Annotated in this window: 49 protein-coding genes and 1 pseudogene (2 of these 50 cut by a window edge); 18 read left to right on the top strand and 32 right to left on the bottom strand. The window is 68.5% G+C overall.

What is annotated here, in order from left to right:
• On the bottom strand, positions 1–1,236 hold the 5' portion of the coding sequence (gene bcsB, locus BFF94_RS20995) for a cellulose biosynthesis cyclic di-GMP-binding regulatory protein BcsB (RefSeq protein WP_219139771.1). Its footprint begins 1,077 nt before the window's first position; only the first 1,236 of its 2,313 coding nucleotides appear in the window; the start codon lies at positions 1,234–1,236; the stop codon falls past the left edge of the window.
• 464 nt (positions 1,237–1,700) lie between these two features.
• Here bcsB and BFF94_RS20990 point away from each other — a divergent pair, with 464 nt between their 5' ends.
• On the top strand, positions 1,701–2,723 hold the full coding sequence (locus BFF94_RS20990) for a sensor domain-containing diguanylate cyclase (RefSeq protein ID WP_128849142.1): 1,023 nt from the start codon (positions 1,701–1,703) through the stop codon (positions 2,721–2,723).
• A 16-nt stretch (positions 2,724–2,739) separates the two neighbouring features.
• Here BFF94_RS20990 and BFF94_RS20985 read toward each other — a convergent pair whose 3' ends face one another.
• The 4 genes from BFF94_RS20985 to BFF94_RS20970 form a co-directional block, all read right to left on the bottom strand.
• A complete protein-coding gene (locus BFF94_RS20985; protein WP_219139770.1) occupies positions 2,740–3,192 on the bottom strand; it encodes a hypothetical protein in 453 nt (150 codons plus the stop codon).
• Complete coding sequence (locus tag BFF94_RS20980; RefSeq protein ID WP_219139769.1) at positions 3,192–4,592, bottom strand: phosphatase PAP2/dual specificity phosphatase family protein; 1,401 nt, start codon at positions 4,590–4,592, stop codon at positions 3,192–3,194. The genes BFF94_RS20985 and BFF94_RS20980 overlap by 1 nt, the downstream gene beginning before the upstream one ends.
• Positions 4,589–6,358, bottom strand: coding sequence for a bifunctional alpha/beta hydrolase/class I SAM-dependent methyltransferase (locus BFF94_RS20975; protein ID WP_128845141.1), 1,770 nt, complete (start codon positions 6,356–6,358; stop codon positions 4,589–4,591). Before BFF94_RS20975 ends, BFF94_RS20980 begins: the two co-directional genes overlap by 4 nt.
• 93 nt (positions 6,359–6,451) lie before the next feature.
• Positions 6,452–7,057, bottom strand: a complete 606-nt coding sequence (locus BFF94_RS20970; RefSeq protein WP_128845139.1) for a CDP-alcohol phosphatidyltransferase family protein — start codon at positions 7,055–7,057, stop codon at positions 6,452–6,454.
• A 456-nt stretch (positions 7,058–7,513) separates the two neighbouring features.
• Here BFF94_RS20970 and BFF94_RS20965 point away from each other — a divergent pair, with 456 nt between their 5' ends.
• Complete coding sequence (locus BFF94_RS20965; protein WP_128845137.1) at positions 7,514–8,146, top strand: lysophospholipid acyltransferase family protein; 633 nt, start codon at positions 7,514–7,516, stop codon at positions 8,144–8,146.
• 37 nt (positions 8,147–8,183) lie between these two features.
• Positions 8,184–9,113, top strand: coding sequence for a phosphatidate cytidylyltransferase (locus tag BFF94_RS20960; RefSeq protein ID WP_128845135.1), 930 nt, complete (start codon positions 8,184–8,186; stop codon positions 9,111–9,113).
• Positions 9,114–9,155: 42 nt separating this feature from the next.
• On the opposite strand, the gene BFF94_RS20955 is transcribed toward BFF94_RS20960, so the two are convergent.
• The gene (locus tag BFF94_RS20955; protein ID WP_128845133.1) at positions 9,156–9,971 is read right to left on the bottom strand and encodes a topoisomerase IV; all 816 of its coding nucleotides are present in this window, start codon (positions 9,969–9,971) and stop codon (positions 9,156–9,158) included.
• Between the two features lie 94 nt (positions 9,972–10,065).
• A complete protein-coding gene (locus BFF94_RS20950) occupies positions 10,066–10,215 on the bottom strand; it encodes a hypothetical protein (protein WP_219139768.1) in 150 nt (49 codons plus the stop codon).
• 120 nt (positions 10,216–10,335) lie between these two features.
• Between BFF94_RS20950 and BFF94_RS20945 the strand changes: the two genes are divergently transcribed.
• Positions 10,336–11,127 (top strand): response regulator transcription factor, encoded by a 792-nt coding sequence (locus BFF94_RS20945; RefSeq protein WP_219139767.1) that lies wholly within the window; start codon positions 10,336–10,338, stop codon positions 11,125–11,127.
• Between the two features lie 57 nt (positions 11,128–11,184).
• Here the strand turns inward: BFF94_RS20945 and BFF94_RS20940 are convergent, their stop codons facing one another.
• On the bottom strand, positions 11,185–13,014 hold the full coding sequence (locus BFF94_RS20940) for a methyl-accepting chemotaxis protein (RefSeq protein ID WP_219139766.1): 1,830 nt from the start codon (positions 13,012–13,014) through the stop codon (positions 11,185–11,187).
• 269 nt (positions 13,015–13,283) lie between these two features.
• Here BFF94_RS20940 and BFF94_RS20935 point away from each other — a divergent pair, with 269 nt between their 5' ends.
• Positions 13,284–14,105: a nitrilase-related carbon-nitrogen hydrolase gene (locus tag BFF94_RS20935; RefSeq protein ID WP_128847785.1), complete on the top strand. Its 822-nt coding sequence runs from the start codon at positions 13,284–13,286 to the stop codon at positions 14,103–14,105.
• A 34-nt stretch (positions 14,106–14,139) separates the two neighbouring features.
• Here the strand turns inward: BFF94_RS20935 and BFF94_RS20930 are convergent, their stop codons facing one another.
• From BFF94_RS20930 to BFF94_RS20920, 3 genes are read right to left on the bottom strand one after another with little or no spacing between them, the layout of a single operon-like run.
• Entirely contained in the window at positions 14,140–14,451 is a 312-nt protein-coding gene (locus BFF94_RS20930; RefSeq protein WP_219139765.1) for an AtuA-related protein, read from the bottom strand.
• On the bottom strand, positions 14,451–15,809 hold the full coding sequence (locus BFF94_RS20925) for an acyclic terpene utilization AtuA family protein (protein ID WP_219139764.1): 1,359 nt from the start codon (positions 15,807–15,809) through the stop codon (positions 14,451–14,453). Before BFF94_RS20925 ends, BFF94_RS20930 begins: the two co-directional genes overlap by 1 nt.
• A gap of 38 nt (positions 15,810–15,847) precedes the next feature.
• On the bottom strand, positions 15,848–17,146 hold the full coding sequence (locus BFF94_RS20920) for a CitMHS family transporter (RefSeq protein WP_128843933.1): 1,299 nt from the start codon (positions 17,144–17,146) through the stop codon (positions 15,848–15,850).
• A 97-nt stretch (positions 17,147–17,243) separates the two neighbouring features.
• Between BFF94_RS20920 and BFF94_RS20915 the strand changes: the two genes are divergently transcribed.
• The gene (locus tag BFF94_RS20915) at positions 17,244–18,140 is read left to right on the top strand and encodes a LysR family transcriptional regulator (RefSeq protein WP_128843932.1); all 897 of its coding nucleotides are present in this window, start codon (positions 17,244–17,246) and stop codon (positions 18,138–18,140) included.
• Positions 18,141–18,179: 39 nt separating this feature from the next.
• On the opposite strand, the gene BFF94_RS20910 is transcribed toward BFF94_RS20915, so the two are convergent.
• Both BFF94_RS20910 and BFF94_RS20905 read right to left on the bottom strand, forming a co-directional pair.
• Positions 18,180–18,764 carry a flavin reductase family protein gene (locus tag BFF94_RS20910; protein WP_128843931.1) on the bottom strand — a complete coding sequence of 195 codons (585 nt, stop codon included), beginning with the start codon at positions 18,762–18,764 and terminating at the stop codon, positions 18,180–18,182.
• A 142-nt stretch (positions 18,765–18,906) separates the two neighbouring features.
• Entirely contained in the window at positions 18,907–19,332 is a 426-nt protein-coding gene (locus BFF94_RS20905; RefSeq protein WP_128843930.1) for a VOC family protein, read from the bottom strand.
• 112 nt (positions 19,333–19,444) lie between these two features.
• Here BFF94_RS20905 and BFF94_RS20900 point away from each other — a divergent pair, with 112 nt between their 5' ends.
• Positions 19,445–20,335, top strand: coding sequence for a LysR family transcriptional regulator (locus tag BFF94_RS20900; RefSeq protein ID WP_128843929.1), 891 nt, complete (start codon positions 19,445–19,447; stop codon positions 20,333–20,335).
• A gap of 15 nt (positions 20,336–20,350) precedes the next feature.
• Here BFF94_RS20900 and BFF94_RS20895 read toward each other — a convergent pair whose 3' ends face one another.
• From BFF94_RS20895 to BFF94_RS20880, 4 genes are read right to left on the bottom strand one after another with little or no spacing between them, the layout of a single operon-like run.
• Positions 20,351–21,124, bottom strand: a complete 774-nt coding sequence (locus BFF94_RS20895) for a hypothetical protein (RefSeq protein WP_219139763.1) — start codon at positions 21,122–21,124, stop codon at positions 20,351–20,353.
• Positions 21,125–21,179: 55 nt separating this feature from the next.
• Entirely contained in the window at positions 21,180–23,765 is a 2,586-nt protein-coding gene (locus BFF94_RS20890; protein ID WP_219139762.1) for a TonB-dependent siderophore receptor, read from the bottom strand.
• Between the two features lie 54 nt (positions 23,766–23,819).
• Entirely contained in the window at positions 23,820–24,806 is a 987-nt protein-coding gene (locus BFF94_RS20885; RefSeq protein WP_219139761.1) for a FecR domain-containing protein, read from the bottom strand.
• 3 nt (positions 24,807–24,809) lie between these two features.
• On the bottom strand, positions 24,810–25,319 hold the full coding sequence (locus BFF94_RS20880; protein WP_128850149.1) for a sigma-70 family RNA polymerase sigma factor: 510 nt from the start codon (positions 25,317–25,319) through the stop codon (positions 24,810–24,812).
• Between the two features lie 494 nt (positions 25,320–25,813).
• On the opposite strand from BFF94_RS20880, the gene BFF94_RS20875 reads away from it, so the two are divergent.
• Together BFF94_RS20875 and BFF94_RS20870 are read left to right on the top strand one after the other, a co-directional pair.
• On the top strand, positions 25,814–26,974 hold the full coding sequence (locus BFF94_RS20875) for a porin (RefSeq protein ID WP_128850147.1): 1,161 nt from the start codon (positions 25,814–25,816) through the stop codon (positions 26,972–26,974).
• A gap of 398 nt (positions 26,975–27,372) precedes the next feature.
• Positions 27,373–28,572, top strand: a complete 1,200-nt coding sequence (locus BFF94_RS20870) for a lytic transglycosylase domain-containing protein (RefSeq protein WP_128850145.1) — start codon at positions 27,373–27,375, stop codon at positions 28,570–28,572.
• Between the two features lie 30 nt (positions 28,573–28,602).
• Here BFF94_RS20870 and BFF94_RS20865 read toward each other — a convergent pair whose 3' ends face one another.
• Positions 28,603–28,938 carry a hypothetical protein gene (locus BFF94_RS20865; RefSeq protein WP_219139760.1) on the bottom strand — a complete coding sequence of 112 codons (336 nt, stop codon included), beginning with the start codon at positions 28,936–28,938 and terminating at the stop codon, positions 28,603–28,605.
• A 278-nt stretch (positions 28,939–29,216) separates the two neighbouring features.
• Positions 29,217–29,963, bottom strand: a complete 747-nt coding sequence (locus BFF94_RS20860; RefSeq protein ID WP_128850143.1) for a MipA/OmpV family protein — start codon at positions 29,961–29,963, stop codon at positions 29,217–29,219.
• A gap of 248 nt (positions 29,964–30,211) precedes the next feature.
• On the opposite strand from BFF94_RS20860, the gene BFF94_RS20855 reads away from it, so the two are divergent.
• On the top strand, positions 30,212–30,937 hold the full coding sequence (locus BFF94_RS20855; RefSeq protein WP_128850141.1) for a response regulator: 726 nt from the start codon (positions 30,212–30,214) through the stop codon (positions 30,935–30,937).
• Entirely contained in the window at positions 30,938–32,320 is a 1,383-nt protein-coding gene (locus tag BFF94_RS20850; RefSeq protein WP_128850139.1) for an ATP-binding protein, read from the top strand.
• A gap of 47 nt (positions 32,321–32,367) precedes the next feature.
• Here BFF94_RS20850 and BFF94_RS20845 read toward each other — a convergent pair whose 3' ends face one another.
• The 5 genes and pseudogenes from BFF94_RS20845 to BFF94_RS20825 form a co-directional block, all read right to left on the bottom strand.
• Positions 32,368–33,411, bottom strand: a complete 1,044-nt coding sequence (locus tag BFF94_RS20845; RefSeq protein WP_219139759.1) for a FecCD family ABC transporter permease — start codon at positions 33,409–33,411, stop codon at positions 32,368–32,370.
• Positions 33,408–34,424, bottom strand: a complete 1,017-nt coding sequence (locus tag BFF94_RS20840) for an ABC transporter substrate-binding protein (protein ID WP_128850136.1) — start codon at positions 34,422–34,424, stop codon at positions 33,408–33,410. Before BFF94_RS20840 ends, BFF94_RS20845 begins: the two co-directional genes overlap by 4 nt.
• Complete coding sequence (locus BFF94_RS20835) at positions 34,421–35,188, bottom strand: ABC transporter ATP-binding protein (protein WP_246637380.1); 768 nt, start codon at positions 35,186–35,188, stop codon at positions 34,421–34,423. Before BFF94_RS20835 ends, BFF94_RS20840 begins: the two co-directional genes overlap by 4 nt.
• A gap of 29 nt (positions 35,189–35,217) precedes the next feature.
• Entirely contained in the window at positions 35,218–37,314 is a 2,097-nt protein-coding gene (locus tag BFF94_RS20830; RefSeq protein ID WP_219139787.1) for a TonB-dependent receptor, read from the bottom strand.
• A 452-nt stretch (positions 37,315–37,766) separates the two neighbouring features.
• Positions 37,767–38,690 (bottom strand): annotated as a pseudogene (locus BFF94_RS20825) (LysR family transcriptional regulator).
• 118 nt (positions 38,691–38,808) lie between these two features.
• Here BFF94_RS20825 and BFF94_RS20820 point away from each other — a divergent pair.
• Genes BFF94_RS20820 through BFF94_RS20810 form a run of 3 tightly spaced genes read left to right on the top strand, consistent with a single transcriptional unit; the run spans position 38,809 to position 41,064 of the window.
• Complete coding sequence (locus BFF94_RS20820) at positions 38,809–39,690, top strand: intradiol ring-cleavage dioxygenase (RefSeq protein ID WP_128850134.1); 882 nt, start codon at positions 38,809–38,811, stop codon at positions 39,688–39,690.
• Positions 39,687–39,989: a Dabb family protein gene (locus BFF94_RS20815; RefSeq protein WP_128850132.1), complete on the top strand. Its 303-nt coding sequence runs from the start codon at positions 39,687–39,689 to the stop codon at positions 39,987–39,989. The genes BFF94_RS20820 and BFF94_RS20815 overlap by 4 nt, the downstream gene beginning before the upstream one ends.
• 7 nt (positions 39,990–39,996) lie before the next feature.
• Positions 39,997–41,064 carry a maleylacetate reductase gene (locus tag BFF94_RS20810; protein ID WP_128850130.1) on the top strand — a complete coding sequence of 356 codons (1,068 nt, stop codon included), beginning with the start codon at positions 39,997–39,999 and terminating at the stop codon, positions 41,062–41,064.
• Between the two features lie 60 nt (positions 41,065–41,124).
• Here BFF94_RS20810 and BFF94_RS20805 read toward each other — a convergent pair whose 3' ends face one another.
• Both BFF94_RS20805 and BFF94_RS20800 read right to left on the bottom strand, forming a co-directional pair.
• Positions 41,125–41,565 carry a nuclear transport factor 2 family protein gene (locus BFF94_RS20805; RefSeq protein WP_128850128.1) on the bottom strand — a complete coding sequence of 147 codons (441 nt, stop codon included), beginning with the start codon at positions 41,563–41,565 and terminating at the stop codon, positions 41,125–41,127.
• Between the two features lie 43 nt (positions 41,566–41,608).
• On the bottom strand, positions 41,609–43,630 hold the full coding sequence (locus BFF94_RS20800) for an oxidoreductase (protein ID WP_128850126.1): 2,022 nt from the start codon (positions 43,628–43,630) through the stop codon (positions 41,609–41,611).
• 150 nt (positions 43,631–43,780) lie between these two features.
• Between BFF94_RS20800 and BFF94_RS20795 the strand changes: the two genes are divergently transcribed.
• Together BFF94_RS20795 and BFF94_RS20790 are read left to right on the top strand one after the other, a co-directional pair.
• Positions 43,781–44,317 carry a PadR family transcriptional regulator gene (locus BFF94_RS20795; protein WP_201260473.1) on the top strand — a complete coding sequence of 179 codons (537 nt, stop codon included), beginning with the start codon at positions 43,781–43,783 and terminating at the stop codon, positions 44,315–44,317.
• Complete coding sequence (locus BFF94_RS20790) at positions 44,283–44,447, top strand: hypothetical protein (RefSeq protein WP_246637379.1); 165 nt, start codon at positions 44,283–44,285, stop codon at positions 44,445–44,447. The genes BFF94_RS20795 and BFF94_RS20790 overlap by 35 nt, the downstream gene beginning before the upstream one ends.
• A 63-nt stretch (positions 44,448–44,510) precedes the next feature.
• Here BFF94_RS20790 and BFF94_RS20785 read toward each other — a convergent pair whose 3' ends face one another.
• From BFF94_RS20785 to wecB, 6 genes are all read right to left on the bottom strand, one after another.
• A complete protein-coding gene (locus BFF94_RS20785) occupies positions 44,511–45,491 on the bottom strand; it encodes an NADPH:quinone oxidoreductase family protein (protein ID WP_128850122.1) in 981 nt (326 codons plus the stop codon).
• A 148-nt stretch (positions 45,492–45,639) separates the two neighbouring features.
• A complete protein-coding gene (locus BFF94_RS20780) occupies positions 45,640–47,469 on the bottom strand; it encodes an acyl-CoA dehydrogenase (protein ID WP_219139758.1) in 1,830 nt (609 codons plus the stop codon).
• Between the two features lie 109 nt (positions 47,470–47,578).
• The gene (locus tag BFF94_RS20775; RefSeq protein WP_128850120.1) at positions 47,579–48,346 is read right to left on the bottom strand and encodes a class II aldolase/adducin family protein; all 768 of its coding nucleotides are present in this window, start codon (positions 48,344–48,346) and stop codon (positions 47,579–47,581) included.
• 71 nt (positions 48,347–48,417) lie between these two features.
• The gene (locus BFF94_RS20770) at positions 48,418–50,742 is read right to left on the bottom strand and encodes a xanthine dehydrogenase family protein molybdopterin-binding subunit (protein WP_219139757.1); all 2,325 of its coding nucleotides are present in this window, start codon (positions 50,740–50,742) and stop codon (positions 48,418–48,420) included.
• Positions 50,739–51,200 carry a (2Fe-2S)-binding protein gene (locus tag BFF94_RS20765; RefSeq protein WP_219139756.1) on the bottom strand — a complete coding sequence of 154 codons (462 nt, stop codon included), beginning with the start codon at positions 51,198–51,200 and terminating at the stop codon, positions 50,739–50,741. The genes BFF94_RS20770 and BFF94_RS20765 overlap by 4 nt, the downstream gene beginning before the upstream one ends.
• 1,079 nt (positions 51,201–52,279) lie before the next feature.
• Positions 52,280–53,497 (bottom strand): non-hydrolyzing UDP-N-acetylglucosamine 2-epimerase, encoded by a 1,218-nt coding sequence (wecB, locus tag BFF94_RS20760; RefSeq protein WP_128843361.1) that lies wholly within the window; start codon positions 53,495–53,497, stop codon positions 52,280–52,282.
• Between the two features lie 1,326 nt (positions 53,498–54,823).
• Here wecB and BFF94_RS20755 point away from each other — a divergent pair.
• Together BFF94_RS20755 and glmS are read left to right on the top strand one after the other, a co-directional pair.
• The gene (locus BFF94_RS20755; RefSeq protein WP_128843362.1) at positions 54,824–55,918 is read left to right on the top strand and encodes a hypothetical protein; all 1,095 of its coding nucleotides are present in this window, start codon (positions 54,824–54,826) and stop codon (positions 55,916–55,918) included.
• Positions 55,919–55,965: 47 nt separating this feature from the next.
• On the top strand, positions 55,966–57,186 hold the 5' portion of the coding sequence (glmS, locus tag BFF94_RS20750; protein ID WP_128843363.1) for a glutamine--fructose-6-phosphate transaminase (isomerizing). The gene runs 597 nt beyond the window's last position; only the first 1,221 of its 1,818 coding nucleotides appear in the window; its start codon is at positions 55,966–55,968; its stop codon lies beyond the right edge, outside the window.

Here is a 57,186-nt window from a genome sequence, read left to right as displayed (position 1 = left end):
CGGCGCCGTATAGCGGTAGCGCAGCGTGATCGGCACGCCCGCGCCGTTCCACGAATGGAGATCGGCCGGCACGCGCAGCCTCAGGCGGATCGCGTCGGGCGTCGTACCGCGCACTTCCAGCTCGCGCGGATCGGCCACGAGCTCGCGGAATGCGATCGGCCGGTTCACGGGCAGCCAGCGCGGCGCGTCGTACGGCTTGCGCGGCGCGCCGAGATCGACGTGCGCGACGGTCGCCGCCGGCCCCGACAGCGCCGCGCGGCCGAGCACGAGTGTCGCGACCGCATCGTCGACCTCGGCCGCCGTGCGGCCCGTGACGACGAGCAGCTTGCGCCCCGGCGCGGCCGGGTTGTCGGCGACCGCGAGCAGCGGGCCGTTGACCGACGGCAGCACGAGGCCGGCCGGCAGCGTCGCGGCCGTACCCACCACCACCGCCTGGTCGTCGGCCGGCAGCCCGGACGACACCGGGAAGCGCGCATGCCGGTAATCGGCGAGCGCGCCGAACCACGACGCGAGCACGCCCGCGCTGCGCAGCGTCGCCGAATCGGGCGACGCGGGCAGCACGAACGGCAGCCGCACGCGGCCGTTGTCGCGCCGGTCGAAGAACGGCGCGGGCAGCAGCGCGAGATCGTTCGGCAGGCGCACCGGCGATTCATCGAGGATCAGCTCGCTCGTCGGGCTCACGTCGGCCCACAGCGCCGAGTTCGACGGATCCTCGCAATGGTCGAGCGTGTAGTGCGCGATCAGGCGCAAGCCGATCTGGTTGAAATCGGAGAAGTAGCGCGGATCGATCGGGATGTCCTGCGTGACCGTGCTACCCGCGTGCGCGGCGTCAAACGGGACGGTCGCGATGACCTCGCCGTTCACCGACACCTTCAGGTGCGACATCGGGAACACGAGCGACGGCGAATACGCATAGGTCAGGCGCAGCCGCGCGCCCGTGACCACGCGGTCGAGCCGCACGCCCGCGTTGATCGTGCGCGCGTCGTCGGCGCCGCGCAGGCGCAGCGGATCGAACGCGCCGAGCGACGCGAACGGCAGGCGCACCGTCGCCGCCGGCAGGCCGCCGGACGGCGCGCTGGCCGCCGTCGGCGCGGCCGCGAGCACCGGCGCCGACCCAGCGGCGGACGACGCACCGGCTACCGGTACCGCCGGCACCGGAGCGGCCGACAGCGCGGCCACGTGGAAAGCGCCGACCATGGCAACCGACAGGACGAACAGCGACGCGGCCGGCTTCATGCGCGACTCCGCGTCGTCACGATCGCCCGGTCATCAAGCGCGTCGAACCCGACGCGCGCAAAGCAGCCATGCCCGTGAGTGAACATCCCCACAGCTTCCCCTCAATTAACTGACTTACCTGATTCATTTATCGAAACGATGTGGCACTTTCTTTAATCGTCCGACATCGTATGGCACGCGCGCGCCTGGCACAGGCACGCGCCCATTCGTCACACTATCTCAAAAACAGAACAAAACTCACCCCGATTCGCAACGGTGAAGCGAAAAAACCTCAATCCGGTCGGAAATGCTGCGCGAGATGAACGAGTGGCAAGAATTGCGCCGTTGTCGTCGAAAGGGCCGGACGGCATACTACCGGCGCTGCGGCTGGCCGGGGCGGTCCGTTGCAGACCGCCCGCGGAGCGGCGCCGTATGCTACCGCAAACCCGCGACACCGGACGCGCTTTCTTTCCTGGAAAACTGACTTGGATCAAATCGTCGACACCGCCACGCCTTCGCCCGCCACGCTGCTGCGCATCATCGCGGCGCAGACCGAAATCGCGAAACTCGGTCTCGACCTCGGCAGCGTGATGGCTTACGTGGCCGAGCAGGTGCCGCTGCTCACCGGCGCGAGCGCCGCCGCGGTCGAATTCGCCGAAGGTGACGACATGGTGTACCGCGCCGCATCGGGCACGGCCGCCGGGATGCTCGGGCTGCGGCTGCGCCGCTCGGGCAGCCTGTCGGGCCTGTGCGTGCAGCAACGCGAGTTGCTGCACTGCGTCGATTCGGAAACCGACCCGCGCGTCGATCGCGACGCATGCCGCCGGGTCGGCCTGCGCTCGATGCTCGTGATGCCGCTCACGCATGCCGACACGACGGTCGGCGTGCTGAAGGTGATGTCACCGGACGTCGACGGCTTCTCGCAGGCCGACGCCGGCACGCTGCGGCTGACGGCCGAACTGATCGCCGCCGCGATGTTCCACGCGGCGCGCAACGAGGCGAACGAGTTATACCTGCGCGCGACGCACGACGCGCTCACCGGCCTGCCCAACCGCGCGCTGTTCTACGACCGCCTGCGGCAGTCGATGCACACGGCGCTGCGCGCGAACGGCCGGCTCGGCATCCTCAACATCGACATGGACGGGCTGAAGCCGATCAACGACGGTTTCGGCCACCGCGCGGGCGACGCCGCGCTACGCGAGATCGCCACGCGGATGCAGGGTGCGGTGCGGCGCTCGGACACCGTCGCGCGCGTCGGCGGCGACGAATTCGCCGTGATCCTGCCGAATGTCGGCAGCCGCGACGACGTGGACGCGCAACGCGTGCGACTCGCGCGGCAGGTCAGCGAACCGTTCGAATTCGAGGGGCGCCCGCTGCAGCTCGGCGTCAGCGTCGGCGTCGCACTGCTGCCGGACGACGGCACCGACATGACCGCGCTGATCGAGCATGCGGATCAGGCGATGTATGAAGCGAAGCGGACGCGACCGCATCGTTCGATGCACGCGTAACGCCTGAAATGGGCCGCTAGCCGATCTGCGGCACCGCGATCGCGATCCCGACCACGACCCACTGCACGATCGCGACGAGCACGCCGGCCCGGCACAGCCCGACCGCGCCGCGCACGCGCGCGTCGAGCGCGCGTCCCGCCTTCCCCGCGTCGATCCAGCCGAGATCGGCGAGCGCACGATCGAGCGCCGCGAGCCCGTCGTCGATCGACGCATCGCCGGAGGCCGCTCGCGCCAGCGCGGCGAACAGCCGGCGGTCGATCTCGATACGCACCGCGTACCACAGCGCCGCGACCCCCGACCCCGTGCTGACGACGGCCAGCAGCACGCGGGCGAGCGTCGCCGGCGCCCAGCCCGACGCGATCCACCAGCCCGCGCCGGCCGCGGCCAGCGCGGCCGCGATCGCCCACGCCCCCGCATCGAGCGCGCCGCGCGCGGCGGCAATCCGGAATGGAGCGGACGGATCGCGCATCACCGGCCTCCCGCGCCGCGATGGCGATCGATCCAGTGCTGCAGCACGGCCACGCCGTCGTCCGACCACACCGCGTGCGGCCGCACCGCGCGCACCGCGGCCAGCGCGTCGCGCGCATCGCCGAACCCGCGCCGTGCCGCCAGCCACGCGGCCGCGCACAGTACGCTGCGCCCGTAGCCGAGCGCGCAGCAGACCAGCACGTCGCGCCCTTCGCCGTGCAGGCGTTCGAGCGCCGCGACAGCCTGCGCGAGCTGCGCGGCCGTCGGCGCGATCAGGTCGAGCTGCGGCACGGCCGCATACGCGAGCGACGCGTCGGCCGCGGTCCAGCGCGGCATTTCGGCCGTCAGGTCGACCAGCGCCGTGAAACCGTGACGCCGCACGTCGCGCGTCGTCGGCGTGCGGCCGATCGACACCCGTTCGTCGATCCGCACGGGCGCCGGCTGCCGGAACGTCCACAGCCGCGAATTGACGAACGCGCCGGCGATCGTCGGCGCGAGCAGCCAGCGGATGAAGACCGGGAAACGCCCGTGCGCGTCCTTCTGGAACGCACCGGGTGCGCCGCGCCGGTAGATCCACGCGACGCACGCGAGCGCCAGCGCGACCCACCCCGCCGCCAGCGCCCAGCCCGGCGCGCGCGGCACGCACCAGAGCGCCGCGAGTGCGACCAGCGCCGCGCCGAGCGCATAGCGGCGCGCGAGCGCGCGGCCGGCCGCGCCCGGCGACACGCCGGCCCCCGGCAGCCGGCCCGCGGCATCGCGCAGCGGAAACAGGAACAGCGCGAGACAGCCGACGGCCGCGCCGGTCGGCACGTCGATCACGTGATGCTGGTAGGTCGTCAGCACCGACACGCCGATCGCCGCGAACCACAGGTGCAGCACGACGCGCGCGAGCGTGCCGCGCAGGTGCTTCGCATAGACGGCCCACAGGACCACGAGCAATCCGATGTGCAGCGACGGCGCCTGGTTGAACGGCTTGTCGAACCCCATCAGCAGCGTGAACAGCGCGCCGGCCGCGCCGCCCGCGTCGGGCCGCTCGAAACCGAAGCGCAGCGGCCACGCGAGGAAGCACGCGACCGACACCAGTTGCACGGTCAACAGCCGCTTCACGTGATCGAGCAGATCCGCGCGGCGCGTCCAGAAGAAGAACGACAGCGCATACAGCAGGTCGATCGACCAGTACGGCACGATCGTCCACGGCACGAACGGGATCGCATGCTCCCAGCCGAACGCGAACGTCGGCACCGCCGCGCGGCGCGCGGCGAGCCAGTTCGCGAAGCCGTACGTCGAGAAGAACACGGCGCCCATCGCCGCGAGCCAGCCGAAGCGCAGCGCGAACGACGCGTCGCGCGCGCCGGCCGCCGGCTCGGCGAGGCCGCTCGCGCCGCCGCCGAGCGCGCTCATGACGCGTCGACCCGCTGCGCGAGACTGACCGTGAAGATGCCCATTTCGTCGATCCGCTGGTCGAGCTTGCGGAAGCCCGCGCGCGCGACGAGTTCGTCCATCTCGGCCTGCGAGCGGCGGCGCATCACCCAGGTCGCCTCGCCGCGGTGATTGTTCAGCGCGCGCGCGATGAATTCGAGCTGCGGGTGCCACGGCTGCCCCGTATAGACGAGATAGCCGCCCGGCGGCACGGCGTGCGCGAGCCCGCGCAGCGAACGTTCGATCAGCGCGTTCTCGCCGAACAGCTCGTAGAGGCCCGACACGATCGCAAGCGTCGGACGCGGCTCGAGTGTCGAGAGCGATGCCTCGTCGAACGCGTCGCCGCGCTCGAAGCGCGCGATCGGCTCGAGGCCGCGCTGCGCGATCAGCACGCGCCCGGCCTCGACGTTCGGCGGGCTGTAGTCGCGCAGCGTGATGTCGTCGGGTGCCGCGCCGTCGCGCTCGGCGGCCGTCGCGATCGCGTCGAGCACGTAGCGCCCGTGCCCGGCCGCGATGTCGACGATCCGCACCGGCGTGCCGTGGCCGCGCAGGCGGCCGATCGCCGTGCCGATCAGTTCCTGCAGGTGCACCTTGCGCTGGCGGATGCCGATCCAGCCCGGCGAATCGAGATAGGTGCGATCGATCAGCGCACCGACGCCGAGCCGCCCCTGCGCACGGTTGCGGTACACGTAGTCGAGCGTCGAGCCCGAATCGAAGCCGAGCCGCAGCCCGAGCGCGATGCCGTCCGACAGCGCGCCGCCGGCTTTCAGGCCGGCCCGCGTGAGCGCCCAGTACGCACGCGCGAACGCATTCGCGGGCGGACGGCCGAGCGCCGCGTATTCGTCGTGGAACGCACCGCGCCGGTCGGCATCGGCGAGCGACACGCGCGGGCTCGGCGCATCGAATTCGCGCAGCACGAACGTGCGCAGCGGCGCGAGCGCCTGCGCGCGGTCGCGTTCGCCGAGCGTGTCGTGATAGAAGCCCGGCAGCACGATGCGCTCCTTGCGCGCGGAGCCGAGCCGTTCGAAGAAGCGGTCCTGCGGGCCGCGATGCACGACCCAGTCGGCGCCCGAGATCAGCAGTTGGGTCGGCACGGTGATCGCGGCCGCGTCGGCGACGATCCGCTGCGCGGTGTCGTGCAGGTCGAGCAGCATGTTCACCGCGATCGGCCGCGTGATCAACGGATCGGACGCGTAGCTCGCGATCCGTTCGGGATCGTGCGTGAGGAATTTCGGCTTCACGTAGCTGTTCACGTAGAACAGCCCGCGCAGCTTGTGCATCAGCCGCAGCCCCGGCCGCGCGAACGGTACGTAGAGCTTGATGTGGAACGCCGGCGACGCGACGACGAGGCAGCGGATCGGCGGCGCGTAATCGTGCGCCCAGGTGGCCGCGAGCACCGCGCCGACGCTCTGGCCGACCACGGCCATGTCCTCGATCGCGACGCCGTGCGTGTCGCGGATATGTTCGACGAAGGTCTGCAGGTCGCGCACCGACGCGGCCGCGCTCGGGCTATAGCCGCGCGCGCCGGGCGAACGGCCGTGGCCGCGCGCGTCCCATGCGAAAAACGCGAAATCGGGCAGGTCGAGCTCGTCGACGAGGTGGGCGACGCGCGCCGAATGTTCGTGGCCGCGATGCAGCAGCACGATCGCGCCGCGGCAGCGTGGGCCCGTCGCGGGCCAGTGACGATAGAACAGCGTTTCGCCGTCGTGCGTGATGAAGTCAGCCTCGCGGGCCATGCGTGTGCTCATGTGATCTCTCTCGTTTCGTTATTCGAATCATTCGGCGCCGCCCTCCGGCGCCCGGTACTGCAACCTCCGGCAACCGCCCGCTTAACCGCCTACTTAACCGCCCTTTTCCGCGATGCCGGCCTGCACGCGCCGCACGACGGTCACGATCGACAGCACGATCAGCAGCCGCCACAGCCACGCGGCGACGCTGCCGACCGGCAGGCCGAAGCCGATCCACAGCGCGAACGCGCCGAGCGCCAGCGCGCGGTCGCTCTTGCCGAACGGGCCGTCGTAGCGGCGGCTCACGCCGACCAGCGGGCCGATCAGCCCCGCGCATTCGACGATCACCGCCGTCAGCGCGAACAGCCAGACGTCTGCCGGCGCGAACGCCGGAATCGCGAGAAACGGCAGCACCAGCGCGATGTCGGACACGACGTCGCCGAGTTCGTTCAGGTATGCGCCGAGCGTGCTCTTCTGGCCGTGCTCTCGCGCGAGCATCCCGTCGATCGCGTTGAGCGCCATCCGCGCGAACAGCCACAGCGGGATCAGCAGGAACAGCGCGCGGGCGAACACGCCGAGCCCGGCCAGCGCGCCGACGACGATCGAGCCGCCGGCCGCGAACAGCGTGACCTGGTTGGCGGTGACGCCGCGTGCGGCGAGCGAGTCCGCGAATGGCCGCAGACGGTTCTGGAATTTGGGTTTGAGTGCGTAGAGGCTCATCGTTTTATTTGCGCGGCACAATCGGACACGTTTCCTGCCGCCATGCCCCGGGCGGCGAAACGACCTTTGCAGGCTTTCAATGGACGGCCCTCATCGTCGCCGAGCGGCCCCGATGCGTCAAGCATGCGGCCCGGCCCGCCGCGCGGCGCCAATCTGGTGTTTTTGACGGAAACTCGCGATAATCCGCTGGCCCGATCGCAGCAAGATCTATTCGAACTGCAAACGGGCACTCGTGCAACAGCCGTTTATCACGCCGCCGACCGGCGCATTCGCCGCGACGCAACAGCGCGTGACGGCGAATCGTCCGATTCTCGCGGACCTGCGACAGGCAGCCACGAATTTGAAAAAATTTAAACAAGAGCCGTCCGGCGCGCGTCCTGTCGCGCCGGCATTCCGGGGTCCCGCCGGCCGCGCTTGCGCGGCCGGCCGGGCATGCAGGCAGGAGGCGCCGCACCGATGAACATCCTCAACGTCTGGCAGCGCGATTTCCTGCTGTCCATCGTGCGGCTCGTCGCCGGCGCGTATCCGGTCTGGCATCAGGCGCCGCCGTCCCCGACGCAGAAGATCTATTTCTCGAACCATACGAGCCACATCGACACGCTCGCGATCCTCGCCGCGCTGCCGCGCAACGTGCGCGCGGTCGTGCGGCCGGTCGCCGCGCGCGACTACTGGGACAGCAGCAACATGAAGCGCCACATCGCGCAGAAGCTGCTGAACGTCGTGCTGATCGACCGCCACCGCGAATCCGGTGGCGATCCTCTGGACCCCGTGCGCGACGCGCTGCGGCAAGGCCATTCGATCATCATCTTCCCGGAAGGCACGCGCGGCGCCGAGGTGCTGCCGCAACCGTTCAAGAGCGGGCTGTTCCATCTCGCGACCGAATTCCCGAACGTCGCGCTCGCGCCCGTCTACCTCGAGAACCTGCAGCGCATCATGCCGAAGGGCGCGATCTGGCCCGTGCCGCTGATCTGCAAGGTGCACTTCGGCTCGAACGACGCGCTCGGCGGCCAGGAAGAGAAGCCGACCTTCCTCGCCCGCATGCGCGACGCGGTCGTCGCGCTCGCGCCGCCACAGCGGCCGGCAGGCTGAACGCGGCGCCCTCTTCTCCCTTTTTCCGGATATCCCCATGCGAACTCTCTTCTGGGAACTGGTCGCGGGCGTCACGGGCGTGCTCGTCGTCGCCACCGTGATCGGCGCGATCCTCGGCGCACGCAGCGGCGGCCAGAGCTCGACCATCGTCAACCTGAACCAGCGCATCCGCGCGTGGTGGGCGATGATCGCGATCATGGCCATCGCGATCGGCCTCGGCAACAACGTCACGTACCTGGTGTTCGCGCTGCTGTCGTACCTGACGCTGCGCGAATTCATCACGCTCACGCCGACCACCGCGAGCGACCATACGACGCTGTTCATCGCGTTCTTCATCGCGATCCCCGTGCAGTACCTGCTGCTCGGGATCAACTGGTACGGGATGTATTCGATCTTCGTGCCGGTGCACCTGTTCTTCGCGATGTCGCTCGTGTCGGCGCTCACGCAGGACACGCGCGAATTCCTGAGCCGCAACGCGAAGATCAACTGGGCGCTGATGGTGTGCGTGTACGGGCTGAGCCATGCACCGGCCGTGCTGATCCTCGACATTCCGCGCTACGCGGGGCAAAACGCGCTGCTGCTGTTCTTCTTCCTGTTCGTCGTGCAGATCAGCGACGTGCTGCAGTACGTCGTCGGCAAGCTGTTCGGGCGCCGCAAGATCGCCCCGCAGCTGTCGCCGTCGAAGACGATCGAGGGCTTCATCGGCGGCGGCCTGCTCGCGACGCTGTGCGGCGCGTCGCTGTATCGCGTGACGCCGTTCAGCTTCGGCGCGGCGTTCGGGATCTCGCTCGCGATCGTGATCGCGGGCTTCGTCGGCGGCCTCGTGCTGTCGGCCGTCAAGCGCTCGCTCGGCACCAAGGACTGGGGCTCGATGATCGCGGGCCACGGCGGGATGCTCGATCGCGTCGACTCGATCTGCTTCGCCGCGCCGGTGTTCTTCCACCTCGTGCGCTACCTGTACGTGTGATGCGCGGGCGGCGCATCGCCGCCCGTTCCTGCGCGCGAAGGATCAGTACCCTTCGCGCAGCGCCTTCGGCACGATGTAGCGGCCGCGCGCCGCGTCGAATTTCACCGTATGGCGCACGTGAATGCGCTTGTCGCCGCGCGTGCCCGTTTCCGTGACAGTCAGCGGATAGACGTCGCCGGCGCCGGTCATGTCCGGCGCGATCTCGAAGCGACGTTCCTCGCAGCGTGCCTGCGCGTTCGCACATTCGGCCGACTCCGCATTGTCGAGCGCCTCGTCGATGCGCGCCGCCGCCAGCACCAGCGCATTGCCGTACGGCAGCCAGATCGAGCGGAGGCTTTGCGTATAGCCTTGCCGCGAATCGCGCTCGCCGATCACGAAACCGAACAGGTGCGGCCCGAGCCGCTGGATGCTCACCGTGCCCGGCTCGCCACGCTGGCCCGATGTAATACCCGTCTTCTTCAGCACCGGTTCGAGCGTCTTTCCGTCCGGCGCAGGCTGCAGCACGTACAAGTCGATCGTGCCCGGCGTCGCATCGGAATCCATGCCCGGCATCCCGTTCTGCACGGCCGCTTCGGTCTCGCCGCACATCGCGAGCAGCATGCGCGGGCCGTCCGCGGTCGCGACGCGCAGCGCGCTGCATGGCGCATAGATGACGTCGTCCCCGTCCGCCTGCCAGCCCTTGCGGTCCGCACGCCAATCGCCGTAACTGTCGTGGATGAACGTCTTCAGCTGACGGTCGGGTTGAACCGGATCGGCGGCGTGGACGGGCGACAACGCAGAGAGCGCCGTGAGCACCGCGAGCGAGGCGAGCGAAGCCGCGCACGGCTTGAGACGTTTTTTCCGGTGCGAGACAGTCATGACGAGGTTCGGTCGGAGTGAAAAAGCGTGTAACGGATGATTGCGAGCGCGCGCGATCACGGTTGCCGTGGCGCAATGCCGGTGCCGTCCGGCTTCAGCCGCGCGGTGGGCACCCACCCTTCGGCGCCACCGCGCCCGCGCAGCACAGCCCGGCCAGCGCGGCACGCACGGCGATCGCCGGGAGCCGCCGACGGCACCCGGCCTCGCCATGCGCGCCGCCCGGCGTTACGATCTCGTTCTTCATTCCAGAGTCCGGTCGATGCGCGCGACCCGTGCCGCACGCGCGAGCCCGTAGCGTACACACGCACGGCACGGCATCGCAAGCGCGCATCGCCCGGCCCGACACGGAGACACGGATACTCGCATGAACCTGACCTTGCAGGATGTCGCATGGCACCGGTCGGTCGGGCGGCTCATCGAGTCGCTCGACCAGCCGGGCTTCTGGCTGGCGCTGATCCGGCTGATCGAGGAATACGTCGCGGTCGACAGCTGGGTCGCGCTGACGTTCGGCGACGGCCGTCCGCAGGTGTTCGCCGAATGCCCGTACGAAGGCGACGGCCCCGATCCGCTGTTCCGCGACTACGTGCAGGGCCTGTACCAGCTCGACCCGTTCTACATCGCGAACCGCGACGCGCCGAGGAGCGGCCTGTTCCGGCTGTCCGACGTCGCACCGGAATGCTTTCGCGACACCGAGTACTACACGCTCTATTTCACGCACAACGTCGTCGAGGACGAGGTGCAATTCAACGTCGTGCTCGACGACGCGCGCACGCTGTGCCTGTCGCTCGGCAGCAAGCGGCGCTTCAGCCCCGAACAGGTCGCGCTGCTCGACCTGATCCGGCCGTGGGTGGCCGGGCTGATGCGCCAGCGGCTCGCGTTCGAGCCCACGCCGGCGGAGCATGCGCCGCCGCGCCGGTCCGGCGGCGCGGACGGCTTCGAGCAGGCGATGGAGCGGCTCGGCACGCCGCTGACCGCGCGCGAACTCGATGTGATCCGGCTGATCCTGAGCGGCCGCTCGAACAAGGAAGTCGCGAACAAGCTGGCGATTTCGGCCGAAACGGTCAAGGTGCACCGGCGCAACATCTACGCGAAGCTCGACATCAATTCGCAGTCGGAGCTGTTCTCGCTGTTCCTGAACGCACAGACCGGCCGATAACGCGCGGTCCGCGCCACCGCGCCGCTCCCGCGCCGTCGCGGCCCGGCGCGAGCCGCATCACGCCGGCATCGTATCGGCCGCGTGCGGACGCGCGAGCTTGAATTCGCCGACCGTTCGCGCGAGCCGCGCCGCCTGCTCGCGCAGCTGCGCCGCGGCCGCGGCGGACTCCTCGACGAGCGCCGCGTTCTGCTGCGTCGAGTGATCCAGCTGCGACACCGCCTGGTTCACCTGCGCCAGCCCGGTGCTCTGCTCGTTCGCCGCGACCGTCATTTCCGCGATCACGCTCGTGATGCCGCGCACGCCCTCGACGATCTCGTCCATCGTCGCGCCGGCCGTGTGCACGAGCCCCGAACCGCCCTCGATCTTGTCGACGGACGCCTGGATCAGCTGCTTGATTTCCTTGGCGGCCTGCGCGCTGCGTTGCGCGAGCGTGCGCACCTCGCCCGCGACGACCGCGAAGCCGCGCCCGTGCTCGTTCGCGCGCGCCGCCTCGACGGCCGCGTTCAACGCGAGGATGTTGGTCTGGAACGCAATGCCGTCGATCACGCCGATGATGTTCGAGATTTCGGTCGAGGCCGCCGTGATCTCGCCCATCGTCGCGACCACCTGGCTCACCACCTCGCCGCCGCGCATGGCGACGCCCGACGCCGATTCCGCGAGCCGGTTCACCTGCGTCGCCGCATCGGCCGAGTTGCGTGCCGTGCCGGCGATCTCCTCGAGCGCTGCCGCGGTCTCCTGCAGGCTCGATGCCGCATGCTCGGTGCGGCTCGACAGATCCTGGTTGCCCTGCGCGATCTCCGCGCTCGCCACGCTCACGGATTCGCTGAACCCGCGGATCTCCAGCAGGATCGCGCTGATCTTCTCCGCAAACACGTTGAACGCGCGCGCGATCTGCGCGGCCTCGTCGTTGCCGTCCGCCTGCAACCGCTTCGTCAGGTCGCCGCTGCCGCTCGCGACGTCGGTCAGCGCGTCGCGCACCAGCAGCACACGCCTGAACGCCGCGTTCGTCAGCGCGCCGACGAGCGCGGCCGCGATACAGGCCACGATGACGATGGCCGCGAGCGTCGTCGTCGCGACGGCCCGCATGCCGGACGTCACGTCCGACTGGTCGAGCGCCATCACGAGCGACCAGTCCGTCCCGGCAATCGCGCGCGCACGAAGCAGCTTGGTCACGCCGTCCACCGCGATCGCCACCGGCTCGGTCGCGGTCTGCAGGCCGGCGAGACGGTCGGGCGTCAGTTCGGGCGACAGCTCCGCGGCCGGCTTCATGATCAGGTCGGTCTTCGCGCCCGCGATGAGGCGCCCGCTCCGGTCGACCAGAAACGCGAAACTCGCCGGGCTCGGGTGCATCGACGCGACGATCGCGCTCGCGCGCTCCATGTAGAGGCTCGCCGCCAGCACGCCCTTCAGCGTGCCGCCGCGGACGATCGGCGCGGCGAAGGCGAAGGCGGGCTTGCCGGTCGTGGCATCCCGGTACAACGCAGTGACGACGAGCCGGCCGGCCTCGACCGCCTGCTTGTACCACGGGCGCGCGGTCGGGTCGTAGCCGGGCGCGAGCGGGACATTCGAGAACGCCGTGCGATCCGGCAGGCCGAGCGTCAGCACCTGGAAGCCGCCCGACTTGCCGAGCAGCGTCAGCGCCGGCAGCGGATCGCCTTCGCCGACCGGCAGCGTATCCGCGAGCGCCTGGGTCTGCTGGGCGCGGCTCGCGACCCACTCGTCGAGCGCCAGCGCGTGGCCGGCCAGAACCGACTGCAGGTTCTGATCGATGGTTTCGTCGTTGTGTCGCTTGACGACCTCGTATACGAGGCCGCCGGTTACAGCCAGCGCCGTGACGACGATGGCGACGCAAGTCGCCAGGATCCGAGCGCGAATTGATGACAGCATGATGACGGCGATCTCCGGTTGCGCGTTGTTATTGAATGGTCAAACGAGTACGCAACCGGTTTTAACGACCTGCCGCGATGCAACTTGAGGTTCGACTGGTCAGACCACTCAAAAAAACCGGGACGTCCCGACAGCGGCCGCGCAGATCAATACCCCCGAAGGGTTAACGCGTCGGCGGGATGGGCAACCCGCCGGATCAGCGCATACTGGGGCCTCTTCACCACCCTTCCGGCGCCACCGGCGACGGGCCCCTGCCACCGAAATCGCCCATGAAACTGAAGCTCGACATCGTCCAGCTCGCCGGCCGCGACGGCGACACGAAGTACAACCTGCAGCGCACGCTCGAAGCGATCGAGACCTGCGCACCCGGCACCGACATCGTGATGTTTCCGGAAGCGCAGCTTACCGGCTTCCTCGATCGGTCGAATCTCGCCGACGTCGCCGAGCCGCTCGACGGCCCGAGCATCCGCGCGGTCATCGCGGCCGCCCGCGCACGCGACGTCGCCGTCGTGGTCGGGCTGATCGAGAACGATGGCGGACGCTTCTACAACACGACCGTGTTCGTCACGCCGGACGGCATCGCGCTGCGCTATCGGAAGACGCACCTGTGGGTCAGCGAGCACGGCGTCGTGCTGCCCGGCGACCGCTACGCGACGGTCGAATGGCGCGGCGTGCGGATCGGCCTCCTGATCTGCTACGACAACGAATTCCCGGAAACCGGCCGCGCGCTCGCCGCGCTCGGCGCGCAACTGATCCTCATCACCGACGGCAACATGGAGCCGTACCGCTACGTGCACCGCACGTCGGCATCGGCGCGCGCGATGGAGAACCAGGTGTTCGCGGTGGTGGCCAACCGCGTCGGCGGCAGCTCGCACGACGTCGTGTACGCGGGCGGCAGCCTCGCGGTCGATCCGTTCGGCAACATGATCTTCGAAGCCGGCAACACCGAATCGCGTCACGCGGTCGAACTCGATTTCGGCCAGCTCGCCGCGTCGCGCGCGGTCTACGACTATCGCAAGGATCAGCGCCTGCACATTGCCGGCGAACGCATCGAGCACGCGGACGGGCGTCGCGAGCTGCTGATTCCGTGAGCGCCTGCCCGCACCGCGGCGGCGGCGCCTCCCGTCACGCCGGGTCGGGCACGTCGATCGCCAGCAGCGCCGAGCTGACCGACTTGCCATGCGCGTCGAGCGCGAGCGAACGCGTCACGCCGCCGCCGAGCGCATCGCGCAGCACGAAATTGAACGCACCGAGCGCCGGCAATTCGTAACGCACGACGTCGCCGTGCACGATGCCCGCGAGCCAGGCCTTCACCGCTTCCGCATCCAGATGCGTGCGCAGATGGTCGTAATGACGCGGATCGCGGCAGATGACCGATACGTTCAGCGTATTGCCCTTGTCGCCGGTGCGCGCATGCGCGAGTTCACGCAGTTGCATCATGCCTCCACGAATGAAAACGACGGCGTCACGGCCGCGCGCGGCAGCAGCACCGACTGCACGGCGATCACCTCGCGCGTCGACTTGAACGCGCCGCCGCCGCCGGCCGGCCCGTTCGTATAGAGCGTCTCGACTTCATTGCCGATCCGCGCCGCTTCGGCGGCGCTCGCCGCGCGGCCGGCCACCCGCACGCGCACCTCGGCCGGCTCCCCGCGCACGGCCGGCGTCGCGTCGCCATACAGCGAATCGACGCCGATCAGGTCGAAGCGCCACTCGGTCGCGGCGACGCCGGTCAGCGCCAGCCGCTCGCGCACGATGTCGAGCGCGAGACGCGCGCGCTCGCGCGCGCCCGGGCCGCCGTACGAGATCTGGCCTTCGCCGATCCAGCCGTCGACATAAGCCACCGACACCTTCAGCGTATCGGGCCGCGCGGTGCCGCGCCCGCCCGTCACGCGCACGCGATCGGTCGCCTCCTCCGCGACCGCAACGCGCGTGAAATCGGCGACGACATCGGGCTGCAGATACCGCGCCGGATCGTGAATCTCGTAGAGCAACTGCTCCTTGCAGGTCGCCTCGCTCACGCGGCCGCCCGCGTGCGGCACCTTGGTGATCACGACCGAGCCGTCGGCCGCGACTTCGCCGATCGGGAACCCGAGCCGCGCGAGATTCGGCACGTCCTTGTAGCCGGGATCGGCGAAATAGCCGCCCGTCACCTGCCCCGCGCATTCGAGCAGGTGGCCGACGACCGTCGCAGCCCCAAGCGTGTCCCAGTCGTCCATCCGCCAGCCGAACGCGTGGATCAGCGGTGCGGCGAACAGCGACGGATCGGCCACGCGCCCGGTCAGCACGACATCCGCGCCGGCCGCGAGCGCGTCGACGATCGGCGCGGCGCCGAGATACGCGTTCGCGGACACGATGCGGTCGCGATACGCGGCGACGTCGTCGCCCGACTCCTCGAACCGGAACGCGCCGCGCAGCACGACGTCGAACACGTCGTCGCCTTCGACCGCCGCGACCTTCAGCGCCGCGATGCCGAGCGATTGCGCGATCTGCGCGGTGCGCCGCGCGGCCGCGCGCGGATTCGCCGCGCCCATGTTCGACACGATACGCACGCCCTTCAGCGCGGCGACCGGCAGCACCGCGTGCATGCGCGCGTCGAGCAGCGGATCGTAGCCGAGCGCCGGGTCCTTGCGCCGCGCCTGCTGCGCGATCGCGATCGTGCGCTCGGCCAGGCATTCGAAGACGAGATAGTCGAGCTGCCCGTGTTCGGCCAATTCGACCGCGGGCTCGATCCGGTCGCCCGAGTAGCCGGCGCCCGCGCCGATGCGCACGCGCCGTTCAGGTTGCTTTGCTGTCATGTCCGTACCGTCGTCCGGCGGCACGCCGCCGGGAAAGATCAAAAAATGCCCAGCACGACGCACGCGATCGTCATCACGATCGAGGCGCCGAACAGCAGCGGGAACGTGAATTTCTGGTGCTCGGCCAGCTCGATGCCGCACAGGCCGACGACGAGGAACGTCGCGGGCGTCAGCGGGCTGACCGGGAACCCCGTCGTCATCTGGCCGAGCAACGCGGCCTGCCCGACCTGCACGGCCGGCACGCCGAGCTGGCCGGCCACCTCCGCGATCACGGGCAGCACGCCGAAGTAGAACGAATCGGGATCGAACAGCATGCTGAGCGGCATCGACGCGAGGCCGAGCACTACCGGAATGTGGCCGGCCATCGACGGCGGCACGAAGCCGACCGCCGCCTGCGCCATCGCCTTCAGCATCCCGCTGCCCTGCATGATCCCGGTGAACACGCCGGCCGCGAGCAGGATGCCGGCCATCATCAGCGCGGCGCGCGCATGCGCGTCGATCCGCTTCCGCTGCATGTCGACGTCCGGGTAATTCACCATCAGCGCGATGCACAGCCCGACCATGAACATGATCGCGGGCGGGATCTTCTCGCCCATCACGACCATGGTGCCGAGCACGACGAGGGTCAGCGCGAGGTTGAACCAGAACAGGTGCGGCCGGCGCAGCGCCTGCTCGTCGGGCGTCAGCTCGCGCTTCGGCAGCGGAATGGACGCATCGTCGCGCGACAGGCCGAGCCGCTTCTCCTCGCGCCGCCCGAGCCAGTACGCGACGCCGAACACGAACACGAGCCCGATCGCCTGGACCGGGATCAGCGGATTGAACAGCGCCGACACCGGCAGGTGCAGCGACGCGGACGCGCGGATCATCGGCCCCGTCCACGGCAGGAAGTTGATGCCCGCGGCCATCGACACGGCAGCGGCCAGCACGCGCCGGTCCATCTTCAGCCGGTCGTACAGCGGCAGCACGGCCGGAATCGTCACGAGAAAGCAGACGGCGCCCGAGCCATCGAGGTGGATCAGCAGTGCGAGCAGCGTCGTGCCCATCACGATGCGCGTCGGCCGCGTGCCGACCGCGCGCAGGATGCGGTCGATGATCGGGTCGAGCGTGCCGGCATCGGTGATCGTCCCGAAATACAGGATCGCGAACACGAACATCCCGACGACGGGCGCGAGGCCCTTCAGCCCGTCGACGACGAACTTGCTGGTATGCAGCCCGAAGCCGCCGATCAGCGACGCGGCGATCGGCACGATGATCAGCGCGACGAGCGGCGACATCCGCTTCGACAGAATCGCGGCCAGCAGCACGACGATCGTGCCAAGCCCGAGTAACGGCAGCATCCGTGTCTCCTACCTTGTCTTTTATTGGAGACGAGCGTAAGGTCGGCGCAGCGATAGCACAATTGAAATGATTTGATCGCAGCAATCACGAATCGTTATGGATCTGAATCTTCGCGACATCCGCGCGTTCGTCACCGTCGCGCACGCCGGCAACTTCACGCGCGCGGCCGCGCACCTGCACCTGTCGCAGCCGGCGCTGACCGTGCAGATCCGCCGGCTCGAGGAAATCGTCGGCGCGCGCCTGTTCGACCGCAACAGCCGCAGCGTCGCGCTCACGCAGACCGGGCGCGAGCTGCTGCCGCTCTTGCAGCGCTCGCTCGACGACATGGAGCGCGTGCTGCGCGATGCGCGCGCGCTCGGCGAAGGCGCGAGCGGCACGGTGCGGCTCGCGTGCCTGCCGACCTTCGCGTCCAGCGTGCTGCCGGAGCTGATCCAGTCGTTCCGGCGCGACGTGCCGCGCGCGGGCTTCGAGATCCGCGACGGCGTCGCGAGCCTCGTCACCGCGCTCGTGCGCAACGAGGAAGCCGATCTCGGGCTGACCGGCGGCGACACGTTCGATGCGTCGCTGGAAGTGCTGTATGCGGGCGCCGACCGGCTCGTCGCCGTATGCCCGAAGGATCATCCGCTCGCGCGCAAGCGGCGCGTGAGCACCGCCGACGTCGCAAGCGTGCCGCTCGTGCTCACCGCGCGGGGCACGAGCGTGCGCAGCGTCGTCGATGCCGCGCTGGACGCGGCCGGCTGCACGCCCGACATCGCGTGCGAGCCGACCTACATGATGACGGCCGTCGCGATGGTGCGCGGCGGCCTCGGCGTGACGATCCTGCCGGCAAGCGCGCGCGAGGTGCGTGCCGAGCCCGACCTCGTCGCGAAACCGATCGACGACCCCGCATTCGTGCGGCCGATCGCGCTCGTCGCGAAGCGCGGGCGTACGTTGCCGCGCGTCGCGCAGGCGTTCGCCGCAGCGATGCTGGCGGCATTGAAACAGCGCGCGTGAGCCGCGCGCCCGGATCGGGAACGGATGCTTCCCCGGCGCTTACCGTGCGTCCGGATCGACGTGCAGCGATTCGCCGATCGCATAGAAATTGCCGCCCGCGATGTAGTGCAGGCTGCGCAGCGCGGGATCGGCCGATTCGAAATACCAGTGGCCGTCGCGGAACACGCGCGTGTCGGACCACGCGCCGACCACCTCGCCGATGAACAGGTCATAGGTCTGCTGGTTGTGCGGCTCCGGAATCAGCTTGCAGGCGAGCCAGCCCGAGCAGCCGGCGACGAACGGCAGGTCGTGGCAGTCGACGTCGAACAGCGTGACGCCCGCTTCGCGCAGCTTGTCGGGCCGCTCCGCGAGACTGTGGCTGCCGACCGCATGCGTGAGCTGCAGCTGCGCGGCCGTCGGCACCTGGATCACGAACGTGCCGCTGCGCTCGACGAGCTCGCGCGTCTTCGCGGATTTGTCGAGCACGACCGTCAGCTTCGGCGGCAGGAAGTCGAGCGCGCACGCCCATGCGGCGGCCATCACGTTGTCGACGCCGTCGTGGCGGGCCGACACGAGCACGGTCGGGCCGTGATTGAGGAGACGGTACGCTTTGTTCAGCGCCACCGGCGCGATGTGACTGTCCATACGGGTTCCTTGGAGAACGGCGCGCACGGACGGATGCCGTGCGGCACGGCGTCGGCCGGCGCGCGCGTGCGCGCGTGCGTGCGACCGGGCCGGAGGCCGCATTCTCGCACTCAATTTCAATCGGCGCAGACGGCCCGCTCCGTCACTTCGCGAACAGCTGGCCGATGTCGCGGAACGCCTTGAATTCGAGCGCATTGCCGCACGGATCGAACAGGAACATCGTCGCCTGTTCGCCGACCTGCCCCTGGAACCGCACATACGGCTCGATCACGAACGTCACGCCGAACGATCTCAGCCGCTCGGCCAGCGCTTCCCAGCTCGCCCAGTCGAGCACGATCCCGAAATGCGGCACCGGCACGTCGTGACCGTCGACGGCATTCGTATGCGCGCCTTCCTGCGACGCGGTCTTCGGATGCGCGTGGATCACGAGCTGGTGCCCGTAGAAGTCGAAGTCGACCCATTGCGCGCTCGAGCGCCCTTCTGCCAGCCCGAACACGCGGCCGTAGAAATCGCGCGCGGCCGGCAGGTCGTAGACCGGAATCGCCAGGTGAAACGGGGAAAGACTCATGGTTGCCTCGTGAAGGAACGCTCGCGTGGCGCGAGGATGGCCCCATGGTAGACAACGTCAAGCAAAAATTAAATCAATATATAATTTCGCGATTCACAAACGGAATTGATGAATGATCCGCGAGCTGAAGACCCTCGTCGCCGTCGCCCGGGAAGGCACGTTCGCCGCCGCCGGCAACCGTATCGGGCTGACGCAGGCTGCCGTCAGCGCGCAGATGCAGCGTCTCGAAGCCGAGCTCGGCTTCGCGCTGTTCGACCGGCAAGGCCGGTCGGCCCGGCTCAACGAGATGGGCCGTCACGTGCTCGACCAGGCGCAGGCGCTGATCGGCCTGTACGAGAACCTGAGCTCGACGGCGCCCGGCTCGCCGGCCGCCGTGCGCGTGACGATCGGCGCGATCGCATCGGTGCAGAGCGCGCTGCTGCCGGCCGCGCTGGCCGATTTCCATCGCCGGCATCCCTCGTGCCGGACACGCGTGATACCGGGGCTGTCGATCGAGCTGGTCAACCTGGTCGACGCGGGCGAGATCGACATGGCCGCGATCATCCGGCCGCCGTTTGCGCTGCAGAGCGACCTGCACTGGACGACGCTCGTGCAGGAACCGTTCCGGCTGATCGTGCCGCGCGGCGTGAAGGGCCAGGATTGGGCCGGGCTGCTCGCGAGCGAACCGTTCGTCCGCTACGACCGCGCGTCGTTCGGTGGCCGCCAGGTCGATCGCTTTCTGCGCAAGATGCACATCACGGTGCGCGACACCTGCGAACTCGACGAGCTCGACGCGATCGTCAAGCTCGTCGAGAACGGCGTCGGCGTCGCGATCGTGCCGCAAACCGCCGCGTATCGCCGCTGGCCGGCCGGCGTGCGCGCGCTCGACCTCGGGCATCACACGTTCCATCGCGACATCGGGCTCGTGCATCGCGCGCGGCGCACGATGTCGGAGCCGGCGCAGATGCTGGCGCAACTGATTGAAGCGGCGTCGCGGCGTCGCTCGCCGCCGCAGGCCGCCTGATTCGCGTGTCGCGGATCAGCGCCGCCCGGCCGCCCAGTCGATAGCCGCGTCGAACAGCGCGACACCGGCCGGCGACAGGTTCACGAACGTGTCGTTGTCGAGGAAGAACATCACGCGGCGCGCCGGCGCGAGCGCTTCGTAGTCCATCGTCGCGCCCTTCTCGTACGCGAAGATCGCGGCCTTGTCGGGTTGACCGTACACGGTCGCGATCGTGATCGCGCCGAGCCCCGGCTTGCCCCAGCTCATCGGCGCCTGCTTGCCGTACACGTTCGTCGCGCCGGCCGGCAAGCCGGCGGCGACCGGATGCGGCGCGTTGACGAGCCACAGGTAGCGCTCCTTGCCCGTTTCGCCGAAGTCGACGTCGTGCCGCTTGCCCGTCATCGCGAGATCGTCGAGCAGGTCGTTTTCCCACGTCACGAGCGGCTTGTCGAGCGTGCGCCAGCCGGGCCGCACGTTCTTCGACGACACCGTCGACGAGATCACGACCAGGTCGGCGTCGCGCGCCGCATCGGGCGTGGCCGACTCGTCGATCAGGCGCACCGCGTAGCCGCGTTCGCCGAGATGCTGGCCGATGCGTTCGTCGACCTTCAGGTTCGGGCCGCGCAACTGCACGAGCATCGCGACGCGCGTGACGGCCTGCGGTGCATCGGCCGCAAACGCGAGCGAAGGTGCGCCTGCACCCCAACCCGCGCCCAGCGCGAGCACCGAGCCCGCGATCGCGCGCAATGCGCGACGCCGCGCGCCGGCGGCAACGGCGCGCACGGCGCCGGTCTTCATCTTCCGGTTCATCTGGATCTTCTCCGAAGCCGCGCGCCGGCGTAGCGGCCGCGCGGCGATTGCGTGGTCAGAACTGCAGCGTGGTCAGCAGCGATACCTGTCGCGCGTCGCCGATCGCGACGAAGTAGCGGTTCGCGCTCGACGGGTAATACGTACGGTTGAAGAGGTTCTTCACGTTCAACTGGAACGACAGCTTCTGCTTGCCGATCCGCGTGTCGTAGGTCGCGAACGCGTCGGCCAGCACGTACGACGGCAGCGTGAAGCTGTTCGCCGAATCGCCGGGCCGCGCGCCGACGTAGCGCACGGTCGCGCCGATGCGCAGGTCGTCGCCGCCCGCCACCGTGCCGAAGTCGTAGACGGCCGCGAGCGACGCCGTGTGGCGCGCGACGTTCCACAGCTGGTTGCCCGTGTACAGCGGATCCTCGGTCGTCTTCGCGTCGATGTACGCGTAGCTCGCGATCACGTTCACGCGTTCGCCGATCCTGCCCGACACGTCGAGCTCGACGCCGCGCGAGCGCGCCTTGCCCGACGTGCGCCAGTCGGTCAGCTTCGTCGCGTCGTTGTACTGCGACACGAGCACGTTCTTCTTGTCGATGTTGAAGAGCGCCAGCGTGCCCGTCATCCCGCCCGGCAGGTCGAGCTTGCCGCCCACTTCCCACGCGGTCGCTTCCTCGGGCGGCGTCGCGCCGTCGATCACATAGCCCGTCATCGGCGCGATCGACGACGACGGCTTCAGCGACTGCGAATAGCTGCCGTACAGCGAGAACGTGTCGGTCCACTTGTAGACGACGCCCGCGCGCGGCAGCCACTTCGAGCCGCTGAGATCGGTGTTCGCCTTGAACGGCCGGCCGCGCCCGGCCACCTGGTTGTACGTGATGTAGCGCACCCCGCCCGACACGATCCACCGGTCGGTCAGGTGGATCGTGTCCTGGAAGAACGCGGACGCATCGTGCAGCGTGTCGGTCTGGTCGCTGTCGCTCGCGGACACCGTGCTCGACGGCGGCAGCAGCCCGTACACCGGATCGACATAGCTGAACGGCGTCTTCACGGCCTGGCGCAGCATGTCCTTGCGATAGATGCGGCGGTATTCGGTATCGAAGCCGACCTGCACGTCGTGCCGCATCCCCGCGAGCGTCAGCTTGCCGGTTACATAGCCGATCCCGTAGCTGTCGGTGCTGAGCGCACCGTGCGTCGCATCGTTGCTGCGCGTCATCGTGCCCGTCACCGGATCGACGCCGGTCGTGCGCAACTGGTTCGCGTCGTAGGTCTCGCGGTTGTAGCTGTAGCCGAAATGCGCGCTCCAGTCCGCGTCGAACTGGTGATCGACGCTCAGTTGCGCGAGATGCGATTCACCGTCCATGTTGTTGAACGGCTCGTCGATCCGCCGCCGCGCGGGAATGTCGAGCGGCGCGTTGGTGCGCGGGTCGAGTGCGGTGCCGCGATCGAACGGCGAATGGAACTTGCGGTACTGGTAGGACACCGCAACCTGCGTATCGCGGCCGTACCACGCAAGCGACGGCGCGACGAAGGTCTGCCGGTACTCGCCGAAGTTGCGCCAGTACTGCTCGTTCGACTGGTCGACGATCAGCCGGTACGCGAGCCGCGAATCGCCGACCGGCCCGGTCGAATCGAAGGTCGCGCTGCCGCCGTTCTTGCCGTGCCCGAACGTCGACGCGCCGAGCGAAATCGCGTTGTAGCGCGTGAGTTGCGGCTGCTTGCTGACGACGTTGACGACGCCGCCCGGATCCATCAGCCCGTACAGCAGCGACGTCGGCCCCTTCAGCACCTCGACGCTGTCGACCGCCGCGTTGAACGCACGGCCCTGCACGAGCGGCATGCCGTTCTGCATGACCGAGCCGTCGCGGTTGCCGCCGAAGCCGCGCTTCATGATCGTGTCCTGCGTGCCCGCGAGTGTGTTGCCCTGCGTGATGCCGCTCACGTTGCCGAGCGCGTCGTCGAGATTGCGCGGGCGCTGGTCGCGCAGCACCTGCGCGGGCATGATGTTGACGGCCTGTGCGGTGTCGAGCAGCGGAATGTCGGAGCGCAGCACGCCCGCTTCCTTCGGTGCGCGATAGCTTTCGGCGCGCAACGCGCTGGACCGCACGTTGATCGCCGGAAGCTCGGCGGCCGGCGCGGCGCCGGCCTCCGCGGGTCGCGCGGCCGAACCGTCGGCGCGCATCAGCGTGTAGCCGCCGCCCGGCTGGCGCAGCGCGACGAGCCCCGTGCCGGCCAGCAGGCGGTCGAACGCGCCGTCGACGTCGAACCGGCCGTGCACGCCGCCGCTCGTCAGGCCGGCCGCCAGCTCGGCCGGAAACGCGAGCAGAATGCCCGCGTCGCGCCCGAACCGGTTCAGCGCCGTTTCGAGCGGGCCGGCCGGAATGTCGAACGCGCGGCGCGACGCGCGCTGCGCGGCGGGCGCCGCATCGGCGTCGGTGTCGGCCAGCGCGGGCAGCGGCAGCAGTGCCGACAGCAGGACGGCACCGGCCAGCCGGCGCGCGAGGCGGCCCGTCGCGCCGGGCGTGACGGGCACGGCCGGGCGCGACGCACGCAGCAGATGACGGGCGGGCGCCGGACGGCGCCGATACGTGAGACGGATGGAAGCCATGAGCGGGAAGTCGGTGGACGATGGGCCAGTGCTGCTTTCATTACCCATGTCACGCGAACCTCGAGAAACAGCTCAGGTCGGCGGAAAATTTTTTCGACATGCTCACAAACGGGCCGGCACGACCGTCGCCCAGTAGCGCGTCAGGTAGTCGACGTCGATCGGCAGCGTCGCCTTCAGCGTATCGAGCACGCGCGCGGGATCGTCGAGCGGATAGGTGCCCGACACGCGCAGGTCGGCCACGGCCGCATCGCAGCGCAGGTTGCCGCGGCGATAACGGTCGAGCTCGGCGACGAGGTCGGCCAGCCGCATGCGCGACGCGACGAGCATGCCGCCCGTCCACGCGGCCGCATACGCATCGAGCGGGGCCGGCGCGCCGAGCGCGTCGCGTGTGAAATCCGCGCCCTCTCCGGCCGCGATCACGCGCGTGCCTGCCGTCGCGTCGACCGGCTGCACGCGCACCGCGCCGGCGAACACCTCGACGCGCGTCGCGCCGTCGCGCTGCCGTACCGCGAAGCGCGTACCGAGCGGCTGCAGTTCGCCTTGCGCGGTCGCGACGACGAGCGGCCGCACGGGCACGCGATCGTCATGGCCGCTCGTCACCATGATCGTGCCGCGCAGCAGGCGCAGGCGGCGCGCCGTACCGTCGAAGCGCACGTCGAGCGCGGTATCGGTATCGAGCACGACGACCGTGCGATCCGCGAGCATCACCGTGCGCCGCTCGCCGACCGCCGTTCGCAGGTCGGCCGGCCAGATCGCCGCGCGCCGCGCGGGTTCGGCCATCCATGCGGCGCCGCCCGCGAACAGCAGCACGGCCAGCGTCTTCACGGCCGCGCGGCGGCGGCCCGCCCGCGCCGGCAACAGCGCCGCGTGCGCGGCCTGCGTGTCGAGCCCGGCCGCCAGCCGGCCGAACCGGCCCTGCACCATTTCGATATGACGCCACGCGGCGTCGTGCGCCGGATCCTCCGCACGCCAGCGCGCGAGCGCGGCGGCGAACGCGTCGTCCGTGCGGCCGGACTGCCGGTCGACCCACCATTCGACCGCGCGACGTGCGACGTGCGGCGGCACTGCCGGTGCTCCCGGGGCGGCCATCGGTCAGGCCGCCATCGCGAAGAAGCACTGCGTGCCGGCCTTCACGAGATAGCGCTTCACCGTCGCGAGCGACACGCCGAGTTCGCGCGCGATCTCGGCCTGCGTGAGCCCGTCGAGCTGCGCGAGCAGGAACGCACGCTTCGCCGCGAGCGGCAGGCCGTCGAGCAGCCGGTCGATTTCGAGCAGCGTCTCGAGCACGGCGGCCCGCTCCTCCGGCGACGGCGCATACGCTTCGGGGCGCTGTGCCAGCACGTCGAGATACGCGCGCTCGATCTGCTCGCGCCGCCAGTGGTTGCTCAGCACGCGCTGCGCGACCGTCGTCAGGAACGCGCGCGGCTCATCGGCGCCGATCGGCTCGTCGCGCGCGAGCAGGCGCATGAACGTGTCGTGCGTGAGGTCGGCCGCGCGGTGCGCGCAACCGAGCTTCCGGCTCAGCCAGCCGCGCAGCCACGCATGGTGGCCGGCATAGAGGGCGTCGATTTCTCGATGGAGAGACAGCTTGTCAGCGGACATGGCCGGGTTCCGGGGTGCGCGCGCGTCGGCAATTTTGTAAATGAGAATGATTATTATATACAAAAGCGGGCGACCGGCCGGGGTTTCGGTGCGGCGTCGCACGCGGCGGCAGCGAGACGGAGACGGATGGCGCAAGCCTCCATGCCTGCGCCGAATGCGAGCAGCGCGTCGTTAACACATTCATTGCAGCCCGGCCAATTCAATTCATTCAATAATTAATTGACGAATCAATAACAATATCCGGATGACCGTCATTCCCCCGAAAATCACCCGAAATTGTCACGGGATATGTAAAACGTAATGGCGAAATCGCGAAACGACAACCCATTGATACGCAATTCACAATAATTCAAATCCCTCAAAGATGAATTTCGAAGGACATCCCTGTCTGCGTCAGGCCACAAAGGAGAATTTCGTTTTTGCCGTTTTATTCCGGCTGTGTAGTCTCCTGCCATTCCGGATCACGAACACCAGCCCACGCGCAGGAGATGAAAATGAAACGCACGACCCTCTCGCTGATTTCCGTCGCGTCGATCGCGGCGATACCCGCCGCGCATGCGCAGTCGAGCGTCACGCTGTACGGCGTGATCGACACGTCGATCACTTACGTGAACCATGCGCAGGGCAAGGACAACGCGTGGATGCTCGGCAACAGCAGCGCGGGCAACCTGGCCGGCAGCCGCTGGGGCGTGAAAGGCACCGAGGATCTCGGTGGCGGGCTGAAGGCGTTGTTCCAGCTCGAGAACGGCTTCGACCCGAGCAACGGCCGCCAGGGCCAGGGCGGCCGCATGTTCGGCCGGCAGGCCTTCGTCGGCCTGACGAGCGACCGCTACGGCACGCTCACGTTCGGCCGCCAGTACGATCCGCTCGTCGATCTCGTCCAGGGCATCACGGCCGACAACTATCTTGGCAGCGCATTCGCGACGCCGGGCGACGTCGACAACTACGACAACAGCTTCCGCGTCGACAACGCGGTGAAGTACACGTCGGCCGTCTATTCGGGCCTGCAGTTCTCGACGATGTATTCGTTCGGCGGCATTGCCGGCAGCACCGGCGCCGCGCAGTCGTACTCGGCCGCCGTGTCGTACAACAACGGGCCGTTCAGCGTCGCGGGCGGCTACTTCCACGCGACCAACAGCCCCGCGTCGAACGGCCTGCGCAGCGGCTGGACCAGCTCATCGGACGGCACGTTCGACGGCCCGATCAACAACGGCTATGCGAGCGCGCACTCGATCGGCATCGCACGCATCGCGGGCCAGTATGTGGCCGGCCCGTTCACGTTCGGCCTCGGCTACAGCAACGCGCAGTACCGCCGCGACGCAAGCTCGGCGTTCGGTTCGAACGAGCACTACAACACGGGGCAAGGCTTCGTGAACTACCAGGCGACGAATGGGCTGCTGGTCGGCGTCGGCTACAGCTACACGCGCTCGGGCGGCGACACGTCGGCGACCTATCACCAGGTATCGGCCGGCGCCGACTACAACCTGTCGAAGCGCACCGACGTCTACCTGACCGCCGCGTACCAGCACGCGAGCGGCCAGACCGGCGACGGCAACGGCGGCTCGATGGCCGCGCAGGCGTCGATCGGTTCGTACGGCTATGCGGGCACGAGCTCGCAGACGATGGTCAACCTCGGCCTGCGTCACCGCTTCTGATGCGATACGGCCGGCTGCGCGGCACGCGGCCGGTCGAATCCGCATGGCGCACACGGCGGCTTCGGCCGCCGTTGCTTTTTGTCGCTCGCTTTCGCCCGGCCAATGGCCGCCTGGCGATGTCCGTTTCGCTTCATTGATCGCCGATTTCACCGCGCGACTGACGTAATACGTCAGGTTCAGGCCGCCGCCCTCCTATTGGCATTCACCCAAAATGCCGGCCATTTTTACCGATCAGGCATCGTTGCGAGCCGGGAACCGACGCGATAAAAATGCGTGGCGAACGCATGGGCAAATGCAAAGGAAAGTTTGACGCGAGCCATTTGTCTGCTTGCTATGGCACACTTCGCGTCTCTCGTCATTTCCTTGCACCGGGCGGCCGGATTCCGCCCCATCCTGCCATGCCGCGTCATACAACCCGTTCGATCAGCCGCGAAACGCTGAAAATCGCCTCGACGATGGCGCTGTCGTGCGTGCTGCACGGCGTCGCGCAGGCCGATTGCCTCGACGACGCGGCCACGTTCCAGCATGTGAGCGTCAGCCTGATGCGCGGCATCGCGCAAGTCGAATCGGGGATGAATCCGAACGCGATCAACACGAATACCAACGGCACGGTCGACATCGGCCTGATGCAGATCAACAGCACGTGGCTGCCGACGCTCGCGCGCGAGGGCATCACGCGGGAAAGCCTGTTCGACCCGTGCACGAACGCGTATGTCGGCGCGTGGATCCTGTCGCAGAACATCCGCCAGCTCGGCGCCAACTGGAACGCGATCGGCGCGTACAACTCCGCGTCGCCCGACAAGCGCCTCGCGTATGCGCGCAAGGTCTATGATGCAATCCGGACCATGCCGGATTCGCCGGATACTCCCATGCCTATCCTTCCACCCTCCTTTACGCCGCCGCAACAGGCACAGACGTACAACCCGTTCTCGAGCCTGAGCGTCTCGGCGCCGCCGGTCACGCGCCCGCGCACGGTATCGCCGGCCCCGCCCCCGCCACCACCGCAGGGCGGCCCTGCCGGCCCGGCCGGCACGTACAACTTCGGATGGACGGTCACGGGTGCCGACCAGGCGAAGCCGACCCAGGTGTTCGACGACGGTGCGCGGATTTACGTGCAGTTCAGCGACATGAAGCACATGCCGGCGATCTTCACCGAGACGTCGGCCGGGCGCGTGCTGATGTCGTGGGAGCTGCAGTTTCCGTATGCCGTGCTGACGCGTCCCGCGCAAACGTTAATCTTCCAGCTCGGGCCGTTCGAGGCGCGCGCGCAGCGCGGCGCGGCCGGCAGCGCGGGCATGACCGCGCAGGCCGGTACGGCGGGCACCGCGACGGCTGCGGCTGCGGCATCAAAGAAGTCGGCCAATGCGGCAACCAATACAACGGCAAAAAACACGGCATCGGCCGATGCGCTGTGGTACCTGAATACGCCGTCGACGTCGGGAACGGCGGCGGCCTCGCCATCGACGGCGAATATTCCCGCCACGCTGCCGACGGCCGTCACGTCGAACACGCCGCCGCCCGCGCCGGCTCAAGCGCCGGCTGCGGCCGCCCGGCCTTCGCGCGTCAGCACCGACGCGCTGTGGTACATCTCGAAGTAACGCGCCGGCGCGTCACACCGGCACACGCCCTCACCCGCGCCGCACCCAGATCACCTTGCCGTCGCGAATGCCGAGGTCGCGGCGCTCCTGGCGATAGTCCATCGTGCCCGGCAACGACTTGCCGTCGCGCTCGAGCACGCGCCACAGGCAGCCGTCGAGCAGCGCGGCCGCATCGGCCTCGGTATTGCCGATCAGCGCGTCGTCCGGCGCGGCGTCCGCCTTGCACGCCTGCACGGCGCCCGGCTGCGCGGGGATCGTCGTCGCGCCGCCCGCGGTGGCGTTGGGGTGCTTCGTGTTCATGTCGACACATCCTGCAAATGTTGCGCTCGCAACGAGTGCAACGAGCATCGCGATCGTGTTCTTCATCGGTTTCTCCCTGTCGCGGCCCGGCGCTCCATGTGCGGCATTCGTGCACGACCGGGCGTCGCATGCGTGATCGGTTCCGCACACCGCCGGCCGTTTCCTGATGAAGCCGGCCAGCGAATCGCGGCCTTTCGCGACCCGACCGAGCCGCCTCGGCGCACGGTGTCGCAGGCCCGGCCTGATGCCGAACCCGCCCGCATGTTACCGCACGCGGTTCGCAGCGACGGCGCGACGCCGACGCCGACGCATCGTGCGCGCCCCGGCCCACATCGGCGATCCGTTCAGAACTTGTAGGTCACGCCGGCCATTGCGTAGTAGTTGCTGCGCGTCTGGACGATCGGGCTGTCGCCGTAGCGTCCGAGCAGCCGCGTGAAGCCGCTGTTCGCATGCACCGACCAGTGCCTCGACACGCCCCAGTTCCACGCGAGCGACAGCGTTGCGCTGTCGACCCCGCCGCTCGTCGAATACGGCCTGAATCCGCTCGCCGCCGACTGCGCATCGGTCACGCCGTAGAACGTCTGCATGTAGCGTCCCGTGCCGGCATGCACGCTGCCGGTCACGACAATATCGTGGTGGCCGGCCTTGAATACCGGCACCGCGAGATCGACATGGCCGGACAAGCCGCGCGACGTATGCGTGACCGGCGCATCGATGGCGACGCTCAGTTCGCCGCCATCGAGCAACTGCACGCCCGCACGCACGCCGACGAGCACCGAGCCCGGAATCCGGCCCATCCCCTTCAGGTAGTCGGAGCCCGGCAGGTCGAAACGGTTCTCGTCCGCGCGGCCCGCGTCGTAGCTCACGGCCGCCGACACGAACGCACCGTGCGGCAGGTTCAGCTTGTAGCCCGCACCCTGCGTGCCGTCGATGAAGAAGCCGTTGCCGAACGTCGCCGAAAACGACGGCGCGACGACGGCGCGATACTGGTTGCTGCCCTGGTAGCGCGGGGCAAAACCGCCGCCGAGCGACAGCGAATACTGGTTTTCCGCGTGGGCGGCAGCGGCGAGGGTCAGGCCGGCGAGCGGCATGCAATAGCGATAGCGGCGGAGTATTGGGCGCACAATATTGAGATAAGAGTGACGGAGCCCGCAGTCTAGGTGCCGCCTTGCGCCGAGACTGTCCCGAATCTGCGCAGAATCTGTGCTCAATTGTGTTCGATTGTTCGAGATTGTCGTACCGGTCCCCCGGCCTTCGGTACGCCGGATAGAATTCGCGTGCCGCGCCGCACTCCGGCCTGCCGGGGGGGGTGAGATGGCGCGCGCATTTCGAGGAGCTCATGAACGAAGATCCGCTCAAATACCGTGTGCTGCTGATCGAGGACGACGATCGCCTCGCGCAGCTCGTCCGCGAATACCTCGACGGCTATGAATTCGCGGTGACGGTCGTGCGGCGCGGCGACCTCGCCGTCGCGGCGGTGCGCGAGCACCAGCCGGCCCTCGTGATACTCGACCTGATGCTGCCGAATCTCGACGGGATGGAAGTCTGCCGGCGCATCCGCGGGTTCACCAATATCCCCGTGCTGATCATGACCGCGCGCGCTGACGTGTACGACCAGGTCGCGGGCCTCGAGACGGGCGCCGACGACTACGTGACGAAGCCGATCGAGCCGCGCGTGCTCGTCGCGCGCGCCCGCGCGCTGTTGCGCCGCGCGCAACCGGCCGCGGTGGTAGCGCCCGTTGCCGTGCCCGACGCGCTCGTGTTCGGCGAACTGACGATCTCGCCGCCGAACCGAACCGTCACCTGGCAAGGCGAGCCGGTCGACCTGAAGACCGCCGAATTCAACCTGCTGCTGATCCTCGCGCGCGCGGCCGGCACCGTGCTGAGCCGCGACGACATCCTGAAGCAATTGCGCGGGATCGAATTCGACGGGCTCGACCGCTCGGTCGATTCCGGCATCTCGAAGCTGCGCCGCCGCTTCGAGGATGCGTCGTCGGAGCCGCACAAGATCAAGACGATCTGGGGCCGCGGCTACCTGTTCAGCCCTTCCGCGTGGGACGAATAAATGCTCCGCCCATTGATCAGGCTGTACCTCGTCGTGATCCTGTTCGTTGCCGTGTCGATCGTCTTCATCCAGCTGTCGTTCGACCGGATCTTCTACGAGCGCGTCGCGCAGGCGCAGCGCGACTCGTTGACGACCTACGCATTCGTGCTGAACGATTACCTCGAACGCCATCCGGGCGGGCAGCGCGAGCTCGCACTGCGCGAGCTCGCGCTGCACGGCCGCGAAGGATTCGGCTTCATGTCGACGGCCGACGCGCGCGCGCAACTGAGCGGCGCGCCGCTGCGCGATCTCGATGCCGGCAGGATCGCGATCAGCTACAACGGCAAGGATTACTACATGCCGCTCGCGGACGGCTCGGTGCTACACGCGCGACCGACCGAGGCGCCGGACCTCGACATCAGGATCTATGCGTACCTGCTGCTCGCGATCGCGACGCTGTTCGCGGTGGCGCTGTGGATTCACTATCACTGGCGCGACCTGCGCAAGCTGCACGACGCCGCACGCGCATTCGGCGCCGGCATGCTGTCGACGCGCGTGAAGCTGTCGGGCAAGTCGAACATCTACGAACTGTCGCAGCAGTTCAACGACATGGCCGGGCGCATCGAGGCGTCGATCAAGCAGCAGCGCGAAATGATGCACGGCATCTCGCATGAATTGAAAACGCCGCTCGCGCGGCTCGAATTCGGGCTCGCGCTGCTCGCCGAACCCGACGAAACGGAGCGGATGCGCGAACGCCGCGACGCGCTGCGGCGCGACGTGCGCGAACTCGACGAGCTCGTCACCGAGCTGCTGACGATCGGCCGCCTCGAACAGGGCGCGAGCCAGCTCGCGCCGATGGAAGTCGTCGTCGATGCGCTGATCGACAGCGTCGCCGGCAACGTCGCGAACGACATCACCGATCGCGGGATCACGCTCGAGGTGTCGATGCTCGGTGCGCCCGCGACCCACGTGTGCGATCCGAAGCTCGTCGCCCGCGCGTTGCTGAACCTGATCCGCAACGGCGCGCGCTACGCATCGCGCAAGGTCCTGCTGACCGCTGTCGGCGACAGGTCCGGCGCGCTCGTGCTGAGCGTCGACGACGACGGCCCCGGCATTCCGGCCGCCGAGCGCGCCCGCGTGTTCGAGCCGTTCCAGCGGCTCGACTCCAGCCGCGACCGGCAGACCGGCGGCTTCGGGCTCGGGCTCGCGATCGTGCGGCGCGTCGCGCAGGTGCACGGCGGCGACGTACGGCTCGAGGATTCGCCGCTCGGCGGCGCACGCTTCGTGATCACGCTGCCCGTGCGGGCGCTGCCGGACAGTCTCTACGACGGGCCGGAAAATCTCGCGGACACGCACGCCGACGCGCTCGCCAGCAACACGCGTACGGTCATGCCGCTCCGATGAAGCATGCGGCGGGTGCCCGTCCCGCCCTCGCCTGACGGCGACGACACTCAGCGGCGCCGCAGCAGCGCGACGAAGAACAGGCTGCCGAACATCGCGGTCACGATGCCGATCGGCAGATCCTCCGGCGCCGCGAGCGTGCGGGCCGCGACGTCGGCCCAGACGAGCAGGATCGCCCCCGTCAGCGCGGCAACCGGAAGCAGCCTGCCGTGTTCGGCGCCGACGACACGACGGCACAGATGCGGCGTCACGAGCCCGACGAAGCCGATCGCGCCGCTCACCGCGACCATCGCGCCCGTCGCGAACGACGCGACGACGAACACCTCGCGCCGCATCCGCGCGCTCGGCACGCCGAGCGCGGCCGCGGCGACATCGCCCGACATCAGCGCATTCAGTTCGCGCCGGCGCGCGTATAGCGCACCGCCCGCGAGCGCCGCGCACACGGCCGGCACCGGCAGTAGATCCCAGCGCGCAAGCCCGACGCCGCCGAGCATCCAGAACAGCACCGACGACGCGGCGCGCTGGTCGCCGAGATACAGCAGCAGGTTGCCGAACGCGGCCATCATGAACGACACCGACACGCCCGCGAGCAGCAAGCGATCCGATTCGAGCCGGCCGCGCCGGTAAGCGAGCGCGATGACGCACGCGGTTGCCGCGAGCGCACCCGCGAAGGCGGCGGCCGACAGCGTGAACGGGCCGAACGCCGCGCCGACCACCACCGTGACCGCGACGGCGCCGAGCATCGCGCCCGCGCTCACGCCGAGCAGGTGCGGATCGGCGAGGCGGTTCGCGGTCGCTGCCTGCAATGCGACGCCGACCGCCGCCAGCGTCGCGCCGACGATCGCGGCCAGCAGCGCGCGCGGCATCCGGATCAGCCACACGATGCTGTCGTCGCCCGCACCCGCCGCGAACGCGCCGGCCTCGCCGAACGCCGACGCGACGTGCGTGGCGACGATCCGCACCGCGACCGGCATCGCGATCGGCGCCGGGCCGAACGCGGCCGACACGACGATCGACACGAGCAGCAGCATGGCCAGCGCCGGCAGCACCACGCGCATGGCGGGCCGTGACGTCGCCTGCCCGTGCGCGCTCATCGCGCCGGCCCGGCGAACGCGGCCGGGTACAGCGCGCGCGCGAGCGTCTCGACGGCCGCGACGTTCTCGGGGCCCGGCGTCGCCGCATCGTACGGAATCACGACGAAGCGCCGGTCGCGAATCGCAGCCACGTGTGCGAGCGCCGGCTGGCTCAGCAGGAACTGCTGCTTCTGCGCGGCCGTCACCGCCGAATAGTCGACGATCACGATCGCCTCCGGATCGCGCGCGACCACGCTCTCCCAGCTCACCTGGGTCCAGCTGCGCGGCACGTCGTCCATCACGTTGCGCGCCCCTGCCGCCGCCAGCAGCGCGGTCGGCATCGCGAGCCCGCCGGCCGTCATCGGCTTGTCGGCGCCGCTGTCGTAGACGAACACGCGCAGCGGCGCCGGGCGCCCGATCGCGCGCGACACCGCCGCGAGACGCGCACGCATCGCGGCGACGACCTGCGCGGCGCGCGCATCGACGCCGAAGATCCGGCCGAGATTGTTCAAGTCGCGGAACACGTCGTCGAACGAGGCGGCCGATTGCTTCATCACGTGCGAGCACGATTCGGTCAGCTCATACGCGCGGATGCCGAACGGCGCGAGCGTCGCGGGCGTCACCGGGCCGCCGACATGCATCCCGTAGTTCCAGCCCGCGAGATAGAAGTCGGCGCGCGCGGCGGCCAGCACCTCGAGCGACGGATACTGGCTCGCCAGTTCCGGCACGCCGCGCAATGCGTCGCGCACGCGCGCGGTGCCGGTCTTCCAGCCGCCGATGCCCGTATAGCCGACGAGCCGGTCCTTCAGGCCGAGCACGAGCATCATCTCGGTCAGGTTCACGTCGTTGCTCACCGCGCGCGTCGGCGCGCGCTCGAACGTCACGTCGCGATCGCAGCTGCGCACGGTGACGGGGTAGGCGCCCGCGTGAACGGCGGCGCAGCCGAGCACGGCAGCGGCAACCAGCCGGCGGGCTATCGAGGACACTGCGGAGGACACAGCGGAGGACAAGACAGGAAACGGCATGGCGGTCATTCCGGATGAAGCGGCGTGATGCGCGGCCGGCCCGTGACGGGATGGCGATCGACGAGCGCGGCGACGCCGAACACGTCGCGCAGCAGCGCTTCGGTCAGCACGTCGTCCGGCGCGCCGGATGCGACGACCCGGCCGTGCGCAAGCACGTGGAGCCGGTCGCAATACGCGGCCGCGAGATTGAGGTCATGAATCGTCGCGAGCGTCGCGATGCCGAGGCGGCGCACGCGCGCGAGCAGTTCGAGCTGGTGACGCAGGTCGAGATGGTTGGTCGGTTCGTCGAGCAGCAGCAGTTCGGGCCGTTGCGCGAGCGCGCGGGCCAGCAGCGCGCGCTGCTTCTCGCCGCCCGACAGCGACGCGAAGCGCTGCGCGCGGCGCTCGACGAGGCCGACGTCGTGCAGCGCGGATTCGACGATCCGGCGATCGTCCGCCGACTCCGCATCGAACGGCCGCTGGTGCGGCGTGCGGCCCATGCCGACGAGTTCGTCGACCGTCAGCCCGAAATCGTCCGGCGTCTCCTGCTGCAGCACCGCGACGCGCTGCGCGACCGCGCGCGGCCGCATGCGCCACACGTCCTGCGCATCGAGCGCGACACGGCCCGCATCGGGCCGCGCGTAACGGAACACGCAGCGCAGCAGGCTCGTCTTGCCGCTGCCGTTCGGGCCGACCAGCCCGACGAACTCGCCTTCGGCAACCGTCAGCGTCACCGAATCGAGCACGGCGATCGCGCCGCCTGGAGACCAGCTCACGCGTTCGATGTCGAGCATGTGTGTGACGGGAGGCACGTCGCGCCGCACTAGAAGCGCATCGTCGCGACGAGCTCCGCCGAGCGCGACGAACCGAGCAGCCATTGCTCGCCGCCGTTCGACGTCGTCACCGCGTACGTGCGGTTCGCGAGATTGCGCAGGTATAGCGCCAGCTCGGTGCGCGACGTCGGCTGCCAGCGCAGCGATGCATCGAACACCGTGTACGACGGCACCTGCACGCGATTCGCGTCGTCGCCGTAGGTCGCGCCGACGTAGCGCACGCCCGCATTCGCCTGCCAGCGCTCGGCGAACGCCCAGCCGAGCCACAGGTTCGCCGTCTGCTGCGGCACGTTGGACGGCACGTTGCCGGCCCGCGACACCGTCGCGCCGCCGGCCGTCTGGTTGAACTCGTCGTAGCGCGCACGCAGCAGCGCGACGTTCGCGTCGATCGTCCAGCCGTGCGGCAGCCGCGCGCCGCCCGTCAACTCGATGCCGCGCGACGATTGCCGGCCGACCTGCCGGCGCAGCGCGGGATTGAACGGGTCGGCGCTGAGCAGGTTGCGCTTCGTGATGTCGTACACGGCGAACGTCCAGTACGCGCGGCCGTCGAGCAGCGTCTGCTTGAGGCCGGCCTCCCACTGTTCGCCGGTCGCGAGCCGGTAGTCCGCCTGCGACGCGGACAGCGTCACGAGCGAGCCGAGGCCTTCCGCACCCGTCGTGTACTGCACATACGCGCTGAGCGTCGGCGCGACTTCGAATACGAAACCCGTGCGCCAGCCGACGTTCGCGAAACGCTTGTCGAAGCCCGCGCCGGTCGCCGCCTGCTCGCGGCTGAACGCGATGTGGTCGTAGCGCAGGCCGCTCACCCACGCGAGCCGCGGCAACACGTCGAGCCGGTTCTCGGCGAATACCGCGACCTGCCGCGCCTGCGTGCCAAACTGCGGCACCGTCGGGTCGGGACTCGTGAACACGCCCGGGTCGAAGCCGTGCGCGGCCACCGTCGATTCGCCGCCGTACGGCGAATTGTTGGTGCCGTCGAACGTGATCCGGTTGAATTCCGTGCCGACGACGAAACGGTTCGCACGGCCGAACAGCGTGCCGTCGAAGCGCGCGCTCAGCCGGTCGCCGATCTGCCGCTGGTGGTGGCCGATGTCGAGATAGTCCCCGCGCGTGACCCGCCCCGTCGCGGCATCGAGCGCATACGCTTCGGCGTTGCGCCAGTGGCGGTTCGACGTCAGGTAGTAGAACTGGTTGTCGATCGTCACGCCGGCCGTAGGCCGGTAGCGGGCCGACAGGCGCGTCCACTGGTCGTAGTAGGCAATCGTCGCATCGCCGACGTTGTAGTTGAGCTTGCGCAACGACGGATCGAGCACGCCGTTCGGCGCCGGCACGCCGTAGTACGTCGCCGGCATCTGGCGGCCGTAGTCGTAGTCGAGCGTCAGCGTGAGTCGCGGGCTCACGTCGAATTTCAGTGCGCCGCCGATTGCCGTCGCATGCGTGTCGGCCCGCTCGGCGAGCCCGTTGGCACGCGCATCGCTCGCGTAGAAGCGGTATGACAGCCGCGGGCCGAGCGCGCCCGTCGTATCGAACGCGGCGCGCTTCGCGCCGTCGGGGCCGACGCCGACCTGCAGCGTCGTCTCGCGCGTACGCTGCGGCCGCTTCGGCACCACGTTCACGACGCCGCCGATTGCCCCTTCGCCGTACAGCACCGACGCCGGGCCGCGCAGCACCTCGATGCGCTCGACCGACCACGTATCAAACGGAAACGTGATCGTGCCCGCGGCCGGCATCAACCGCACGCCGTCGAGCAGCGTCATCACCGATTCCTGCCCGCCGAAGCCGCGCACGCTCAACGCGGTGCCGCCGTTGCCGGGTGCCATCGCGCTCGAAAAGCCCGCGGTGCGCGTCACCGCATCGAGCACCGTGCGGTCGCCGCGCGCTTCGATCGTGCCGGCCGTGACGGTCTCGACGCTCGCGGGCGTGTCGAGGCTCGCGAGCCCGAGCCGCGAGCCCGTTTCGAGCGGTTGCGTCAGCGGGTCGACCGGCGCGGATCGTGCCGTCACGTTGATCGCCGGCAGCGCGTGCCGATCGTCCGGTATCAGCGTGGGTGCGGCCGCTTCGGCGGCCAACGCGCCGGAGGTCGCCATCGCGCAGCCCAGCAGGGTCGTGCAGCCGCGTGCGGCACGTACACGCCAGGCGCCGGTGTTCCGGCGCGGCGTGGCATGGTGCCCCGCCCCGCGCGCCGGGTTGTTTCTGGCTTTCGTCACGTCGTATCGATCTTCGTGTGGTGTCGTCGCACGCGACCATGCCGGGCAGCCCGGATGGCAGGCGACGAAAACGTCAGATGATACAATATATCAATTCATCTCGTCAGCATTTTGTCAGATTCGACAGCCCGGCACGTCCGGCACGTCCACAGGGATCCGGCGAATAACCTCCCGCCCCACATCCGGCAAAATTATTCAGCATTCCATCACATACATCGATGCGCGACGCGCGGATACCTGCCGCGTCGGCGGCCAGCATCACGTCGCATTACCCCACCACGCGCGACACCCCCCGCGCCGAACCACGATCCCCATTGCGCGCCCGGCCGCGCTCAGCGGCCGACTTCCTTCCACTTGCGCGCGAGTCCGAGGCGCTCGAAGCGTTCGATCAGGAACTCGGTGAATACGCGGATCTTCGCCGGCTGGTGACGGCGGCTCTGGTACGCGATGTTGACGGTGAGCGCCGGCAGTTGCTAGTCGGTGAGCACCGGCACCAGCTTCCCGGCAACGATATCGTCGTGGATGATGTAGAGCGGCTGGATCAGGATGCCGAGCCCGGCGAGTGCCGCGGCGCGGATCACCTGCCCTTCGTTCGCGTCGAGCACGCTCTTGATCGTGACCGACTGCTGCTTCGCGCCGCGGCGGAAATGCAGCACGTACGGATCGTTCGCGAGGTTGTAGACCAGCAGCCGGTGCTCGCCCAGCGCATCGGGCGTCGCCGGCGCGCCGTGCTTCGCCAGATACCCGGGCGACGCAGCCAGCACGCGCCGCGTCTCGGCGAGCTTGCGCACGGTGATGCCCGAATCGGCCTCGTGCTCGCGCGTGCGGATCGCCACGTCGATGCCGGCCTCGATGAAATCCGGGTAGCGGTTCGCCGCGACGATCTGCACGTTCAGGTTCGGATAGCGCCGGTGAAACTCGGGCAACGCCGGCGCGATATAGATCGACGCGAACGACACCGACGCGGTCACGCGCAGCGTGCCGGCCGGATTGACGCTCGCCTCGTTGACCGCCGCATCGGCCTCCGACAGTTCCATCAGGATCGCGACGCAGCGCCGGTGGTACTCGTGCCCCGCGTCGGTCAGCCACAGGCGGCGCGTGGTCCGCTCGACGAGCCGCGCGGCCAGCCGTTCTTCAAGCGCGTTCAGGCAGCGGCTCGCCGCCGCGCTCGACATGCCGAGCCGCTCGGCTGCCTTCGACAGGCTGCCCAACTCGGCCACCTGCACGAAAAATTCGATCTGCGTCCACTTGTCCATGCGTTCGATTCTTCCACCTGGCGGAGAACAAAACTCCTCCAAACCCTCTTTTTTACGATTCAAGGAAGAATTAATGTTACGTCAACGCGCCATCGAACGACATCAGGAGACAACCCCAATGCGCAATCTCGACGAAGACACCATCACGCAAGCCGTGATCGCGTCGCTGGGCGGCTGTCGCGACGAGCGGCTGCGCACGGTCATGACCAGCCTGGTCCAGCACCTGCATTCGTTTGCGCGGGAAACGAAACTCACCGAAGCCGAATGGCAAACCGCGATCGGCTTCCTGACGGCCGTCGGCCACATCACCGACGACAAGCGTCAGGAGTTCATCCTGCTGTCCGACGTGCTCGGGCTGTCGACGCTCGTCACCGCGCAGAATCATGCAAAGCCGGCCGGCTGCACGGAAGCGACCGTGTTCGGGCCGTTCTACGTCGAAGGCAGCCGCGAGTTCGGGATGTTCGACGACATCGCGAACGGCGCATGCGGCGAACCGTGCTTCGTATCGGGCCACGTGCGCGACATCGACGGTACGCCGGTCGCGCATGCCTCGCTGGAAGTCTGGCAGGCCGACGAGGACGGGCACTACGACGTGCAGCTTCCGGCCGAAGACGGGTCGATCACGCACCGCGCGCGCGGCCGGCTGCACACCGGCGCCGACGGCCGCTACGCGTTCCGCTCGATCCTCGCCGAGCCGTATCCGATTCCGCACGACGGCCCCGTCGGCGCGATGCTCGATGCGCTCGGCCGTCACCCGTGGCGCCCCGCGCACCTGCACTTCATGATCGACGCGCACGGCTACGAAACGCTGATCACGCACGTGTTCCGCAACGGCGACCGCTATCTCGACTCCGATGCGGTATTCGGCGTGCGTTCGACCCTCGTCGCCGACTGGGTCCGGCACGCGCCCGGCGCCGCGCCCGACGGATCGCGCATGGACACGCCGTTCTACACGCTCGATTACGACTTCGTGCTGAATCGCGCGGAGCGTGCCGCATGATCCGGCACGTCGTGATGTGGAACGTCGCCGGCTCGACCGAACCCGAACGCACCGCGGCACGCACCACCGTGAAGAACGCATTCGAAGGCCTGCGCGGCCGGATTCCCGGCATGACGCACCTCGAGGTCGGCACGGATTTCAGCGCGGCCGATCACGCGTGCGACCTGATTCTCGTCGCCGAATTCGAGTCGCGCGCGGCACTCGACGCCTATGCGGCGCATCCGGAACACGAACGCGTAAGAGACGCGCTGACGGGCCTGCGCATCGCGCGCCATCAGGTCGATTACGCAACGGAGTGACGACGACATGAACTTCATTTACCAGGCGCGTCCGGCACGCGTCGTCTTCGGTGCAGGCAGCCTGCAGCATCTCGAACGCGAAGTGCTGGAACTTGGCGCACAACGTGCGCTCGTGCTCTGCACGCCGGAACAGCGCGACCTGGCGCAACGCATCGTCGAGCGGCTCGGTGCGCATGCCGCCGGGTTGTACGATCGCGCGACGATGCACGTGCCGATCGAAATCGCCCGCGATGCGCGGGCGGTCGCCCGGTCATGCGACGCGGATTGCGCGATCGCGATCGGCGGCGGCTCGACGATCGGCCTCGGCAAGGCGATCGCGCTCGAAAGCAGCCTGCCGATCCTCGCGATACCGACGACGTACGCCGGCAGCGAAATGACGCCGATCTACGGCTTGACCGACGGCGGCCTCAAGCGCACCGGCACCGATGCACGCGTGTTGCCGAAAACGGTGATCTACGATCCCGAGCTCACCGTCACGCTGCCGGTCGAACTGTCCGTGACGAGCGGCATCAATGCGATCGCGCACGCGGCGGAGGGCCTCTACGCAAACAACGCGAACCCGGTCATGAGCCTCGTCGCCGAAGAAGGCATCCGCGCACTGGCGCGCGGCCTGCCCGGCGTGCGCAGAAACCCCGCCGATATCGACGCGCGCGGCGACGCGCTCCACGGCGCGTGGCTGTGCGGCATGGTGCTCGGCAACGTCGGCATGGCGCTGCACCACAAGCTCTGCCACACGCTCGGCGGCAGCTTCAATCTTCCGCACGCGCCGACCCACACGGTCGTGCTGCCGCATACGCTCGCATACAACGCGGCGCACGCGCCGGACGCGATGCGGCGGATCGCCCGCGCGCTCGGCACGAACGATGCGGCGCGCGGCCTCTACGCGCTGGCGCTCGACAACGGTGCACCGGTCTCGTTGAAGGCGATCGGCATGCAGGAAGCCGACCTCGAGCGCGCGGCCGATCTCGCGGCGGCCAATCCGTACTGGAACCCGCGCCCGATCGAACGCGACGGCCTGCGCGCGCTGCTGCAGGATGCGTTCGACGGCAACCTACCGGGCACGACCGTGCGCTGAACCCGGGCGCGGCCGGCGCGTGCGCGACGGTACGTCGGGCGTCGCGGTGGCTGACCCGACTCAGCCGCCCACCTTGAACGCCGGGAGCTGCTGCCCGAGCCGCGCGCCCATTTCCGCGCCGAGCGCCTGCAGCGCATTGAACGGCCGGATCATCACCTCGAATTCGACGATCCGCCCGTCATCGTCGAAGCGGATCATGTCGATCCCCTTCAGCGCCTTGTCGCCGACGGTCGCGCTGAACTCCAGCACCACGTTCTTGCCGTCGTCGGCGACGAACTGCCGGTGATACGTGAAATTCTCGAGGATCGTGATCACCGTGCGCAGCGCCATCAACAGCGCGGGCGCCGGCCCGTACGGCTTGAACGCCATCGGCGAACGGAACACGGCGTCCGGATGGACAATCGTTTCCAGCGCGCCGAGGTCCTTGCGTTCGATCAGCGCATGCCACGTGTCGAGCGATTTCGCGACAGCGGGATGAACATGCAACGGTGAATGCGTCATCGAAGTCTCCTGTATCGTCGGACGGAAAAGGAACGAACCGGTCTCAAAGGGTGGCAGCGAGAGTCGTGCCCTGGTGAATCGCGCGCTTCGCATCGAGTTCGGCGGCTTCGTGCGCGCCGCCGATCAGATGCACGTTGCACCCGGCGGCCTGCAGTTGCTCCGCCAGCTCGCGCGACGGCTCCTGCCCGGCGCAGATCACCACGTTGTCCACCGGCAGCGTCTGTTCGACGCCGTCGATCGTCACATGGAAACCGTCGTCGTCGATGCGCCGGTACGTCACCGCCGACGACATCCCGACGCCGCGCGCCTTCAGCGCCGTGCGATGGATCCATCCGGTCGTCTTGCCGAGCCCGTCGCCGACCTTCGACGCCTTGCGCTGCAGCAGGTGGACCTGCCGCGCCGCCGGCTCGGGCCGCGCGTGGCTCAGGCCGCCGGCATTCGCATACGACCGATCGATGCCCCATTCGGCGAAGAACCGATCGGCGTCGGCACGCTCGGCGCCGTCGCGATGGACCAGATATTCCGCGACGTCGAAGCCGATGCCGCCCGCGCCGACGATCGCGACGCTGCGGCCCACGGCCTTGTCGTCGCGCAGCACGTCGAGATAGCCGAGCGTCTTCGCATGCCCGACGCCGTCGATCGGCGGCACGCGCGGCACGATGCCCGTCGCGATCACCACTTCGTCGAATTCGCCTTGCAGCAGCATCTCGGCCGTCGCACGCGTATTGACGTGAAGCGTCACGCCGCGCAGTTCGATCTGCCGGCGGAAATAGCGCAGCGTTTCGTTGAACTCCTCCTTGCCGGGCACCTTCTTCGCGATGTTGAACTGGCCGCCGATCTCGGCGCCGGCTTCGTACAACGTCACCGCATGACCGCGCTCGGCCGCCGTGACCGCGAAACCGAGGCCCGCCGGCCCGGCGCCGACCACGGCGATCCGCTTGCGCTGCTGCGCGGGGCGAATCACGAGCTCGGTTTCATGGCACGCGCGCGGATTCACGAGACAGGACGTGATCCTGCCGCTGAACGTATGGTCGAGACACGCCTGATTGCAGCCGATGCACGTGTTGATTTCGTCCGCGCGCCCTTCCCGCGCCTTGCGGACGAACGCCGCATCGGCGAGGAACGGCCGCGCCATCGACACCATGTCGCAATAGCCGTCGGCGAGCAGTTGCTCGGCGACTTCCGGCGTATTGATCCGGTTGGTCGCAACGAGCGGAATGCCGACCTGGCCCATCAGTTGCCGCGTTACCCATGCGTATGCGGCACGCGGCACCTTGGTCGCGATGGTCGGAATGCGCGCCTCGTGCCAGCCGATGCCGGTATTGAGGATCGTCGCGCCGGCCGCCTCGATCGCCTGCGCGAGCCGGATCACCTCGTCGAGCGTCGAGCCGCCTTCGACGAGATCGAGCATCGACAGCCGATAGATGACGATGAAATTCGCCCCGACCCGCTCGCGCACGCACCGCACGATCTCGACCGCGAAGCGGATGCGGTTCTCGTATGCGCCGCCCCACGCGTCGTCGCGATGGTTCGTGCGCGCGGCGATGAATTCGTTGATCAGGTAGCCCTCGGACCCCATGATCTCGACGCCGTCGTAGCCCGCATATTGCGCGAGGGCCGCGCATTGCACGAAATCGGCGATGGTCGCCTCAACCTCGTCGCTGCTCAACGCATGCGGCGTGAACGGATTGATCGGCGCCTTCAGCGCGCTCGGCGCGGCGAGCGCCGGGTGATACGCATAGCGCCCGAAATGCAGGATCTGCAGCGCGATCCTGCCGCCCTCGGCCTGCACCGCGCGGGTCACGACGCGATGTTGCTCGGCTTGCGCTTCGGTCGTCAGCATCGCGCCGCCCGGCGCCGGACGGCCCCGCTCGTTCGGCGCGAACCCGCCCGTGACGATCAGGCCGGCCTCGCCGCGCGCGCGCTCCGCGTAGAACGCCGCCATCCGCTCGAAACCGTTCGGCGCTTCCTCGAGGCCGACGTGCATCGACCCCATCAGCACGCGGTTCCTGAGCGACGTAAAGCCGAGCTCGAGCGGGGTCGTCAAATGCGGATAGCGGGTCATCGGTCGGCTCCGTTTTAATGCAACAAGTTGCATAGATACTAGCTCGCCGACTCCGTTCATGCAACATGTTGCATAAAAGAAGCCACCCGCTTGTACTGTGGCCCCGATATGGCAAGATGCGGTTCATTCCGCGGCCTCCTCCGATCCGACATGTCCTTGCCTCACGCGCTCCTCACCGCTCTCGCCGAACGCCCCGGTTCCGGCTCCGAGCTTGCCGACCGTTTCGATCGCTCGATCGGCTATTTCTGGCAGGCGACGCACCAGCAGATCTATCGCGAGCTGGGCCGTCTCGAGGAAACGGGCTGGATCGAATCGCTGCCCGCCGAATCGGGGCGCGGGCGCAAGCGCGCGTACCGGATCCTGCCGGCCGGCAAGAAGGAGCTGCGGCGCTGGATCGCCGAGCAGGAAGATCCGACGCCGTTGCGCGAAGCGTTGATGGTGCGCCTGCGGGCGGAAGCGGTACTCGGCCCGGCCGGCCTCGAGGACGAAATCAGGCGGCGCATCGCGCTCCACCAGGAGAAGCTCGACCTGTATCTTCAGATCGAGGCGCGCGATTTCCCGGAAGACACCGATTCGCGCACGAAGCGCCTTCAGCATCTGGTCTTGCAGGCCGGCATCGCGAACGAGCGGTTCTGGGTCGAGTTTTCGCAGGATGCGCTCGACACGCTGCGATTGCCGAAGGATTGAACCACTGACGGAGATCCTGGACGCCGGCGCGATCGTCGAGGTCAGCCCGGTGGACGGCGTTCATTTCGCGGCCGATCAGCATCGCGCGCTCGGCCAGCGAGTCGCGGCCTTCCTGCAGCAGGTCGCGTAACGGCAACCCCCGTCGAACCGCAACCGCTCGGCCTGCGCCGAAGCACCGCGCGGAACAGCCGGATCAAGCGTCCGGCAAAATTACCACCTTGCCCTTCACCTGCCGGTTCGCCATCCGCGCGATCGCGTCGGCCGCATCCGTGAGCGACACGCGCTCGGTGATCGCCGGCCGCACCTTGCCGGCCGCGAACCAATCGGCGAGCAGCCGCATGTTCGCGACATGCTGCGCCGGATCGCGGCGCACCGCATCGCCCCAGAACACGCCGAGAATGTCGCGCTCCTTGAGCAGCGCCAGGTTCAGCGCGATCTTCGGAATCTCGCCGGCCGCGAAGCCGACCACGAGGAACCGGCCACGCCACGCAGTCGCGCGCAACGCCGCTTCGCTGTATGCGCCACCCACCGGATCGTAGACGACGTCGGCGCCGCGCCCGCCGGTCAGCTCGTCCACGCGGCGGCGCAGGTCTTCCGTCGCATAGTCGATCGTCTCGTCCGCGCCCGCTGCGCGGCACAGCGCCAGCTTGTCCGCACTCGACGCGGCCGCGATCACGCGCGCGCCGAGCGCCTTCGCGATCTCGATCGCGGCGAGCCCGACGCCGCCCGCCGCGCCCAGCACGAGCAGCGTCTCGCCCTGTTGCAGGCGCGCGCGCTGCTGCAATGCGTGCAGCGACGTGCCATAGGCGAGCACGAGCGCCGCGCCCTGCTCGAACGTCATGCCCGGCGGCAGCGCGGCGATCTGGTGCACATCGGCCACGCACTGTTGCGCGAACCCGCCGTGCCCGGTGAACGCGACCACCGAATCGCCGGGCCGCCACGCGGTCACGCCTTCGCCGACCGCGTCGATCACCCCGGCAAACTCGGCGCCCGGCGAGAACGGCAGCGCCGGCTTCACCTGATACAACCCCTGGACGATCAGCGCGTCGGGGAAATTGAGCGACGCCGCCTTCACCTGAATCCGGACCTGGCCCGCGCCCGGTTCGGGAATCGCCACGTCCTCGATGCGCAAGCCCTCGATCGGGCCGAATGCGGTACACAACAGGGCTTTCATGCTCTTCTCTCTCCTGGCGCGGCGCGGCCGCGCATCGGGTCAGCCTGCGGGACATGCCCACACGGACGGTTTACGACGAGCACGCGAGCGCCGGCAGGATCGGCATCCGCGACATCGTCAGCATTCCGGAATGTCAGCGAGCCACCGTTCAGAACCACGCGTCGCGCATGTCGAGCGTCGTCGTGTCGACGCTCGACAGCAGATCGAGCTGCGCATCCACTTTCGGCAATTCCCAGCGGAAAAAATAACGGGCCGCCGCGCGCTTGCCGTCGTGGAAATCGCCGCCGTATCCATGCGCGGCGAGCGTCACGTCGAGCCACAGCCATGCGACGACGAGATGGCCGAACGCTTCCAGATAGACGCTCGCGTTCGCAAGCCGCGTCTGCGGATCGCCGATCGCGCCCAGCTGTTGCGTGACGTCGCACAGCTGCGCCCAGCGCTGCGCCAGCGCATCGGCCTGCTCGTGCATGCCGGCATCCGGCGCCCGCGCGCGTTCGACGGTCGCGCCGATCCGCGCGTCGAGTGCGCGCAGCGACGCGCCGTCGCCCTGTACAACCTTGCGGCCCAGCAGGTCGAGCGCCTGGATCCCGTGCGTGCCTTCGTGAATCGGATTCAGGCGATTGTCGCGATAGAGCCGCTCGACCGCGTAATCGCGCGTGTAGCCATAGCCGCCGTGCACCTGGATCGCAAGGTCGTTCGCGGCGAGACACCACTGCGACGGCCAGCTTTTCGCGATCGGCGTCAGGATGTCGAGCAGGTGCGCGGCATCGGCGCGCACCTGCGCGTCGTCGTGCGCGCGTGCTTCGTCGACCAGCTTCGCGCAGTACAGGATCAGCGCGAGGCCGCCTTCGACATAGGCCTTCTGTGCGAGCAGCATGCGCCGCACGTCCGGATGTTCGACGATCGGCGCCTGCGGCGCGGCCGCATCCTTGCCGGCCGGCCCGAGCGCACGTCCCTGCGGCCGGTTGCGCGCGTAGTCGAGCGCGTGCAGATAACCCGTGTAGCCGAGCGCCACCGCGCCCGCGCCGACACCGATGCGCGCCTCGTTCATCATGTGGAACATGTAGGCAATGCCGTGGTTCGGCTGACCGACCAGATAGCCGATCGCACCCGCACGCCCTTCCGGACGATGGCGCGTGCCTTCGCCGAAGTTCAGCAGGCAGTTGGTCGTGCCGCGATAGCCCATCTTGTGGTTCAGCCCCGCGAGCACCACGTCGTTGTGCTCGCCCTGCGCACCGCCGCCGGTCCCCGGCAGGTATTTGGGCACGATGAACAGCGAGATGCCGCGCGTGCCGGGCAGCAGCCGGCCGTGTTCGTCGGGAATCTTCGCGAGGACGAGGTGGACGATGTTCTCCGTCAGCTCGTGTTCGCCGCCGGAGATCCACATCTTGTTGCCGGTCAGCCGGTAGCGCGGGCCGAGCGACGAGTCGCCTTCGAAATCCGCGCGCGTCGCGATGTCGGACAGCGACGACCCGGCTTGCGGTTCGGACAGGCACATCGTGCCGAGGAAACGCCCTTCCAGTTCCGGACGCGCGAACGCGTCGATCTGCGCGGGGCTGCCGTGCGCGACGAGCAGGTTCGCATTGGCGACAGTCAGGAACGGATACGCGGCGGTCGCGATGTTCGCGGCCTGGAAGAACAGGAACGATGCGGCTTCGACCAGCTTCGGCAACCGCATGCCGCCGAGCGCTTCGTCATGCCCCGCTGCGATCAGCCCGGCGTCCGCGAACGCTCGCACGGCCGGCCCGACTTCCGGGATCAGCGTCACGCGCTCACCGTCGAAATGCGGTTCCTCGCGATCGCCGCGTGCCGCATGCGGCGCGAACAGGTCTTCGGCAATCCGCTCGCTGGTGTCGAGCACCGCATCGAAGGTCTCGCGGCTGTGCTCCGCGTAGCGCGGCAGCGCGGCCAGCGCTTCGGCGTCGAGCCAGTCGTACAGCAGGAACGCGAGATCGCGCCGAGACATCAACAGGCTCATCGTGCTGCCTCCCGGGGTGCCGGCCTTGTCAGCCGAATGAAGGGTTCCGTGATTGCAAGTGCCGGCACGAATTTAGCACGGTCGTTCGCAAACAACAACGACGAATGCGCTACTCCGCATAACCGGGATTGCGTCGATCGAGCCGGCGCAGCAATCCGGGCCAGACGAGCGCCCCGGCGCCCATTCCGCGCGTCACCGCGGCGATCTGCTGCCCGATGCCGTCGAGGATCGGTTGCGCGATCGGCAACAGCGCCGAGCCGCCGGCCTGCGCGCGGACCTGGATCATGCAGGCCGCTTCGAAGAAGTACATCGCGACGAATGCATCGGCCGGCGTGGCGCCGACGGTCAACAGCCCGTGGTTGCGCAGCATCAGGTTCGTGTTGCTGCCGAGATCGCGCACGAGGCGGGCTTTCTCGCCCTCGTTGAGCGCAATGCCCTCGTAGTCGTGATAGCCGAGCGATGCCAGCACGCCGAGCGACTGCTGCGACAGCGGCAGCAGGCCCGCTTCCTGCGCCGACACGGCAACGCCGTTGACCGAATGCGTATGCATCACGCACAGCGCGTCGTCGCGGGCCGCGTGCACCGCGCCGTGAATGGTGAAGCCGGCCGGATTGATCTCGTACGGTGATTCGGACACCTTGCGTCCGTCGAGATTCACCTTGACCAGCGACGACGCCGTGATCTCGTCGAACATCATTCCATACGGGTTGATCAGGAAATGGTGCTCCGGGCCGGGCACGCGCGCGGAAATGTGGGTGAACACGAGATCGTCCCAGCCGAACAGCGCGGTGAGGCGATAGGCCGCCGCCAGGTTGACTCGCGCATCCCATTCGGCGGGGGACACCGCCTGCTTCACACTGACATCGGATGAGGCCACGTCGACACTCCTTGTTCAGGGATTGATGCGTACCGGGCCGCACGATGCGGACCGGCGTGGGGTGTTTTGCGTCAACCCGCCCGCGGCTTCGCGAGCTGATCGGCGACCGGCAGGCTGCGGATGCGCGTGCCGGTCGCCGCGAAGATCGCGTTGGTCAACGCCGGCGCGACGGGCGGCAGGCCCGGCTCGCCGACGCCGCCGAGCGGCGTCGCAAAATCGTCCGGCGCGACGAGATGCACGCGGATTTCGCGCGGCGCCTCGTTCATTCTCAGTACCTGGAAACCGTTGAAGTTGCCCTGTTCCGGATGGCCGTCCTTGAACGTGATCTCGCCGTGCAACGCGATGCCGAGCCCCATCACCACCGCGCCCTCGAGTTGCGAGCGCACGCGCTCCGGATTGACCTGCGGCCCGCAGTCGATCGCGATGTCGACGCGCGGCACCGAAATCCTGCCGTCCGCGTCGACCTGCACCTCGCACACCGCCGCCGTGTACGACACGAAGCTGCGATGCGCGGCGATCCCGAGCCCGTGCCCCTTCGACAGCTTGCGCCCCCAGCCGGCTTCGCGCGCGACCGTCTCGATCACGCGTCGCAGCCGCCCGGTGTCGATCGGATACAGCGCGGGATCCTCGCCGTAGTTCACGTTCTTCACCGTGATGTGCGGCTCGAAACGCCGCGCGGGCCCGATCAGCTCGAGCAGGAAATCCTTCGGGTCGCGGCCGGCCGCGTGCGCCAGCTCCGACACGAAGCTCTGGATGCCGAACGCATGCGGGATGTTGTAGACCGAGCGGAACCAGCCGATCCGCGTGTGCGCTTGCGCCGCTGGATTCTCGATCCGCACGTTCGGAATCGCGAACGGCAGATCCGCGATTCCTTGCGCGAGCTCGCCCGGCTGCTCGTGCACGACGCCAGCCTTGAAGGTCGACTGGATCGACGGCGCGACCGTGCGATGCTGCCACGCGACCACTTTCCCCGCCGCATCGATCCCGCCGTCGAACGCTTCGAGCGATACCGCGTGGAAGTAGTCGTGCGCGAGGTCGTCCTCGCGCGTGAACGTCAGCTTGACGGGCGCGCCCATCGCCTTCGACAGCAGCGCCGCCTCCACCACGTAGTCGGGCTTCGACTTGCGGCCGAAACCGCCGCCGAGCAGCGTCACGTTGACCGTCACGCGCTCCGTCGGCAGCCCGAGCGCCTTCGCGATCTCGTCGCGCGTGGTCTGCGGCGCCTGCGTGCAGGTCCACACTTCACAGCGGCCGTCGGCCACGCGCGCGACGGCCGCGGGCGGCTCCATCGTCGCGTGTGCGAGATGCGGAATGTAGTACGTCGCGCGCACGCGTTTCGCGGCGCCGGCCAGCGCCGCCGCCGCGTCGCCGTCGTTGCGGATCACGTCGCCCGGCTGCACGGCGGCCGCTTCGAGCGTCTTGCGATACGCGACCGAGTCGTAGTCCGCGTTGGGCCCGCGCTTCCAGTCGATCTTCAACTGCGCGCGCGCCTGGATGGCCGTCCACGTGTCGCGCGCGACGACGGCCACGCCGCCGAGCGGCTGGAATCCGGACGGCAGCGGTGTCGACGCGAGCTGCACGACCTTGACGACGCCCGACAGCTTCCCGGCGGCCGATGCATCGAACGACGCCACCGTGTCGCCGTAGGCGGGCGGGCGCGCGACGACCGCATACAGCATGCCGTCGAGCCGCGTGTCGATCCCGTAGCGCGCGCGGCCGCCGACGATGTCGCGTCCGTCGATCAGTGCCGTTTCGCCCTTGCCGATGTAGCGGAATTCGGCCGGCGCTTTCAGCACCACGGCGGCCGGATCCGGCGCCGGCAGCGCGGCCGCTTTCGCCGCAAGCTCGCCGAAGCCGAGCTTGCGCCCGCTCTTCGTGTCGACGACCTCGTGCACCGTCACCTTGACCTGGCGCACATCGACGCCCCACGCCGCGGCAGCGGCCTGCTCGAGCATCGTGCGCGCGGCCGCGCCCGCGCGGCGCAGCGCGGCGAAGCTCTGGCGCAGGCTGCGCGACCCGTCGGTGTTCTGGTTGCCGTAGCGCGGCTCGTCGCCGACGGCCTGTGCGACCTTCACGCGCGCCCAGTCCGCGCCCAGTTCGTCCGCCACCACGAGCGCGACGCTCGTGCGCACGCCCTGCCCCATCTCCGAGCGGATGCAGGTCACGGTGACGGTGCCGTCCGGTGCGATCGCAACGAACAGGTGCGGATCGTCGCGTAACCCGTGCGGCATCCCCGCGCCGCCATACTGCGGATTCGCGCTGACGGGCGGCTGCACCGGCGCGGCCGCGCGCGCGAGCGACGGCACGCCGAAGGCGAGCAGCAGCCCGCCGGATGCGAAACCGAGCAGCAGCGCGCGACGGCTTTCGTTGTGGACGGAGAGTTCGGGCGCGCTCATGCGGCACCTCCGCGGCGCACGGCCAGCCGGATCGCCGCGCGAATGCGCGTGTAGGTGCCGCAGCGGCAGATGTTGCCGGACATCGCATCGTCGATGTCGGCATCGGTCGGATGGGAATTCGTCTTCAGCAGCGACGCGGCCTGCATGATCTGCCCGGACTGGCAGTAGCCGCATTGCGCGACGTTCAGTTCCTGCCAGGCTTGCTGCAGCGGATGGGTAAGGTCCGTCGACAGCCCCTCGATCGTCGTCACGCGCTTGCCGGTAGCGGCCGCGACGGGCGTGATGCACGACCGGATCGCGACGCCGTCGAGATGCACGGTGCACGCGCCGCACAACGCCATGCCGCAGCCGAACTTGGTGCCGGTGTGGCCGAGGACATCGCGCAGATACCAGAGCAACGGCATGTCGGGATTGCCGTCGAAGTGCTGCTCGCTACCGTTGACGGTCAGCGTGATCATCGTTCACCTCCTGGTCGAGGCGCCCGCGTCGCACCACGAGTGCCGGATGGGGATTCGAGCGGCGCCGGGTGCGTTCGACTGCACCGGCCCAGCGCCGCTGTGTGAACTGCTCCGCCGGGGGAACGGCGGTCAAGATGTTGAGAGCGGATACCTGCTCGCCCGGAGTCTGGCACACGGAATCCGTCGCGCAGGCAACGCGTACCGGTTGGGGCTGTCAGGAAACCGCCCCGGATATCGGCATCGGCGCGCCGGAATCGTATGGAGAATCAACGGCGCTCCAACTTTAACCGATGTGCGGTGGTTTTGCGCCGGCGGCGCATATCGTGAGGATTTCGCGAATCGGAGCCTGTCCGAAGAGCATTCAGCAATGCGCAAACCGTGCGGCGCGCAGACGGGATACCGACGATTTCAACGAACCATGCGTTCGTTTCGGCCGAGTTGACGCAAAAATATGTCGTGTGGCCGCTGTAGTCCGGTCGACATACGAGCCGCCCTGACCGGTGAAATAGTGACTTGTTCGGCAGTGGTTGCCCTGGCCGCGTGCGGGGATTCAAGAGCAAGCTTGCGGTGAATCATTTCATTGGCAGCGCAGGCAAGATCGCAAAAATCAGCGTAACGGGAGATCGGTCCGATCCCGTCAATCTGATGGGGGGTGGCAATGACGCGCGCATCGGGAAGCCGATTTCATCATTCGATCGGGTGGCGCGTTCACGTGTATTTCAGCGCCCTCGGAAGAAGGGACCCTCGTCGGCCGCGTTGTCGAACCGCGCTCGTAAATTGCCTCTCAGCCCGGGGCAAAATCCGGTGAGCAGCTCACGCTGCCCACCCTTGCGCGTGTGCATTCCGCGCGTTTCCGTCTGCGATTTCCGCGATCGATCGAATCCGCGGACGGCGCGTGTCGTTTCCCGTGCGCGAAGTCACGCCCGTCACCTCGTCGCGTGAACGAAACTATGCGCACACGGGCCTTCCTCGAGAATCGGCGGGTTGCCCGGCTTGACGCCCGACCTCCGTCGCCTCGATCCCCGCTCAAGCGATCTCCGGACAACCGGCTCAATCGGCATGCGGCCGCGCAATCGCGCTCACGGCGACCGCAACGCCTGCAACCCCAGCGTCAACGCGTTATACGGCATCTCCGCGGCACCCATCGAGAAACTCGTCGTCTTCGTGGTCGCCCCCGGCGTACGCATCAGCGCGCGGACGATCCGCTCGCTCGCATGACCGTCGCCATACGGATTGCTCGCGCGCGCCATTTCCTCGTACGCGCTCTCGCTGTCGAACAGCCGCGACGCCTCGCACACGATCCGCTCCTGATCGGTGCCGACGAGCCGCGCGGTGCCGGCCTGGATCGCTTCGGGCCGCTCGGTCGTGTCGCGCGTGACGAGCACCGGCTTGCCCAGCGCCGGCCCTTCTTCCTGAATGCCGCCCGAGTCGGTGATGATGAAATGCGCGCGCGACATCAGGAATACGAACGACAGATATTCCTGCGGCTCGATCAGGTAGATGTTCGGCACGCCGCCGAGCCGTGCGCGCGCCGGCTCCCGCACGTTCGGATTCATGTGCAGCGGATAGACGAACTGCGCGTCGTGATAACGATTCGCGAGCGTGCACAGCGCCTCGCAGAAATGCTGGAACGGCTCGCCGAAACTCTCGCGGCGATGGCCGGTGATCAGCACGACGCGCCGCGACGGGTCGAGAAACGGAAACTGTCCGGCGACCTTGTCCGCGAGTGCGGGGGTGCGGTCCAGCATGCGCTTGACCTCGTGCAACGCGTCGATCACGGTATTGCCGGTCAGCACGACCGCCCCGCTCGGCACGCCCTCGCTGAGCAGGTTGTCGCGTGCCTGCCCGGTCGGCGCGAAATGCCATGACGACACCGCATCGGTCACCCGGCGATTCAATTCTTCCGGCCACGGCGACCAGATGTCGCCGCTGCGCAAACCGGCCTCCACGTGCCCGACCGGCAGATAGCGGTAGAACGCCGCGAGACTGACCGCGAGCGTCGTAGTCGTATCGCCGTGCACCAGCACGATGTCCGGACGCAATTCGTCGAAGACCACGCCGATCGCCTGAAGAATGCCGGTCGTCACGTCGGTCAGTGTCTGGCTTTGCCGCATCAGGTTGAGATCGTAGTCGGGCTTGATGTCGAATAACGTCAGCACCTGATCGAGCATTTCCCGGTGCTGCGCGGTCACGCATACCCTGGCGTCGACATTCGCTTGCGCCTTCAACGCGCGCACCAGCGGTGCCATCTTGATGGCCTCCGGCCGAGTCCCGAACACAAGCAAAATCTTTTTCATCGTTGTCCCCGTTTAGCCGCTTCGCGCCGAATGACCCTGCTCGCGGCGCGAAGCATCTATTTCTGGCGGCGCCTCCCGTACTCGCTCGCGGTCGACACGCTATAGTGTCGCGAAGCGAGCGCGGTGCCCTGTCCGCGCGGTCCTCGCCACGCGAATCGTCGTCCTACCGGCGTACTGTTGCACTTGATCAGTTACGTCATGAGTCGTTCCTCGCTGCGTCGAGCGTCACGTCGGTTCGTCACGTCTCTTCCCTTACAGCAATATTCAAACCAGCCGCCCTGCGGCCGGGTCCGGTTCACGCTGCATACACGGCACGCATGCAGCGCGTGACGGAATGTTTCATAACTGCTACGAGCGTCGCATCGCCGTGCGAGCGCGATATGGCCAAATATCAGTTGGCCGCGCGATCCATCCGGCGACGTCGTCCGATGAATGGCGCATTCACGTCGATCGCCTATTGCGCATCGAACCTTACGCATCTTTCGAAGCGCGTTGCGTCGCCTCGATTCGCAACTTTTGTCTGTGCAGCGTGCCGCGCGTAATCGACCACCGGCCCTGTCATCCGCTGAGGATTGACCCGACACGCAGCGTCGCTCACGTCGCACGAATCGACGGGCGGGAAATGTTTCGAATGTGCAACGCAAATCCTGAACGGGGCGGTTACATCGGAGTCCCGGCCCATCTCGTGCGTCCGGCAGCAGGCACCGCGCCGGCTTCCCGGAAGATGTACACGCAACGAATGGCGCGAGACTCTCCAGCCACGCAAAGCCGCGCCGGGAAAGGCGGCACCGGTTCGGCAGACAAATCGCTCGCCGCATGACACGTGCGGGCCGCGACGCCGGTCGCGCGGTCGCGTCGCTTGTATCCAGGCTGATTCTTCGGTGAATCAAAAAGCGCCGCCGCCACTTGGGCCACACACGCGGCCAGCGCCCCGCTCCTTGCTGCGCGAGGCATCGCGGCCGATGGCTCGCGCCTTGCTAGATAACAGACAGGTGCGCCCCGAAGTACTCGCACGACAGCGGACAGACGGGGACGTCAAAGCAACGAAGCCGGGAGGCGACGCGATACATCCGCCTGGGGCGAAAGACAACCGCCCCAGCGCGACGAATGCGTCGCCGCTTCCCGTTGACATCCGCGCGATCCGCGAACCGCCTTCAGGCTCTCATGTGAAGAACCGGCTCGTGTGCGCGAATATCGGCACCAGCCTCGCGTTCACCGGCGCCAACGTGAACCGAGCCACAACGTCGACACGCTCGCCGGGCGCGACGCGGCCAACGCCGCGACCGGCGACGATTGCACAGGACGACCGCGCAGGAGCCCACGATCATGACCCGGCCCGCGCTTTTCCCGGTCGCACGCTCGCGCGTGGCGGCCATCTTCGCGCTGTGCCGCCTGTGGCACGTTGCCTGCTGCGTCGCCGCGTGCGGCTTCACGCTGCACGCGAGCGCGGCCGAACTCCGGCTCAACGGGATGTACCAACGCCCCGACGGGGCGATCACCGTACGCCTGCACGGCGCCGGCATCGATCCTTATCTCGCGGCGAAGGCGCTGCTTGCCGCCGCCGACGCGCAACTCGACGCCCATCGGGCGGCACTCGCGTGGATCGCATGGTTGTTGCCGCGTCAGCGCCAGGATGGCGGCTTCGATCGCTACTGCGTGAAGAACGGCCGGTACAGCGCATGTGCCGAAGCGGACTCCGACGACGCGATGACGGCGACCTGGATCGAACTGCTCGCCCGCTTCGCGCCACCCGACGGCTTGCCCGCCGCATGGAAACTCAGCCTGAACCGCGCGGGCGTGCATCTGGACACGCTGCTCGACAAGCCCGCCGGCGTCTATCAGATCTCGTCGTCCCAGCACGTCGCGTTGCTGATGGACAACGTCGACGTACACAGCGCGTTCCAGGCGCTCGCGGCGTACTACGTCCGGCGCGCCGACTACACGCACGCGGGCCCTTGGAGCGAGCGCGCCGACCGGCTCGCGTCGGCAATCCTGAAGGTGTTCTGGCGCGGCACGCAATCCGGGTTTCGCGCCAGCACGCAGCAGGTCAGCGATACGAGTTTTTATCCGGCGAAGATCGCCCAGATCGTCCCGCTCCTGTCCGGCATTCAGGTACCCGAACAATCCGGCGAGACGATCTATGCGCAGTGGATGCAGAAATACGGCAAGACCTGGCGGCAACTCGCCGACAGTGATTATCCGTGGAGCCTGATTGCGCTGGTTGCGTCCAGGATGAACGACTGGACCACGCTCGCCTGCTGGCAGGTGCGATCCGGTCCGTACCGGCACCGCGCACACTGGAACGTATTGGAGGAGTCGCTTTATCTGGCATTCGAAAGCCGGATGGGCGCCCCCGTCGCGCCCGCTCGATGCGGATTCAAGACGGCGGCGGCAACAGCAACGGCAACCGCATCGCGCTGACCCAACGGCGCGCGGTCCATGATCGTCACAAGGAAAGGAGACCTGCCATGTGTGGCATCGTCGGCGCAGTCGCGCAACGGGACATCGTCCCGATTCTGATTGAAGGTTTGCGCCGCCTCGAGTATCGCGGCTACGATTCATGCGGGGTGGCGACGGTCGTCGACGGCCACGCGCGCCGCGAGCGCAGCATGTTGCGCGTCGCCGACCTCGACGCGCATGTGCGCACCGTCGGCCTGACCGGCAGCACCGGCATCGCACACACGCGCTGGGCAACGCACGGTGCGCCGGCAACCTGCAACGCGCATCCGATCTTCTCGCGCGACGAAATCGCGCTCGTGCACAACGGCATCATCGAGAACCACGAAACGTTGCGCAAGCAACTTTCAGACGCGCACTACGAATTCGACGGCCAGACCGACACCGAAGTCGTCGCGCACCTGATCCACAGCAAGTATCACGGCGACCTGCTCGCCGCCGTGCGCGCCGCGACCTCGCAGCTTCACGGCGCGTACGCGATCGCGGTGTTCAGCACGCACGAGCCGCAGCGGCTGATCGGCGCGCGGGTCGGCTCGCCGCTCATCGTCGGCGTGAAGGACGGCGAATGCTTTCTCGCGTCCGACGCGCTTGCGCTCGCCGGCATCACCGACCGTTTCATCTTTCTCGAGGAAGGCGACATCGTCGAGTTGACGCCAGGCGGCGTGCGGGTGCTCGATCGCAGCGGCGCACCGGTCGAGCGCGCGGTGCAAACCATTTCCTCCGCGCAGGACGTGGTCGAACTCGGGCCGTACCGGCATTTCATGCAGAAGGAAATTTTCGAGCAACCGCGGGCCGTGGCCGCGACCATCCCGGACGCGGGGCTGTTCGATCCGGCCGTATTCGGCCCGGACGCCGCGCGGGCGTTCGAGCAGATCGACAACGTGCTGATTCTCGCGTGCGGCACGAGTCATTATTCCGGCCTGACCGCGCGCCGCTGGCTCGAAACGATCGCGCGCGTGCCCGCGCAGGTCGAGATCGCAAGCGAATACCGTTACAGCGACGCGCTCGCGCTGCCGAACACGCTGGTGGTGAGCGTGTCGCAATCCGGCGAGACCGCCGACACGCTCGCCGCGCTCAAGTATGCGCAGGCACTCGGTCATATCGACACGCTCGCGATCTGCAACGTGCCGACCAGCGCGATGATGCGCCAGACCGGCCTGCGCTTCCTGACGCGGGCCGGCCCGGAAATCGGTGTCGCGTCGACCAAGGCGTTCACGACGCAGCTCGTCGCG

Source organism: Burkholderia catarinensis, from assembly GCF_001883705.2.
Lineage (GTDB): Bacteria > Pseudomonadota > Gammaproteobacteria > Burkholderiales > Burkholderiaceae > Burkholderia > Burkholderia catarinensis.
The sequence above is the reverse complement of the archived record's forward strand: the minus strand, read 5'-3'. Positions and strand labels throughout refer to the sequence as shown.

Coding starts and splice junctions, on each gene's coding strand:
- wecB (WP_128843361.1), bottom strand. CDS start 53,497: ATGAAAAAGATTTTGCTTGTGTTCGGGACTCGGCCGGAGGCCATCAAG.
- BFF94_RS20765 (WP_219139756.1), bottom strand. CDS start 51,200: ATGATCACGCTGACCGTCAACGGTAGCGAGCAGCACTTCGACGGCAAT.
- BFF94_RS20795 (WP_201260473.1), top strand. CDS start 43,781: ATGTCCTTGCCTCACGCGCTCCTCACCGCTCTCGCCGAACGCCCCGGT.
- BFF94_RS20820 (WP_128850134.1), top strand. CDS start 38,809: ATGCGCAATCTCGACGAAGACACCATCACGCAAGCCGTGATCGCGTCG.
- BFF94_RS20755 (WP_128843362.1), top strand. CDS start 54,824: ATGACCCGGCCCGCGCTTTTCCCGGTCGCACGCTCGCGCGTGGCGGCC.
- BFF94_RS20975 (WP_128845141.1), bottom strand. CDS start 6,358: ATGAGCACACGCATGGCCCGCGAGGCTGACTTCATCACGCACGACGGC.
- BFF94_RS20905 (WP_128843930.1), bottom strand. CDS start 19,332: ATGAGTCTTTCCCCGTTTCACCTGGCGATTCCGGTCTACGACCTGCCG.
- BFF94_RS20875 (WP_128850147.1), top strand. CDS start 25,814: ATGAAACGCACGACCCTCTCGCTGATTTCCGTCGCGTCGATCGCGGCG.
- BFF94_RS20845 (WP_219139759.1), bottom strand. CDS start 33,411: ATGAGCGCGCACGGGCAGGCGACGTCACGGCCCGCCATGCGCGTGGTG.
- BFF94_RS20920 (WP_128843933.1), bottom strand. CDS start 17,146: ATGCTGCCGTTACTCGGGCTTGGCACGATCGTCGTGCTGCTGGCCGCG.
- BFF94_RS20930 (WP_219139765.1), bottom strand. CDS start 14,451: ATGCAACTGCGTGAACTCGCGCATGCGCGCACCGGCGACAAGGGCAAT.
- BFF94_RS20880 (WP_128850149.1), bottom strand. CDS start 25,319: ATGTCCGCTGACAAGCTGTCTCTCCATCGAGAAATCGACGCCCTCTAT.
- BFF94_RS20810 (WP_128850130.1), top strand. CDS start 39,997: ATGAACTTCATTTACCAGGCGCGTCCGGCACGCGTCGTCTTCGGTGCA.
- BFF94_RS20800 (WP_128850126.1), bottom strand. CDS start 43,630: ATGACCCGCTATCCGCATTTGACGACCCCGCTCGAGCTCGGCTTTACG.
- BFF94_RS20915 (WP_128843932.1), top strand. CDS start 17,244: ATGGATCTGAATCTTCGCGACATCCGCGCGTTCGTCACCGTCGCGCAC.
- BFF94_RS20790 (WP_246637379.1), top strand. CDS start 44,283: ATGCGCTCGACACGCTGCGATTGCCGAAGGATTGAACCACTGACGGAG.
- BFF94_RS20865 (WP_219139760.1), bottom strand. CDS start 28,938: ATGAAGAACACGATCGCGATGCTCGTTGCACTCGTTGCGAGCGCAACA.
- BFF94_RS20870 (WP_128850145.1), top strand. CDS start 27,373: ATGCCGCGTCATACAACCCGTTCGATCAGCCGCGAAACGCTGAAAATC.
- BFF94_RS20785 (WP_128850122.1), bottom strand. CDS start 45,491: ATGAAAGCCCTGTTGTGTACCGCATTCGGCCCGATCGAGGGCTTGCGC.
- BFF94_RS20835 (WP_246637380.1), bottom strand. CDS start 35,188: ATGCTCGACATCGAACGCGTGAGCTGGTCTCCAGGCGGCGCGATCGCC.
- BFF94_RS20970 (WP_128845139.1), bottom strand. CDS start 7,057: ATGAGCCTCTACGCACTCAAACCCAAATTCCAGAACCGTCTGCGGCCA.
- BFF94_RS20980 (WP_219139769.1), bottom strand. CDS start 4,592: ATGAGCGCGCTCGGCGGCGGCGCGAGCGGCCTCGCCGAGCCGGCGGCC.
- BFF94_RS20955 (WP_128845133.1), bottom strand. CDS start 9,971: ATGACTGTCTCGCACCGGAAAAAACGTCTCAAGCCGTGCGCGGCTTCG.
- BFF94_RS20985 (WP_219139770.1), bottom strand. CDS start 3,192: ATGCGCGATCCGTCCGCTCCATTCCGGATTGCCGCCGCGCGCGGCGCG.
- BFF94_RS20910 (WP_128843931.1), bottom strand. CDS start 18,764: ATGGACAGTCACATCGCGCCGGTGGCGCTGAACAAAGCGTACCGTCTC.
- BFF94_RS20925 (WP_219139764.1), bottom strand. CDS start 15,809: ATGACAGCAAAGCAACCTGAACGGCGCGTGCGCATCGGCGCGGGCGCC.
- BFF94_RS20965 (WP_128845137.1), top strand. CDS start 7,514: ATGAACATCCTCAACGTCTGGCAGCGCGATTTCCTGCTGTCCATCGTG.
- BFF94_RS20900 (WP_128843929.1), top strand. CDS start 19,445: ATGATCCGCGAGCTGAAGACCCTCGTCGCCGTCGCCCGGGAAGGCACG.
- BFF94_RS20860 (WP_128850143.1), bottom strand. CDS start 29,963: ATGCCGCTCGCCGGCCTGACCCTCGCCGCTGCCGCCCACGCGGAAAAC.
- BFF94_RS20805 (WP_128850128.1), bottom strand. CDS start 41,565: ATGACGCATTCACCGTTGCATGTTCATCCCGCTGTCGCGAAATCGCTC.
- BFF94_RS20780 (WP_219139758.1), bottom strand. CDS start 47,469: ATGAGCCTGTTGATGTCTCGGCGCGATCTCGCGTTCCTGCTGTACGAC.
- BFF94_RS20960 (WP_128845135.1), top strand. CDS start 8,184: ATGCGAACTCTCTTCTGGGAACTGGTCGCGGGCGTCACGGGCGTGCTC.
- BFF94_RS20935 (WP_128847785.1), top strand. CDS start 13,284: ATGAAACTGAAGCTCGACATCGTCCAGCTCGCCGGCCGCGACGGCGAC.
- BFF94_RS20850 (WP_128850139.1), top strand. CDS start 30,938: ATGCTCCGCCCATTGATCAGGCTGTACCTCGTCGTGATCCTGTTCGTT.
- BFF94_RS20940 (WP_219139766.1), bottom strand. CDS start 13,014: ATGCTGTCATCAATTCGCGCTCGGATCCTGGCGACTTGCGTCGCCATC.
- BFF94_RS20830 (WP_219139787.1), bottom strand. CDS start 37,314: ATGGCGACCTCCGGCGCGTTGGCCGCCGAAGCGGCCGCACCCACGCTG.
- BFF94_RS20855 (WP_128850141.1), top strand. CDS start 30,212: ATGAACGAAGATCCGCTCAAATACCGTGTGCTGCTGATCGAGGACGAC.
- BFF94_RS20945 (WP_219139767.1), top strand. CDS start 10,336: ATGAACCTGACCTTGCAGGATGTCGCATGGCACCGGTCGGTCGGGCGG.
- BFF94_RS20890 (WP_219139762.1), bottom strand. CDS start 23,765: ATGGGTAATGAAAGCAGCACTGGCCCATCGTCCACCGACTTCCCGCTC.
- BFF94_RS20950 (WP_219139768.1), bottom strand. CDS start 10,215: ATGAAGAACGAGATCGTAACGCCGGGCGGCGCGCATGGCGAGGCCGGG.
- BFF94_RS20770 (WP_219139757.1), bottom strand. CDS start 50,742: ATGAGCGCGCCCGAACTCTCCGTCCACAACGAAAGCCGTCGCGCGCTG.
- BFF94_RS20885 (WP_219139761.1), bottom strand. CDS start 24,806: ATGGCCGCCCCGGGAGCACCGGCAGTGCCGCCGCACGTCGCACGTCGC.
- BFF94_RS20840 (WP_128850136.1), bottom strand. CDS start 34,424: ATGACCGCCATGCCGTTTCCTGTCTTGTCCTCCGCTGTGTCCTCCGCA.
- BFF94_RS20815 (WP_128850132.1), top strand. CDS start 39,687: ATGATCCGGCACGTCGTGATGTGGAACGTCGCCGGCTCGACCGAACCC.
- BFF94_RS20895 (WP_219139763.1), bottom strand. CDS start 21,124: ATGAACCGGAAGATGAAGACCGGCGCCGTGCGCGCCGTTGCCGCCGGC.